Below are 57671 nucleotides of genomic sequence, written 5' to 3'. Positions count from 1 at the left end.
AGTCCGAACGCTTAGTGGCATATCTTTTTTATGCCCGCAATTCGCACAAGTTTTAGAACTGGGGAACCATCGATCTACCAGCACTAAATTCGCTCCATACATTTTGCACTTATAATTTAGCTGCCCCCTGAATTCGTAAAACCCTAAGTCGGATATTGCCCCAGCCAACTTGTGATTTGCCATTATTCCGCTTACGTTCAAGTCTTCTATATTGATTGACTTGAAAGTTTTAGCTAAATAAGTCGTTAACTTTTGAAGGAAATCTTTGCGAATGCAAGCTATTCGTGCGTGAAGTCTGCCGAGCTTGTTGTAAGTTTTGCGCTGATTGTTTGAGGCTTTTATTTGTCTTGATGCCTTGCGCTGCAACCGTGCAAGCTTGGTTTTCGCTTGCTTTAATGGCTTTGGTGCATCAAACACTTGACTGTTTGACAGGGTAGCAAAATATTTAATACCCACGTCAATCCCTACAGAGCTTTCGGGTTGTTGAATTGGTAAAAGTTCCGCATCAACACAGAAAGAGACGAACCAGCGATTTCCTTCTTGTGAAATGGTAAAAGTTTGAGAGACAAAACCGCATTCCAGTGGCTCGTGAAGTCGAAAAGTTCCCTGCGTGGGAATCTTAATGGTGTTGCCAGCAGTTAGTAAAACTTTTCCATTAGACGAATCAACCGTGAATGATTGCCCATCCCGGCGGCTGGCAAATTTCGGATGATCGGCTTTTCCCAAGCGATACCGACTGAACGCATCTTTCAAGTCAATCAAAGCGTTTTGGTAAACACGAGAAGACAACTGGTTCATCCAAGCGCATTCAGGTTGTTTCTTGACGTGGTTGGTGAGAACTTTCTTGACTTCGTTGATGACCTTTGAGTCTGAAAAATTGCCCTCACCGTACATTTGGACTCGCAAGCTCAATCCCATGTTAAATACTACACGCCGGAATCCTGCGTGTTTTGCCATCAAGGTTGCTTCCCTATTATTCAATTTGAGCGCTCGCTTGACGGCAAACATGGAAATTCCTCTCAACAATCAACTTTAGATAAGTTTAGCAAACTATTTAGCAATTAAGTCCGACTCCAAACTGCCGGGGAGTTGTGGCAAATGGACGATCGGCTCCGCAGGATTTTTTAAGTCAATGTAGGCTATGAGGCTTGAATCTATCTGTTTTGGCAATTGTCGCATTCGGTCTAAGACCTTAAGTTGCTCCGCAGTCTTGGAACTGTACGGCCCTAAGTGTACGGTACCGATCTCTGTTTTCAAGATCAAGTTGTTCGGGTTTTGCCAATTAATCTCAAACACTTTCACCGTCAAGGCGCTGAGTCCTTGGTAAAACTTCGGCCAAGACGCGCGATACTGTTCCAAAGGCCCGATGACTTTTAAAGTTGGCAAAGAACGCTGAGGCGGAGGTCCCGCAATGCTGCCGGGCCCGATCGAACTATTGTGCGATCGTACAGCAGTATAACTATCCGACGGCATCCAACCTCCGCGAGCGTCCAGCCACCCCACTTTTTCCTTGTCACTGTTCGATCTCAACACCGCCGTCGGCTGCGCCACCGCCACGGGCAAGCGTTCTGCCACTTCTATAGTCAAACTCGGTGGAAACAAGTTACGAGTCACCTTCGCTTTGGCGATCGGCCCGGTGGACTCCAGCTTTTGGGCCAGGGCCTGCGGTTGAATCCCCCACAGCGACTGCGGGTAAGACAGCGGCACTAAAGACCGCACCGCCTTATCCGATAGCCACTGATTGCCCTCCACCTTCACTTGTTCCGATCGGGCAATCAACCAAGCCGGCTGAGCAATCCACCACAACAAACCTCCAGCCATTGCGCTTGCTGCCAGCATTTGCCACACCACAGCCGCCAATCGAGCGCGACGGATCTGCCGCAACTTTTGGCGCCTGCGCCCTAACTCTGTTTGAGAAACCGCTCCAAAACTAGCCATCTACCTCTTGACAATATAGTAATTAACGATTAGCACAAATTCAAAACTGTTTAATCTTTCTCTCTCGAACCCTGTTTTCCCCTACCATTTAACCAGATATCCGCAAATTTACCCATCCTCCGGGCAATATCAGTAATATCACTGATCCCGCTAAGTAATAAAAAATTATTAATTAAAAATTCCCAATTCCAGCGCCGGGAAAACCCCTTACCAGCTCAAGGTTCTTTGGGTATTTAGGGCATTACCCCACAGGGCAAAAGGTTACAAATCAAACTAAACTCAAGTAAAGAAAGTTTAGACTTTCGATTAACTTTTTAACTTTTATTCGGCTTCAATTGTGATCGCACTCGAATTAGACAGATTCTATAAAGCCTGCAACCCCAGCAAGACCCTTGTTGCGGGAGACCCAGGGGATTATCAATACTACATTGATTTTGGTTCCGTGCGTGGCGGCAAAATCATTGAATCTTTACAGCGAACCATTACCCGCATCTCCCCCAATGAGCCAACCTGTCAGCTATTTACAGGGCATATCGGGTGTGGCAAATCTACGGAATTGTTTCGACTAAAAGCTGAGTTAGAGCAAGAGGGTTTTTGCGTCGTCTACTTCGAGTCTTCCCAAGACTTAGACATGGGGGATGTAGATATCAGCGATATTTTGCTGAGCATTGCCCGCCAAGTTAGCGAAACTATGGAATCGGCTAAAATTAAACTCAGACCGAGCTATTTTACCAATCTGTTTGCAGAAGTGGCAGAATTTTTGCAGACTCCCATAGATTTGTCAGCGGAAGCCGAGTTATCTGTAGGCATTGCTAGAGTTACTGCTAAAACTAAAGACTCTCCCAAACTGCGATCGCAACTCAGGCAATATCTCGAACCCCGCACCAACAGCATCTTGCAGTCGATCAACGAAGAACTCCTCAACAAAGCTAACGCCGAACTCAAGCAGCAAGGTAAAAAAGGGCTCGCAGTCATCGTTGACAACCTCGATCGCCTCGACGCCTCCCTCAAACCCAGCGGACGCACCCAGCCAGAATATCTGTTTTTAGACCGAGGCGAACAGTTGAAAAAACTTAATTGCCATGTTGTCTACACGATTCCCCTGACTTTGATTTTTTCCAACGACTTCGGCCGCCTCGCCAGTCGATTTGGAGTCAAGCCCAAGGTGATGCCCATGGTACCAGTGCAAGTGCGATCGGGCGAAGACCACCTCGAAGGAATGGCACTGCTGCGCCAGCTAGTATTAGCCAGAGCTTTCCCCGCAGTTGCTCCCCATCAACGCATTGATTTGATTTCCCAGGTGTTTGACTCTCCCGAAACTTTAGACAGGCTTTGTCGGATTAGTGGCGGTCATGTTCGCAATCTACTGATGCTTTTGTATAGCTGTTTGCAGCACGAAGACCCTCCCTTCTCTCGCGAATGCCTCGAAAGCGTCATTCAAGAATATCGCGATGACCTTTTGGGAGCCATCAATGACATGGAATGGGAATTACTGTTTCAAGTTGTCAACCGACAAAGTGTAACAGGCGAAGAAGAGTCTCAAATTTTGTTGCGAAGTATGTTTGTCTTTGAATACCGCGATCAAGAAGGTCGTTGGTTTGGGATTAATCCAGCCCTAGCAGAAACCCGAAAATATAAGGAGTGGCTGCAGCGCAGTGAGCCAAAATAGTTGGGATTTTTGAGATAGCTTCGTGACTCTAAAAACCCTTAAATACGAGGGATTTAGAAAGAATTTAACTAAAAATTCATCGCTCAAAACTCCGAAATCTTACCATCCAATACAGAAATCAGTCAGCGGTTTTTTCCACTGGCTAATTTCTGTTGAATGCTGGCTATAGGCGGTGTATTTTATTGTCCTGTAAAACTTTGCCACCACTAAGGACTTTGCCCACTCTCAACTCTCATATCTGCAATGTCAGACCCCCTATGTCTGTTTTTAGCTGTTGCTCTTAATTTCACATAATCCCATACCGGAGTACATTTTTTTTGCTGTTATGCTAAATGCCTGCTACAGATATATCGAAGTTGTTTACTAATAGCTAGCCGTCGGTATGATCGTGAACTAAGCACTTGGCTATTTATGATCTGTAGTCCTTTATATATCGCTTAATCAAAAAATCTAAGATAACCTTAAATTTTTATTCGCAAGTCTAGCATTCTCTGAGATTGAGAGGTATGATATCTTTACATTGGATCTAATAAATATGTAAGTATTGATAGGACAAGTACGGAAAACTACGTATTTATACAGAGATAAAGCGTCAGACAGAGACGGGGATGTCTAAGTAGAGACGCTTTCAGTCACGATTGGCGAGCGTTAGGTAATTGATTAATGCAAAAGAGGTGCACGCATGACCGATCTAATTAAGGTACAAGAAACTGCAAACTACAACGAGCGCTCGCTCAAAACTCTGGTCAGGTCAATCACAATGTCTCAACACCAATTCTCGCTAATTTTGGTGCGCTGCAACTACGAGCAGTTGCGGCAGCAAATAGCGCAGCGGCTGCGAGAAGTGTCCCCAGTTCCAATTCAAGATATCGTCCTGCCAGCTTCAGTCAAAACCCTCTACACTACCCTGCTCTCAAGCTCTTTCCAGGAGGGGTACTCGCCTGTGGATGCCACCTCGGCTTTGATGGTATTCGGTTTAGAAACAGTAGTAGCGATCGACGAACTGATGGCTTCTACCAATCAAGTGCGAGACGAATTTCGCAAAAATTTTTCCTGCCCAGTGATCTTGTGGGTAACAGATGACATCGTGACCAAAATGATTCGTCTGGCCCCGGATTTCAAAAGTTGGGCCGCCGCCACAATTAAATTTGAAATGGGCGTTGACGAATTAATTAATTTCCTCGCTAGGCGGGCAGATACTATATTTAAAATAGGCGAACTCAATCCAGAACTCGCCAGCAGCAACCTCAGCACCATCGCTAATTGTGAGACCTGCCAAACCCCGTCCGAAAAACGCGGTCTGGAGCGGGAAATCAGCCCCGGAGAAAACTTTCTAACTTTTAACTCTGGGCCCCAAAACCGACGACAATCAGATGTCCACTCGTACTCGCCGTTGAGTCCCGGCAATACCTTCGATTTGGCGATCGGCTCTTTGCCACGCCGAGAACTAGAATTAGCTTTAAGAGATTTACAAAATCGCGGTGAAGAATTAGAACCCGCCCTCAAAGCCAGCCTGCAATTCGTTCTCGGTAGAGATTACTATGTCAGCGACCAAACCGAAACTGCCTTAATTCACTACCAAGAAAGTTTAGTCTTTTGGCAGCAGAAAACGGGCCACAGGGAACTGGAAAACTTGGAACATTCCGAAAACCCAGAAACCTTCTCCTCCTTGTCGAATCCTGTCCCCAAAATTTTATTTTTAGAGAGAGAAGGCATAGTGCTGTTTCACATAGCCCTGTGTCACCGCTTGCAAGCAGCCAGAAACCCCGTAGCCAACCGCCAGCACTGGGAACAAGCTTGGATTAGCCTGGAACAATCTAGAAACGCTTTCTCCCTTGCCTCACGCCCGGAATTGGTAGCTGAGGTGACAGCACACCTCGGAGAAGTGCTGCAGCGCTTGAAAGCTTGGGGAGAGTTGCAAGCATTAGCTGAAAATTCTTTGCAGTTGCACTTCACTTACGGTACTCCCAGCCAACTAGCTCAAGATTACGGCTTTTTGGCTGAAGTTGCCCTGCAAGAGTCGAGGTGGAGTCAAGCCCGCCAGCTAGCCGAGTTGGCTTTGGCGATTTTGGATCAAACGCCTAATGATTTGAGATTGCTGATTGAAGATTTGAGATTGGGGTTTGAGGGAAATTATCCAGAATTTGTGGGCCCTAACGAGTTAAGTAACGAACCCAAATCTAAAATCCAACATCCTAAATCCGACAGGAGTTCGTATCTTTTACTTTTAGCCCGAAGTTTGCGGCAGTTAGGGCAGTGGGAAGCGGCGGTTCATTCTTTGGAGTTGGCTCAATCTCAAAGCGAGCCGAAGTACGACCCCCGACTTTACATCGATATTTTGACGGAATTGCAAGCGGTTTATTTCGAGCAGGGAGAGTATCTTAAAGCGTTTCGGATTAAAAAAACCCAGCGTTCGATCGAATATCAATACGGATTTAGAGCTTTTATTGGAGCCAGCCAATTGCAGCAGCAGCGCCAAGCGGTCAATCCTTCAGGCCCCTCAGCTCAAAACCAAGCTGCCATTGCAGCCTCCATGACGGCTTATTCGCGCCAAACAGATATCAATAGCTTGCTAGAAAGAATTAGCAGGGACGACCATAAATTAACTATTATTCACGGGCCCAGCGGAGTCGGGAAAAGTTCTCTAGTCAATGCAGGCTTAGTACCAGCTTTGAAAAATATTACTCCGGGTGCGCGGGATACATTGCCCGTAGTAGTCAAAGTTTACACCGACTGGCTGGTGGAGTTAGAAAATGCTTTGAACAGCGCACTGTACGACAAACAAGCCGAAGAGGAAAGTAAATTCATCTCCACAGGACTACAGGAAATCAACAAAAGAAGTTGCTCGGTTATTCCGGCTCGCAGCTCGGAAGTCTCTTCTTTTATTATAGAGCAGTTGCGCGAAAATGCCACAAATAATTTGTTGACTGTGCTGATTTTCGATCAATTTGAAGAGTTTTTCTTTGTTTCGACTTCAGTGGCACAAAGACAACTTTTTTATAATTTTTTGCGTTTGTTTTTGAATTTGCCTTATGTCAAGATAATTCTGTGCTTACGCGAAGATTATTTGCACTACTTACTAGATTGCGATCGCTTCCCAAATCTTGACGCTATTAACAATAATATTCTCGACAAAAGTATCCGCTACCAACTGCGGAGTTTTTCTATCAAAGACGCGCGGGCTGTCATCGGACACTTAACAGAACGGGCGGAATTTTATTTAGAGCCGGCACTGATCGATGCCTTCGTAGAAGATTTAGCAGACGAACTGCAAGAAGTGCGACCAATTGAATTGCAGGTAGTAGGAGCGCAACTGCAAGAAGAAGATATTACCAGTCTAGCACAATACCAGCAATTGGGGGACAATCCCAAAGCGGAATTAGTGAAACGATCGCTCGAAAGAGTCATCTCTGACTGCGGGCCCGTTAACGAAGACGCAGCTTGGAAAATCTTGTTTTCCCTGACAGATGAAAGAGGCGTAAGACTGATAAAAACCAAACACGAACTCTCGTTAGTTACAGGCCCGCAGCCAGCCGATGCCCGCGAAACCGAATTATCGGCGATCGGCAGAAACCGAATTTCCCTACCGCGACAGTTCGCTGCATACCCTGAAAGCCGACCCAAGAAAACCGACAACCTGGACTTAATTTTAGACATTTTAGTTGGTCACGGTTTGCTATTTTTGCTACGGGAAGCGCCCGAAGACCGCTATCAATTGGTACACGACTATTTAGTGCGACCGATTCGCCAAAGATTCGGCTTAGAAGCGAGACTCCACAAAGCAGAAGCGGACAAAAAGATGAGTCAAGCACAGCTCTACCGAGCCAATACTTTTCTCAAACAACTGCTGGGAGTAGCAGTGATCGGCGTCATGCTGCTCACCAGTTCCACCATCGCAGCCGTAAATTTTTGGTGGCGGGCCGTGGGTCAAAAACAGCTAGCTGTCGCTCAAACTCAGCGAGCCGAAATCAGTACCCTGACAGCAGCTTCGGAAGCACTTTATTTCTCAAATAACAAATTTGACGCCATGATGGAAAGTTTGAGAGCTGGTAAAAAGTGGAAACAGATCGAACACTCCCAACAAATGTATACTCTCAAAGACACCGAAATCCTGATTTCTGCAGCCCTCCAGCAGGCAGTTTATGGAGTCAAAGAACGCAACCGCTTGGAAGGACACGGCGATGTAGTTTGGGGTCTTAGCTTCAGTCCAGACGGCGAGACAATAGCTTCTTCCAGTGTAGATAAAACCGTCAAACTTTGGCGGCGCGACGGCAGTTTGCTGGCAACTTTCAAAGACCACACTAACAGTGTCTCCTGTGTCGCGTTCAGTCCCGACAACAAAACCATAGCGTCGGCAAGTTTAGATAAAACTGTCAAAATTTGGCAAACTGACGGCCGTTTGTTAGCTACTTTCAAAGGGCATACTAATAGCGTTACCAGCGTTGCTTTTAGTTCTGACGGTCAAACGATCGCCACTGGCTCTACTGATAAAACTATCAAACTTTGGAAAACCGACGGCACGCTGCTGCGAACGATCGAACAATTTGCTCCCGTAAATTGGCTAAGCTTCAGCCGCGACGGCAAAATAATCGCTGTGGCGAGCGATGACGGTAGTGTGAAACTGTGGAGTTCTGACGGTAAGTTAATCGCTAATTTATGGCACAGCGAAAACAGACAACCCTCGAAAATTTACACCGTCAGTTTCTCCCCCGATGGTGAAACGATCGCCAGTGCGGGTGAAGATAAAACGGTGAAAATCTGGAGCATCGCTGCACTCAAACACCCACCAACAGAAAATTCCACACAAGCCAAAAAAGGTGAACTGCTAACAACTTTGCGGGGACACAGCAAGTGGGTATTTGGTGTCAGTTTCTCTCCCGACGGTCAAACACTTGCTTCTGGAAGTGCAGACGGGACTGTCAAACTCTGGAATCTTGCTGGTGTTGGCGACAAACGCCCAACCGATGCTAGCAACATTAAACCAGAGAGTCGCTTACTGAGAACTTTTGAGGGACACGCCGATCGAGTTACTCAGGTGAGTTTTAGCCCGGAAGGCAAAACCTTGGCTTCGGCAAGTTTTGACAAAACTATCAGGCTGTGGCGACTCGATGACGTGCCGCTCAAAACCCTCGACGGACACCAAAACCGGGTGCAAGGCGTTACTTTTAGCCCCGACGGCCAAAGGCTGGCTTCTGCTTCTACGGACAACACTATCAAACTCTGGAGCCGCACGGGAGTTTTGCTGGAAACCTTGGAAGGACACACTCAGAGAGTCGCCAGCGTCAGTTTCAGCCCCGACGGCCAGCTACTTGCTTCTGGGAGTTACGACAAAACGGTGAAAGTCTGGAGTTTGACAGAAGATGGCATGAATAATATTCTCCCTTGTCCTTCGGCTCCGCTATTCCCGTGTTCGCCTTCTGTGCTGTTGACTCTCGACGGCCACGCCGACAGCGTGATGAGCGTGAGCTTTAGCCCCGACAGCGAGGTTCTGGCAACGGCTAGCAAGGATAAGACTGTGAAACTCTGGACTAGAAACGGCAGGCTGATTAAGACTTTGACGGGACACACAGGCTGGGTGACTGGGGTGACTTTCAGTCCCGACGGCTCGATGCTGGCTTCTGCAAGCGATGATGGTACTCTCAAACTCTGGAATCGGGACGGTCGTTTGCTAAGAACGTTTGAAGGAGCTCACAACAGTTTTGTGTTGGGGGTTGCTTTTAGCCCTGATGGCAAAATGCTGGCTTCGGCTGGTTACGACAATTCGGTGAAATTGTGGAAGGTAGATGGGACTTTGGTGGCGACGCTGCTGAAGGGTTCTAGCGACAGCGTGACTAGCGTTGCTTTTAGCCCGGATGGTTTGTTGGTGGCTTCGGGTAGTTACGATCATAAGGTGAAACTGTGGAGTCGCAGCGGGACTTTGCTGAAAACTTTGACGGGTCACAAGGATAGTGTGATGAGTGTGAGTTTTAGCCCGGATGGGAAGGTTCTGGCTTCTGCGGGCCGGGATAATCGGGTGATTTTGTGGAATTTGGATCTTGACGATTTGCTGGTGAGGGGCTGTGACTGGGTGGGAGATTATTTGAGGACTAATCCTAATGTGAGCGATCACGATCGGCGTCTCTGCGACGGGGTGGTGGCAAAACCTCAGTTTTAGCTATTTGATTGTTGGCGGTTGACGGTTACAAATTAAGGATTAAAGTTATGGATGCAGAAGAATTGATCGGACGGTATGCTGCTGGAGAAAGAGACTTTGCAGGTCTTGACCTAAGTGGAATTCTTTTGGGTAGACGTTACGCTGATGAGTTAATCAAACGATATCAAACTGAAGAAAACACCAGAATTGGAGGAGTCAACCTGCGCGGTATAAACCTGAGCGGCACTAATCTGGAAGGGGCTAACCTAGAAGCCGTTGATTTTATGGGGGCCAATTTGAGTGGAGCCAACTTGACTGGAGCTATATTGCAGGTGGGGAGGCTCAATGAAGCTAACCTGAGCGGAGCTAACCTCAGAGAAGTTATCCTTAGCTCGGCTCGACTGCATCAAACTAACTTGAGTGGGGCTATTTTGGAAAGAGCTGTCTCGTATGATGCGGAATTCATAGGGACGATTCTGAAACAAGCAAAGCTCAAGGGGGCTGGTTTAGAGACTTCTAGCTTTATTGACGTTGATTTTACCAGTGCTGATTTAAGAGAGGTAGGTATAGGACCAGCTACCATCAAGCAATGCAACTTTACCAAAGCCAATTGGAATCGAGGGTGTATTCAACGGTGTACGTTTATCGATTGCGATTTTACCAAGGCTAGCTTTAGGAAAGCCGGTGCAATAGAATCGAATTTTATTCGGTGTAATTTTACAGATGCTGAATTGGTGAAAATGTAAGTTTTTGATGCCTGCACGAAAGTTTCTATTTTCTAAATAGCTAGAGAAATAGAAGGTCAGTGAATGTTGAATTTGAACCACTCACTGACCAGAGGAATAAATCCCTAAGTCATTCTTTTATAGCAAGCGCTCAAAAGGAACCTTCTTAATCCGTTCCAGGTGCTAATCCGGCGGGTGCTGGTACTGCCAACTGGGCGGGTATATTCAGGGAGTTATCGCCAAAGTTTAAGTTGAAGGCTCCTGCAAATTCAAATCCCGCCGGCAGCGGTAGGGAGAAGTTTTGTTGGTTGACTGGGGCAATGCTGACGGTTGTGTCTTGCTTTAAGGCACCGGGGGCTATCATTACTGTTGATGTGCCGTCTGTTGAGCTGATGACATTCAATAAGGAAGGCTATCCCAAGTATTTCCAATAGATTCTTGACTGGGAAAGCGGTATTATTAACACTATCAACCGATTACAAATTAAGGGTTAAAGTTATGGATGCTGAAGAATTACTTAGAAGATATGCCAATGGCGAGAGAGACTTTGCTGAGGTTGACTTGAGCAATGCCAATTTGAAGAAAAGCAAGCTTATTGATATCAATCTCACCAAGACCAATTTAACAGATGCTGACTTGAGTGGTGCTGAGTTGATGAATGCTAACTTGAGTGGTGCTAACTTGATTTCTGCTGAGTTGATGAATGCTAACTTGAGTGGTGCTAACTTAAGCGATGCTAACATGGATTGTATTGACTTGAGCGACGCTAATTTGACCGAGGCTAACTTGACCGAGGCTAACTTGGATGGCGCTGAGTTGATTAAGGCTAATTTTAGTGGTGCTAACTTGAAAGGAGCTTGGTTACAAGGGGCTGACTTGACGGGAGCTAATCTAAGTAATGCCTGCTTAGAAAACGCAACTTTGCACTATGCTGACGTGACTGATGCCAACCGAGCGTGGAGCTAATTTGAAAAATGGTTTTTTATCTAGGCTCAACTGCCAAAATACTAACCTCACTGGAGCCGACCTCAGCGATGTAGACCTCGGTGAAGCTGGTTTTCATAAAGCAACTCTAATTGGCGCGAATCTAAGTAATACCAAACTACATCAAACTGGGTTTTGGAATTCCGATCTTACTGGAGCTAACTTTAGTGGTGCAATTATGGATGAAACATCATTTGATGGTTCAAATCTGTGCAATGCTAATCTGATGGGAGCTAGACCCGATCCTGAATATGACGACTCAAATACAATCAATCTGTGCGGAAAATGGGAAGACGCTACTTTGTGCAATACTATAATGCCAGATGGAACGATCCGAAATGATAATTGTACGGATCGATGAATGGAAAACATTACTATAAAACGATTACAAATTAAGGGTAAAAGTTATGAATGCGGAAGAATTAATCGGACGATATGCTGCTGGTGAGAGAGACTTTATTGGCGCTGACTTAAGGAACATCTGTCTGATGGATACTTTTCTAACGGACATCAACTTACGTAGTGCCAATTTAGAAGATTCTTTATTAATGAGAAATTTTCTGATTAATGCCAACTTAACTGGTGCTAACCTGAAAAAAGTTAATCTTTCAGATTCATATTTAATGAATGCTAACTTAATTAATGCCAATCTCAGTGATGCTAATCTCCATCAAGCTGATCTAACAGGTGCTGATTTAACAGGCGCTGATTTAACAGGCGCTGATTTAACCACAGCTCAATTGATTGGTGCTAACTTAATTGATGCTAAGTTAAATAATATTCAAACTAATAAATCGACAATTTTTCATCATACTATTATGCCTTCTGGAAATCGAAAAATGGATTCGGAGCGAGGCTTAAGTGGTGAAGAATTCAAAAGACGCTATGCAGATGGACAGAGAGAATTTACCGGAATAGTCTTACATCGAGTTAACTTAGAAGGTGCTAACCTACCTAATCTGGATCTGTCCTATGCTCATTTCAGTCAAGTTAACTTGCGTAATGCTATTCTGGAACCTTTTAGTTGGGACTCGGCACGAATTATTTATTGCGACCTTAGAGGTTCTAATTTAAAGGGTGGCAATTTTACTAATACCAGGTTTATTCACTCTGATTTAAGAGAGGCGCAACTTTTCGGCGAGGCAACCTGTACCAGTTTTATAGAAGTTAGCTTCCAAGGCGGTGTATTCCTATATCATGGACAGTCACCTCCTTTCTGCTATAACGTTACTTTACCAGATGGGGAATATATGGCTGGATGTAGCGATTGCTATCAAAAAACTACTCATATCAAAAAAGATGGCGAGTTTTAATGTTATGAGGATGGGATTTAAGCAAGGTCGCTAAATATAGTAAGGGTGAAGACCTGTCGCCCTTACCACATCTTAAAATGTTATAAATTGCGTAAATTTTATCCTCATTATTTTTCCCCAAAGCCAACTCAGTAAAACTGCTTCAATCAAAAACTAAAACAGAAAATCTAGACTTTTTCTAAAAGATTTTTTTGTACACTTTTGTCAGTAACATTTGAGAGAAAACTAAAATCAAAAGGTGTATTCGAGCCGGGAATAGGCCTGTTGTTAAGAAGAGTTTGAAGTTGTAGCAAGGTAATTCGCCAAGTTGCCACGTTTCTCCATTGTTCAGGGCTTTCGATGGGTTGACGATTTCCCCCTAAGAGTTGATTTAGAGGATGTTCTTGAGGCCAAGATTCTGGTTCTGAGCGGTTAGGAGTTATAAATGTAAACATAAGTGTTTCAGAGGTAATTTCAGCATTTGGTTTAGGCAAAGCCATAATTGTTTTCCAGGTCCATTCAGGAATCTGAATATTGTTCTCAAAGTTTTGGGGGTTTGTATTCCCTCTGTTAATAAAAATACCATTGTTTGTTAGTTGATTTAAGAGTGCTGGAACATTAGTTTTTTTCTGAGTAGTCCAATTATTTCCTAAAGCACCGGCAATAATATAAAGTTCTTGCCCTTGCTGAACACGATCCTGTACTTTTTGTTCAATATTAAACCAAGCAGAGGCAGTCAATGGATTTGTAGAAAACAATCTATTATTGTCCATAGATTGTGCAATTAAATTAGTCCCCATATAGGTTTCTATGGCATCTTTAGAGTTTCTGTTTCTGTCTCGATCAGGAATTAAATGACCTTTATCCATTCCTACCCAAGGCTGCCGAAATATAGTACCATCAATTTGAGGCAGGTTAGAATTTGCTGAAGTGGGCGACAAAAAAGGATCTGCTATGAACTGGATGTCTGTTCTTGTACTAGATGGTACAGTCCACGATTTATTAACTTGCCAACTCACCCAGTTAGAAAGTTTTGTTTGAGTATTGTAGGATACTACATATCCTGGTTTTTCAATCAGTAAATTTGTTGGTTGTTCTTGAGTTAAATCCCATCTAGCGTTAGTAGGGTTGCCAAGCTTGAGGTGTGGACTCTTGAAAAATACATTATCTATGATAACATTTGCATTGTCATCACCTTCTAGGCTAAACGTCAGCTTAGCTGGTTTTCCTACAGATTTTGCGAAATCTTCGTAAGCCAGTAATTGCAAGGGTAACTGAAAAGTTTCAAATCCTGTTCTTCCAAATCCAATACTATTGATATTCTGGCTATATATTTTTCTGATTTCATCGACATCTTCTTTGTTGGCCTCAGCTACAGTAACGGAATCCTGAGCTAGATTTATTCTCTTTATTGGTATGTTTACTCCTTCTACTTCAAGTTTTACATTGAGTATTCCACTTCTGCTGGGAGCGTGAATATCAAACCGCAAATTTCCCCAATCATTTAGCATAAAGCGATTATGGGAGATGCTTTCACCACCTTTTAACTTCAGAGCATAATTGGGTTGATAATCTTGAGCTTGAGAGTTAATACCTAATAAGCTCAAGTAATTGGAAAAATTGGGAGATTGTTGAGCTATCTCATTCCACTCTACAAGGTTGTTGATAGGTGACACCAAAGTTGATGTGGCACTATTATGAAAAGACCACCCAGGAATTTCCTTAGAGATAGTATTCCGACCAAATTCTTCAGCCCCACTCTTATTAGGAATAAACTGGTCAAAATTCCCATTAAACAGAGTAGGAACCGCATAATCCCCCCGCATACCAGCAGAAAGAGTATTATCAAAACTCACCGGAACGCGCCCAACAGAACTCAACGTCCGTCGGTCTTTACCTCCACCCAAAACAGAATAAAACCAACCCTCACCAACCCCTTCACCATTGCCATTATCATACCAAGGTTTAGCAGCCGGGAAATTCGGATCGAACAATTCGGGTAAACCCATTTTACCCAACATATCGTTAACTGCTTGAGGCTTCTCAGAAGCCTCCACATGAGGATACTGAAGTAAAACTTCCTCCAGGTCTAAATCAACCGTCCCAGCATACCATCCAAATGCTCGCTTGTGCGTCCCTCCTACAAAATCATCCTTAGTAAACCCAATACGACTGTTTTCACGACCTGGTTCCTTCTCACGAGTACCGAGTAAAATCTCTCGGTCTGCCTTCCCTAAAGTAACACCATTAGCTTTAGGAAAATTCAGTCCAGCAGGTTTGGGATTCTTATCCAACTCCTCTTGTGGAAGTAGACTCAAAGAACGACCATTAGGAGTAGCAGTACCACCATTCGGGTCAGCCACAGTCTGATAATAGTTATCAGCAAACGTAACATTATTCCAAACCTGAATTTTGGGTTCGTAGAAATCGCTGAAATTTGTGCTGATAAAGCCAGGTAATTGTAAATTCAAACTAGGTTGGTAGAAATCGTGCGGGTCAATTGTTGTCATTTGGAGGTCTCGGTCAGCCATAGATTTGCCGCCCGCTTGGGGGAAGAAAGTCCCTAAACGCTGTACAATTTCGCTATTGACAACCGTCCCTCGACTGAAGCCCATGAAATGTAGTGGCGAATTGAACAAATCCCCCTGCTGGCGAATCAGCTTCCCTTCGCTGTTGTACAACCGGTTTAATTGATTGCCTTGATACTCTCCAACCTTACCCCCTAATGCCAGATCCAACTGCACCAGAGAAGCAAATAAAGCATCAGCCGCACCCTCAGAAAAGCCAACGTCAGGAATGACTGATTCTCTGTCCAACGACCATTCTGTCAGCAACACTAACGGTTTGTTCTGGTTGAGGTATTTAATCTCCTTTCCATCTATAACTACCCCGGCTTTTAAGTTATTTGCCAAAGTTGATAAATAATTAGGTTCGCTGGTGTTAAGCCCCTCGGTCAAATTAGTTATCACCCGTCCCTGTATATCTATAGGAATCCAGTTACCTGTAGGCTTGTCGTAGCGCATAATTAACCCGCTGTTTTCCGGTGTATTACCGCTAACAGTGGCAATTTTGTTGGCCATTTGGAAAAAGGAATCAGGAATCCCAGACTGGTTAGGCAAAAGTGTAAAACCATGAGTCAACACGCTGACACTGCTGAAAGGACTGTTGCTATCAGGAGGTAGGGTTTTAAACTGCCCCAAATCTTTGGTCACAGCGCCGCTATTACTCACAGCTTCTACAGCAAAGTTGTAGTTCTGCCCCGCAGTAAGACTCTGAGGTAGCGTGAAGTTAGTGCTAGTATTTGCGGGGTCATTTAAAGGTTGGTTAAGAGGCGTAATCCCGTCATGGCCGTACCACTTGTTAGTATCTTTCTTCCAAGTCGCCGTCAGAATTCGGTTGGGATTGAAATCGTCATAACCGTTCCAAGGCTTAGAAAGAAGTTGACGCTTTTGTGTTTCCGAGAATCCGGGAAGGAGTGCCGAATCTGATAAATTGACAACCTTATCCCGAGGCAATAAGCCCTTCCCTTGCTCGAAGGTACTGACAAAAAGATTAACTTCTTTCACATCCTCCCAACCAGGAGAAAACTGCCATTGAAAAGTCGGAGTCAGGTCACTTGTAGTTGTACCAGGCCCCTTCAAATCCAGCCAATCAGTCGGTGCAGAACTCAAATCCCGTAAATTGCCTCCAGTACCGACTGGTGCGCGTGTTGTCCCCGGCAGCACCCCATAAGTAAACTGATTAGCAGGTCGATTCTCCTTAGTAATCCCATAGTCAGCAGCAATACTAACCGCCGGATTGATATCATCAATAGGAACCCTTGTGAAATCAGCCGCAGTCACAGACCTCGCCGTAGTAGCATTGAAGAAAGGAGACTTAACACCCCTGTCAAGACTATCAATTTTGAATTGACCGGGATTGTCCAGAGTTTTAATAATTTCCTCAACATCGAAAGCATACACGCTCCCGCTACCAGTCAGAGAAGGATAAGAGCCATAAAGGTATTTGTTGTCATTAGAAAGCACTAAATCGTTAGTAAGAGCCTCTGGAATCGGTCTGGTAGCACCGATTAATTGAGGATTTGGCCCCAAGGGGTCTTTAATAATCCCAATATTTCCCCCAGAACGCACATCTGCAGAAGGGCCAAGACTTCCAGAATTGCGACCAGCCACAAACCCATACCGCCCATCCCGCGTTACAGTGACAGATACCCCCTCATTCACATCAAAATAATCAGTAGGAAAACCCAAACTTAAAGGGGCATAACTCACAGAAGCAGTAAAGTTAAGAGGATCGTCCGAAGTAATTTCCAACACCCCAAAACCAGGCGCGTCATTATTCTGGTCAGGATTACTCCGATTCAATCCGTTTGTGAACACCATTTTCGTCGGCTCATTCGTAGCTGATATTCCCTCGGTCTCCGAAATAGTAGGAATAACTCCGATTTGTTGATGCCACTTACGAGGATTAGAATCTTCATCCTTCGGTCGATCCTTCGAGTCAATATTGATTGCATAAATCCGACGATTAGGCACTTGCTCATTATTATCAGAACCCGTGCCGAACAGCCGCCGCCCATCACTACTAATTGCCAACTGACTCAATCCTAATGGTGAAGTGACGTTAATAGTCTCAACTACTTTGTGATAAGTTGCCGAGTTAGGGTTGATGTCAAGGACGTAAATTTTCGCTTGATTTAAGTCGCCAATGTAAGCATAATCGTCTCTAGGACTGATGACTATTGACTTGGGTCTAGCGCCCGCCGGCAGGACAATGGGATTGACGCCTGGGGTATTTGGCTGAGTATCTACCTGTCGCAGTACCATTGCATCGACCAATGCCACTTGACCTGAATTCCTCAAGGTTGCGTAAACGCGATTTCCGTCGCTAGTCACGGCTGTTGATTCTGCCCAATCTGTGACACTGCTAGTCCCCACAGGAATTTGAGCCAACAGCAAGTCTTTGCTGTTTGTAGTATCAACCACTGATTCGGGGTTTTTACCGTTGAGAACCGCTACTCGGTCAGAACCGCCCAAGGCTGCAAAAACGTACTCTGCCCCCTGTGGCAGGCGAATTGGATTGCTGTGGTACTGGATTTCTTTGTATACTGGTGTAACACCTTTTTGCTCGACGGTCTGGTTCTGCTTCCTCTCGAGCACGACGCCTGAAGCGCCCAGCACTACTGTATCAGGCACTTTAACTGCTACTTCATACTGATTGCCCCCAAGAGAGCGGCTGTGTGTCGGTACTACAGTCCCCTCATACATAGAGTTGCCTGCATAGAATTTAACTGTCAAATCCTCAAACTTACTGCCTTTGGAGTCGCTGGCATTGTTGACCAGAATGTTGCCCCCGGTCAGAAATAAGAGGGGCTCATTGTTCTCAAATGGTTGACCGGAATCATCCTTGAATTTCAGCTCAGCTTTTTGGAGGACAGGAGGTGTTGTGGGGTCAGAGGTGGTTGGGGCTGGCATATTCAAAGCTGCCTTGAAAGTGGCAGTGCCGTCGTCGTTTCGCTGCACGCCTACCTCTGTTACGACGGGAAGTCCCACCTTGGGGATTGCTACCACCTGCACTGAAGATATGTCGCGAGTTACGGTAAAGGCCGGGGTGGTAACGAATTTGTCCGGGTCGATTAACTGACCGATGTTTCCCTGGGGGTCAATGATGCCAAAAAATGCTAGGGGGTCAACTTTTCCTGAATCATTCTGTTTGTCTGTTAAAGATTGAGTCGCGGTTTGTACTGGGTTTTGTAAATCGGTTGATTAGACTTCTGCGCTGATATTAGTGTCAGGTGAAACTGGGTTAGATGTGGCTGGAATTAATGGGGCTGTTGGGGGCTGTGTAGTCGGCGGTTGTTGAGAATCTGAAATATTTTATGGCAGATTTGACAGAAAGTCAAAATTAAAATTATAATCGCGCTCTCGGTTGCGTTTGTTAAGAATACCTGTGAGTTCTAGGAGAGTAACTCTCTAAGTATCAGGATTTCTCCAAGCCGTTGCATGAGTTATGCGGTCGGGATATAGAGCATTAAAAAAAGTGCTATTGTTGATTGTGTAAATAGATACAGGAGTTGAGTTATGGAAAAAGAAAGAATAACTGTAGAAGAATTACTCAGACGCTATGCTACTGGCGATCGAGATTTTAGAAACATCATTTTGGAGTATGCAGACTTGAGCGGGGTTGAACTGCAAAATATTGACCTGACTGGTGCTCAATTTAACTACGTTAATTTGAGCCGACTCAATTTGCATAGGTGCGAGTTAGGGTCGGCTCAATTTTGGTACTGTAACTTCAGGGAAGCTAAAATCACCTCAAGTCATTTGGAATACAGTAGGTTTTTTGACTGTGACTTGAGAGGATTTAACAGCAGTAGATGCGACATAAGCTCGGTTAATTTTACTAGAGTCAATTTACAAGGTGCGAAGCTTGGGGGCTTTGGCGAAGACCCTTGTAACTACTGGGACGTTATTCGCCATGACGGAGTTTTTATTTCTGGTTTCACTTCCAATCTGTATCGCTCTTCCTGCAGCAATACTAACAGGGAAGTATGAGATTATAATAATATCCTAAAAAGTTATGAGAGTATGATTACTTCTGGGCTAAACGGAACTTCTTCCTGTAAGGCTAAGTTCCGTTTAGCCCAGAAGTAAAATATCAAGAAGGAGGAGAATATCTCCCTTGATTCTTCAGAGCTTACTGAATATCTTCTGGCAGATTTGACAGGAAATCAAACTTAAAGTCATAGTTGCGAACTTTGTTACGTTCGTTAAGAATATTTGTGAGTTGTGGAAGAGTAAGTCGCCAAGTATCTGGGTTCCTCCAAGTCGCTGCATTAGTTATGTTACTGCGAGCGCTGTCCAAAAAGGGAGAAAACACATCATTATTAAGCGGATTTGGAACCCCATCTGAGGATACATTATTCCAATCTGGTTCTGCTATGTTGGGCGTCATATATGCGAAAGCTTCTATGTTTGACGAAGTAACAATCGAGTTGTACTATTGAGACAAATAAACTATCTGCGGCTGCCGAGCGCCAAGCTAGAGTTGTGTGGTATTTGGGGATGAGTTTGCTATTATTGAAAATGCGAATAGATGCAGGAGTCGAGTTATGGAAAAAGAAAGAATAACTGTAGAAGAATTGCTCAGGCGCTATGCTGCTGGCGATCGAGATTTTAGAAACATCATTTTGGAGTATGCTGACTTGAGCGGAGTTGAACTGGAAAAGAGCGACTTGAGTGGTGCTCAATTTAACTACGTTAATTTGAGCCGACTCAATTTGCATAGGTGCGAGTTGGGATCGGCTCAATTTTGGTACTGTAACTTCCGGGAAGCTAAAATTACCTCAAGTCATTTGGAATATGCTAGGTTTTTTGATTGCGATTTCAGTGGAATTAACACCAGTGGCTGCAATCTAACTTGTGTTCATTTCACCCGAGTTAATCTTCAAGGTGCTAAGCTCTATGGCTTTGGAGAAGATCCTTGCGAGTTTCGGGACATTATTCGGCAAGACGGAGTTTTCATACCGGGTTTTACCTTCAATCCCTATCTCTATTCTCACAACACTAACAGAGAAGTATGAAATTATAACAAGGTTATCAAAAGTTGTTAGAGGATGATTTTCTGCCACTAAAAGAAGCAAAATGTCAAGAAGGAGGAGATTATCTACCTCGCTCATTCAAGGCATTTTGAACATTTTATGGCAGATTTGAAAACAAATCAAAATCAAACGCATAGTTGCGAACTTTGTTACGTTCGTTAAGAATCTTTGTGAGTTCTGGAAGAGTAACTCGCCAAGTATCTGGGTTCCTCCAAGTCGCTGCATTAGTTATGTTACTGCGAGCGCTGTCCAAAAAGGGAGAAAACACATTATTGTTAAGCGGATTTGGAACCCCATCTGAGGATACATTATTCCAATCTGGTTCGGCTACGTTAGGCGTCATATATGCGAAAGCTTCTATGTTCGACGAAGTAACTTCGGCTCCTGGTTGTTCCACAGCCATGATTGTTTTCCACGTCCATCTAGGGATGTGAATTTGTCGGTTTGACAAATTGCTAGGGCTTGTATTTCCCTGATTGATATACTCTCCATTTAGAATGTCATCAAGCAATTCAGGAACATTCGTTTTCTTTTGAGGATTTGGATCGTTACCAATAGCTCCAGCGAAAATGTAAAGCTCTTGCCCCTGAGTAACCCTGGGAGCTACCACTTTATTTTCTATATTGAACCAAGCTGAAGCATCTGCTGCATTGTTGCTTCCTTGAACAAAAAATCGATTATTATCCATTGACTGGCAATCAAATTAGTTGTGAGGTAAGTTGCTAACTGGTCTTTAGGATGTCTCAATCTATCTCTGTCAGGAGACAAATGACCTCGATTCATTCCTAACCCCGTAAAGATATTTCCATCATAGGTAGACAAGCCACTAGCTAATAGATCGGGGTCAGTTATAAATTCCGGTCTTTCTCTTAATCCTTTTAGTAACTCTCCTGGTTGTGTTTCTGGTCTTGTAACCCATGTTTTGTCTACTTTCCAACCAACCCAGTTGGCAATTTTGGTGTCAGCATTGTAAGACACTGCGTACTGGGGTTTTTCAAGCAGCAAGTTGTTTTGATATGTACTGTTGCTAGGATTCCATCTAGCTTCAGTGGGATTGCCAAATTTGAGATGGTCGCTCTTGAAGAAAACATTATCTATGTAAACGGAATCGCCACCGTCTAAAGAAAAAGTTATTTTCGCTGGCTTACCTCGAAACTCTGCGATTTCTGAATCAGTGAGGTTTAACTTAAGTTGGAAGGTTTCAAATCCTTTTCTGCCAAACCCAATCTTGTTTTCGATATCCGAGTAGATATCCTTAATATTCTAAATTTGATTGTAGTTACTTGCGTCGATCAAAAAATTTGCATCTTCTGCAAGATTGACGGTTACATCTTTACTTTGACCGTCGATCGTTTCAAGTTTTACATTGATTGTCTTAAAGTGCCGACACTGGTCAAAAGATACCAACCTTCATCCTCCTGTTTTCCTCTATATTTTCCTCGCCAATAACAAGAGTCAAAATCCGCCACCGATGGGGCTTTTGACTCTTGTTGTCAGTCCGTCAGCCAAAAAGGTTTTTCGGCTGGTTCATAAACAATTGTATTGTCCTGATCGGGTAAAGGTTTTGTATGTTGTATAGTTCCGGTGATAATAATTGGTGGAATTCCTTCAGGAAAGGCGCGACAAGTTGGCATCTCGTTTACATACACGCGATAAAGATAGTGACGGCAGCCAAGGCATCCTCCATATTCAGCCATTTGATTAATCCTCAACAACAACAACTTGTTTGGGGTCGAAAACTAAATGATGTTGCATCATTTGGTGGGGCTTTTGACTCTTGTTGTTACTCCGTCAGCCAAAAAGGTTTTTCGGCTGGTTCATAAACAATTGTATTGTCCTGATCGGGTAAAGGTTTTGTATGTTCTTTTCCGACGATAATAATTGGTGGAATTCCTTCAGGAAAGGCGCGACAAGTTGGAATACCGTTTACATACACGCGAAGATAGTGACGGCAGCCACGGCATCCTGCATATTCAGCCATTTGATTAATCCTCAACAACAACAACTTGTTTGGGGTCAAAAACTAAATGATATTGCATCATTTCTGGGCTTCTAGTCGCGATCGCATCATATCCCTGAGTTCTGAGATCCTCTGCATATCTAACTGTCCGCTCTGGTTCTTGTAGACCATTTTCCACACCGTAATTAGCTACCCGCTCATCAAATTCAGTTAAATCCTGATAAACTTTGGGGTTTTTTACGTTCAGCATAATCTTTAATACCGGACCCAGCCTTGGATTGCCATTCTCATCGCTGCTAAAATCATTAGCCCTCTCCTCCTGATTTGTCAAATAAAAACCTTCTCCGAAGAAACCTCTGATGAACCTAGCGGGATTTACACCAATATTCGCAATACTACCAGCACCCGCTGGGTTAGTGCCATGATAGAGCACGCGTCCGCTGTAGTAGCTATTTTTTGTATATTCTTCAGCCTCAGCGAGAGTCATAGAAGGTTCCCACTTCTTGCCAAAAGAAATATCGTCAAGGTAAACAGTGCCGTCATTGATTTCAAACTTGAGTAAAGCTGCCTTACCGCGCAGTTCTTGCGGGACATTTAGGTAGAAAGTTTCAAAGCCTTCAGTACCATAACCGATCTTGCGAATATTGCTGTCGAGCTCTGTAGGAGAGCTATTTATTCCAGATCCTCGCTCTAAATTGATAGTTCCTATTGAACTAAACTGTTCGTAACCAGCTACGTCTGCTCGCATAGAAACCGTAATGTTTCTTCCCGCAGCGAGTTGGTCTTCAGGTACGTGCAGGTTGAACTTCAAACTATCGTGTAAGCTGTTTTGATCGGGGACAAGAAAGAGATTATGAATTATTTCTTTAACTCCATCATTCCCTCCCATCTTCAAGGTATAGTTTTGTCCAGCCAAACCGTAGTTTAATATTCTTTGCTCTTCGGTTAAGAAGGTATCAATCTCATCCCGTTCGTGCAGATGTCTTTGCGACACATTAGGATTGTCGGATACAGTTAAAGAGTTGTAAAAAGACCAGCCTGGAACACTCTGATATGTAAAACGTTTGCTGGCGTCAAAATTACCATTGAAAAGGGTGGGAACTGCATAGTCACCTCGCATCTTGTTACCTATAGTTTCGTCTGTGTAGGTGTTGTCCTCGGTTAGGGGGACACGGTTACTTACGTTAACATCATAGGGGCGTAATTGAGAGCCACCGCCCAGTACCGAGTAAAACCAGCCTGTACCGATACCTTCCCAAGGAGCTCGTTGTTCACCGTGAGTAAAATTAGCATTCGTATGATCGGGTGTGTACCACGTAGGTGTGGTTGGATTGCCTGAAGTATCTAGTTCCAGATCTCCAAGCCGACGGTAAATCCTCTCTCCATTCTTTGAGGGGAGTTGACTTCCGCTAAGGTTAGTTGTTCCTCCATACCAAGTTACAGCTTGCACGTGAGGCTTTCCATCCGTGCTATTTTCAGTAAATCCAATCCGGCTCGATCCATCAAGAGAGCCTGTTCCATCAGAACCACCCAGGTGCACGTTCCAATCCGCCTCCCCAATTCGCCGACCAGCACGGGTATTGGTTTCCTGTGTATCCAGAGCGGGGACGTTTTGATAATAGTTATCGGCATAGGTAACATTTTCCCAGATTCGCACGGATGGATCGCGGAAGCTTTTTAAGGAGCCTACTAAGTAATCTTGGTCGAAATCATGAGGATCGATCGTTGTCATCTGAAGGTCGCGGTTTACAAGGCTAATACCACCAGCGAGGGGAAAATAACTTCCCAAACGCTGGACAATTTCATTGTTGATCGCTGCACCCTGACCAAACCCAATAAAGTGCATAGGTGAATTGAAAAGGGTGTTTTCCAAACCTTGATTTAAAGCTACCAGTGAAGCAAAAAAGGCATCTGCGGCTGCCTCAGTAAAGCCAGAGTTAAATGCGGTTGCTTCTGGTGGCTGTTCCCATCCAGGGATTAGTGTCAGTGGTGCGCCAAATTTATGAGTTGGAGGGGAGAAGGTTGTGGAGCCATCAAAATTCAGCCACCCCCATTTGTTAGTAGCCCGATCGTAACGCATGACCAAACCATTTTCTTTAGTCAGGTGAGAAGCCATCTGCTCGAATTGGCGGTCTATCAAATTAGGTTGAGGTTCTAAGCCTCGCGTTAACACCGTAACGCTGCTGAAAGTATTGCTACCAGAAATGGGAGTCGGCAGTAAAGTTTTAAACTTGTCGGTGATGACTTTTCTTTCCCCTTTCTTCGTCACAGCTTCCACAGCCCAATGATATTGCTGACCCGCTGTCAACATTCGGTCATTAGAAAGAGTAAACTCCTCTGAAGAACCAGCCTTAGTCCTCCCATCCCAAGTCCACGTACCGTTTTTCCATTGAGCAGTCAGGATACGATTCGGATTGTAATCTTTTTCGACAGCCGAATTTAACCCATCCCACCGATCGCCCGGCAACAAGCCCTTCCCTTGCGGAAAAACGCTTACATAAAGATTGACCTTATCGACATCAGTATCGGGCTTAAAACCAGGAAGACCGCAGGGTTCATTCTCACCCTTCAAATCCCACTTAAAAGTAGGAGTTAAAGGATTGCTATCATTCTTGCTATCCCCGATCGGTCCTTTTAATTCCAACCAGTTTTTAGCAGAAGCTATTGCCAAACCTTTAGGATTTCCACCGATACCAATGGGAGCGCGTTTCGTGCCATCCGGGATACCAAAACCAAAGTTATTAATCCAGTTTCCCCCCGTAATTTCGTAGTCGGCCGCAATACTGACAAGAGGGTTGATATCGTCAATAGGCACGCGGGCGAGGTCAGCAACAGTCGCATTTCGCTCAGTGTTAGTCACGAAACCAACGCTACCCACACCCCTGTCGCGGGCGTCAAGCTTGTAATTACCCGGATTCTCTATAGCCTTAATCATTTCCTCAACATCGAAAACGTAGGAACTTCCTCCCAAACCGAAGGTGGGATAGGAAGCAATCAAATATTTGCCGTCGCTCGAAAGCGCTACGTTGTTAGTTAAGCTGCCAGGAATCGGTCGAGTCGCAGCCACCAATTGAGGATTGGGCCCCAGCGGGTTTGCGATAATGCCTATATTTCCACCCTCGCGCGTATTTATCTTTGCCCTAGAGTTGCGGCCGGCAACAAACGCATATTTCCCGTCTTGCGTTACTGTTACAGCCACTGCCTCGTTGACATCGAAATAGTCATTAGCCACGCCCAGCGACAAAGGAGCGTAGCGAACTTCAGCACTAAAGTTGAGGGGGTCATCAGACTCAATTTCGAGCACTCCGAAGCCCTTGCCGTCATCCTGAAGCTTTATCTGTTCCCCATTACTTATGGCAAGGACACTAGCAAATCCGTTGGTAAACACCATTTTCTTCGGGTCGGAAGTAGCAGCTATGCCCTCTGTCTCCGATAGGGTGGGAATTACTCCAATCTGCTGGTGCCACAGGCGAGTGTTAGCACCCTCAGCGCTTGGTTTGTCGGCGGGGTCAATGTTGACAGCGTAAATGCGGCGGTTAGGTGTTTGTTCGCTATTGTCGGAACCTGTGGCGAACAGCCGGCGCCCGTCGCTGCTGATAGCCAACTGGCTCAGTCCCAGCGGCGATGTGACGTTAATTGTCTCGACAACGGTATGATAAGTTGCCGAATTCGGGTTAATGTCGAGAACGTAGATGTTCGGTCGATTCTGGTCGGCAATGTAAGCGTAATTGTCTTTGGGGTCAATAACAATAGCTTGCGGTCTGGCTCCAGAGGGCAAGCCAATCGCATCGACAGTCTCCGTTTCAGGAGTAGTGTCTATCTCTCGCAGCGCTATCAAATCCACCACAGACACGCGGCCGGTGTCCCGCAGAGTCACGTAGGCGCGGGTAGCATTGTTGGTAGCCACGATCATCTCCGGTCGGTCTGATGTATTGGGATTACCTACAGGAATGTTAATAGCAACCGCCAATTTATCGCTGGTCTGGGTTTCAACAGTTGATAAAGGGTCTTTGAGATTAATAACGTTGATTTTGTCGCCCGTGCGTTCTGTTACCAGCGCCAATTCAACGCAGGTAGGGGCGAGGCGGATATTTTCTTCACTTTCTAGTTCCACAATGGAGTAATCTCCCGCACCCACTCCGAAGCGTTTTTTCTGCTTTCTCGACACTACAATAGTGGATTCGCCGACAGGTACGGTAATCGGAATTTTGACAGCAATTCTGTAGAGATTTTCTCCTAAATCGGTGTTTTTATCCGGTATCAAAATGCCGGGATAAGTTTTGTCACCGACGCGGAAACTGACTGTTAAATCTTCAAATTTACCGCCCAAATCATTGGAGTTATTTAGGAAATTGCTGCCTGTCAGGACGACTGCTGGGGAGCCATTTTCCAACTTAAATTCAGCTCCTTGAAGCACTGGAGGTGCGAAGGGGTCTGCTGGGAATAATGTCGGTACATTTAAAGTCGCTGTGACGCTGGGAATCCCTTCAGGATCGAGTTCGACACCCGCAGGAGTGACTACAGGTAAACCGACTTGTGGAATGGCGATGACTTTCAATCCAGATTGCAGGTATTTAGCTAAGTAAGCAAGGAGTAAGATTGTCGCGGCGAATTGAGCTCCGGTGGCGGCGGCGATACCGATTAAACCTGCATTTGCTGCTAAAAATGTGTTCTGGAGACCGAAATTAGTTGAAAGATTAATTGCTGCTGTACCGCCACTAGCAGCCAGCGAACCGGTGGCGGCTTGCGAAATGCCGAGATTGACCAACTGTTGAACTGTCGGAGCGCCTACTAACCCCAGGGGCAATGCAAACATCGCATATTGGCCGCTTTCCAAAACACCAGGAAAGGGTGGGGAATTGGTTCGGATGGTGCCGTTGGCATCGACGTAGCCGGATTCTTGAATCAGCCAAGTTGGGTTTTGAATATTGTTAGCATCCGGCAGCGAACCTTTTCGCATGAATAAAACTTCGGTACCGGGAGATAAGCCGGCGGGGGCTGGAATTGCTAATTGAGCGGGCAATTTCAGAGATTCATCACCCAAGTCTAAATTGAAGCCTCCGGCAAACTGCAAACCGTCGGGAAGTTGTAGGGATAGAGCATTGCTGCTTAGAGATGTCAAGCTAATAGCTGTATTTTCGGCAAGAGCACCGGGCGGCACCATCACAATTGAACCGTCACTGCCAGTAACTGCACCGCCATTTACTCCTAAAATTGTTCCGGCGGCGGCAGGCAGGGAGACTCGTACTGGCACGACTTGTTCGGCTGCTCCGTGAATGACGGTAACGTTAGTAACTCCTTCTTCTATTGCAGTAATAATGCCGTCTGAATTCACTTGCAATAAGTTGGAGTTTCCGGGGAAATAGCGAGTTCCTGTGGAACCGAATTTCAAATCGGGGGATTGGATGATCTTGTCAATTCCTACTAAAAGCGCTCGCCCCATTCCGGCTGTCATCGTGACTGCCTTGGGATAGACATTCAAACCATAAATCTCTGCTAATGCTTGATTGAATTCTGCATCGTTGGTTGGGGCTGGCAATTCTCCTACTCGCACTGCTGTTACTGCTTGCAAGTTATTTCGACTCGCGCTCAAAATTGAAGTACCGTTGATCAAACCCGTTACATTTCCAGCAGCATCTATTGGCGCTATTTCTGGATTGAATGAAGTGTAAGTTAAATAAGAATCCGGCAGCACGACATTCTGTTGGTCGGCAAAATCTCCCAGCACAATCAATTCCGTACTTTCTCCCGCATCCAGTCGGGGATTTCGCTTCACAAAATCCAAATTCAGCAGCGGAACATCGCTGACATTGACTGTCACCCGCGCGGGAGTTGAACTCCCAAAAGCGTCGCTGGCAAGGAAATCAAAGCTGGCAATTCCAGAGAAACCGGTTGCTGGTTTAAACGATGCTTTGTTAGTTAAGGGATTGAAAATTACAGTGCCGTTTACTGGATTGAGGACGCTAATTGTCAGAGGGTCGCCCTCTACATCTGTGGCAAGATTTTCTAATGAAATAGTTGTCTCTAATTCTGTATAAGTCCGAGTGCTTGTCGGTGAAACAACGGGCGGATTGTTATCAGAATTCGGGGGATTGGCTTCGGCGAGCAATTGTTGTCCTAAAGCTGTATTGCGCCACTCTCTGTCGGGATTGATGACTGTATCTAGCAGCGGTGCGTTTCCTATTGCGCCGCTAATTTTAAAGATTAGGTCATTGTAATCTCTGTCCGAGTTAGCAGCCGACATATCTTCCACGGCGAAGGTGTTGCCGGTGCCGGTAATGTCGGCTATTTGTAGCAGATGAGCGGTATCGTTGGGATTGGCTGTGGTGATACTGAATAAGGGACGGTGTTCGGGGAACAAATTTCCCGAATATGAGGATTGGAAGGATGATTGTATTGTAGCGTTGGGGACTAACATGACGGCAAAGGTGTCGCCTGGTAGCATGGAGAAAGTTTTGATACCCTGATATTCGCCGCTGCCCCAATCCCCGTCGAAGGGCATCGCACCGGTGAATTTTGCGGATTCTTTCGAGTCGCTAATTACAATGTGTCCGTCGGTGGAATTGCTTAAAACTCTACGGGATGCTTCGGCGATAAATTCTGGAGTACCGGGTGTGAATGCGGACATTCCGGCCAGGCTGAAAATTCCGAGTTCGCCTTCAAAGGAGCCGCCATCAAATACATAGTCAAATTTGACTTTTCCTTGGTTATCTACAAGGAAAGTACCGGGGATTGGTAAATTGGCTGTTGTTGTTATTGATAAATTTGTTGGGGGATTGATATTGCTTTGGAAGTTGCCTGTACTCTGTGTGGAATAAGATTGACTGTCTGCAATACCGTCCGAAAATTGAGCCGATTCTTCTGCCTCTAACGGCAGCAAACCGCTCGATACATCTGCGGGTTTTGGCGCAATTTCGGTATCAGAATATGTGGGCTGGGCGACGGTAGTTTCTGTGGGAGTTGAATTGCTATTATAAGGGTTTGAATTTGGTTCTGGTGTGGATTTAAGAGTTGAGGGTGAAACGCTTGTTTCGACTGAGGCTATCTGTGCCGTACCTGCTGCTGTTTCTGATGGAGTTGAGAAAAGTGTCTGTATAGGAGAATCGGTTTGTACGCTAGAGTTTGAGTGAGAAATTAGCGGGTCGGTATCGAGAGAATTAATGACAGTTGCCGGGGAGTTTTCAGTCTCTAATTCTGCTGCTGTGAAGGTGACAGCGATGTCCGTATCAATTGTATCCGCAGTGAATTCAGCAAGAGCGAAATCGTCTGTTTTTGGTGGCAATTGTTGGCTTTCAAATTCGGCTGTTATTTCAGCAACAGGGAGTTCGCGTTCAACCGTATCATCCGCTTCGGGTGCGGCAACAATTGACTCAGTTTTTGTTGCCAATTTTTCTGTTTCTAATTCGGCTGCTATTTCAGGGAAAGCGGTATCATGTTCAATTAAATCGACAGCCTTTTCTGTAGCAATAATCTCAGCGGTTGTTGTGGAAAATTGTTCAGTTTCAAATTCGGCTGCGTTTTCGGTAACAGCCCGGTCATTTTCCTGAGTACCAGCAGCCTTTTCTGCGGGAATAACCTCAGAAATTTGGGTCGGCAATTGTGACGCAGTATTAGGAAGATTGTCATTGGTTTCTCTTGGCAATTCTTCGCCCCAATTATCGGCAATCTCAGATGTTTTTGCAGGAGGCTGTGACGCGATGGGAGTGGGAATTAGCAGAGTTTCAGCGGTTGGTGGGGAAGCAGCATTATTTACAGCATAGTCGGCTGAAGCCGGCAATTTAGGAATGCGATTAGTTGCAGTTGTGTCGGTTTTAATTAATTCAGCATCTGCTGACTCGCTGACAATTGATTCTGCTGATACTGGCCGTTCTATTTCCGAATTTAATTCATTAGGGCTAACACTGGGTGTCTCTGGGGGAGAGGCTGTTTGTTCTATTTGTTGCGATTCTTGAGTATCAGATTTGCCAACTGTTGATGTTTCTGTGGCTGGCGATTCTTGGCTGTCTGAGTTAGCAACTGTTGATGTTTCTGTGGCTGGCGATTCTTGGCTGTCGGATTTACCAACTGTTGATGTTTCTGTTTGCTGAGGTTTTTGTTGGTCGTTATCAGCAGTTATCGATGGTGTTTCTCCCTGGGATTTATCACCGGAATTGGTAACAGTTGATTCTCGGGTAAATTTCGGATCGGATTTATCCGATTCACCCTTCAGTTTTTGAATTAACTGGGAGTGAATTGATGCGGAGAAGGGGTCAACTAATTGGCTGAGGGGAATGATTTTAGATATAGCGCCCGTGACTCGGAATGTGATATCATCGTAATCCCGATCGCTCCCTTGAATCAGCCCCATGTCTTCCATGACGAAGAGTTGACCTTCGCCTGTAATATCGGCAATTTGACCGATACTGAAGCCGTCGCTGGGATTGTCTGTCGCTATAGAAAATAGGGGTTTTTTGTCGCCGCCGATTGCGGGGTTGTCGTATACTTGCTGTACGGTGCCGTTGGGTACTAGCATGAAGAAGAATTTGTCCCCAGGCGTCATGGCAAATGTTTTTGTGCCGAGGTATTGCCCGGAATTGAGGTTTTCTGAGCTGTTAGGATCGGTGTAATATGCTCCTTCTAAATCGTCATCCATTGCGATGTAGCCCTTTGTCGAGTTGCTTAAAGCTCGACTTGCTGCTTCTTTGATGAACGCCTCGGAACCGGGAACGAATTTTTCCATTCCGAGTAGGCTGACGATGGCTAGTTGTCCGCTATACCAGCCGCCGTCGGATGTGAATTGTATGCCGATTATTCCTTTTTCATCGACACTGAATGCGTTTGAGTCAAAGTTGATGTTGGTTGGGGGAGTTGAGGTTTGATCTGGTTCTGGGGTTGAGGTTTTATTGGGTTCTAGATTAGTGGCTGTATCTAAGTTTTTGGTGGTGGAGATTTCGGTAGGTGAAGTTTTGTTGGGTTCGGATTTGTCAGTCGTTGATGTAGTCGCAACTGAGGTTTTGTTGGATTCTGATTTATCAGAAGCTGACGCAGTTGCAGGTAATGTTCGATCTGGTTCTGATTTGTCAGTCGTTGATACAGTTGCAGGTGATGTTCGATCTGGTTCTGATTTATCAGTCGTTGATGTAGTTGCAGGTAATGTTCGATCTAGTTCAGGGTTTTCAGTGGCTGAGGCAGTTGCGGGTGATGTTGTATTTTCTCCTGAATTGTCAGACGTTGATGCAGTTGCCGGTGATATTTTGTTTGGTGATGACTCGAAGAAGAGTGTAGTCTCTGATGATAAAGGCGTTTGGTGTTCTTCGGGTTTTGAAGTCGTTTCAGCGGTAGCGGGTAATGGCGTTTTGTCGGAAGCTTTTTCGCTCGTGGTAGATGCAGTTACAACTGGTAATGTTTTGTCCGAATCTTGTTCTGATTTTGTGGAGGCGGTTGGCGATAATTGTGTTTTATTTTCCAGCAATTGATCGGGAACAGCGGTTGTAGCTGCTGTGGTTTTATTTAGTTCTGAGCTGCTGATTGACGAGTTGACTGGAGGTATGTCAGTCGCAGATTTATTAGAATCAGAAGAAACGTTATTTGAGGCAATTCGATTTGGGTTGGTTAGGGGGTCTCCTAAGTCCGAGTCGAGTTTACCAATTAGGGGGGTCAACTTCAGAATTTGTTGTATCCCTGAGAGTGCTGTTAGTTATCAGAGGGCTGGTGTTAGCCTCCGGTATGCTGTTAATATTGGAGGCTTTATTAATAATAAAAGCATCAGCTTCTGTTCGACTGAATTCGGATGCGGGCCCGCTTGCGGGTTCTATTAAGTTAAGTTGTTCGGGGTTTTGAGAAGAGCCCGGAGTTTGATCTAATAAGGTTTTGTTAGTCTGAATTCCCGGCCGTTGTGGGGCGAAAGTTGGGGCAAGTCCGGGAATTAAGGATTCCATTTCTGTTAAAGGTTCTCTAATCTGGTCGGTTAAAGGCACTCTGGGCGCTCCTTGAGAAATGGTTAATTTTTTTTAAATCATTATTCAGCGGTTGCTCATCATTATCGGCTCGGCTCGATGATAAAGATATTCGGGAAAATACATAATTTTAGAGCTTTTTTGGGTGTTGCTAGTCTGTTGGATTTCCAGTATATTTACTGGTAGTTTTTCAACTTATGCTAAATCTTTATGAAGGTAAGTTTTTTCAGGCAGGAAAATACTTAAATAACCGATCGCACACAGGGTCTCTCTTTGTGACCATCGGCTTGAATTATTATTAATCTGAGATGTTGCACCAATATCAATAAGGGGCTTTTTTGTAGGTGGGGGCGGGTTTATTTAACCTGTCTGCACCCCTTAAAGCTTTTGGTGAACCCGCGCCTACAGGTTTTTGATTGCGGGTGCAATATCTGGGATCGATACTCACCCCGTCAGGAAATCGAGCTCTTGCTTAACGATGGTTGGCCCTGGATCGCAACTGCGCCCTCTACAGTTAATTGTCAGTCCCTTCCCTGTTCAAAACTTTCCTTCCCCGAACCCTTCCCCTTGCTCTCGGCTTCCTGTAAAGTAAATAATTGTAAAGAAATATGAGTTTTCTCTTATCCTCTGGTTAAGACCGCCAGCTACCATTCACAATTAAGACCCGGATTATAAGTTCCTATGTCACAGCTTTTCCCGCGAAAATTTCTAGCCTCTGTTGCCGCATTTTTTCTGGCTTTGTCCGTGTGGACGATCGCACCTGCGGCCCACGCTTTCAACAACCCCGATTTGTTGCCGTCAACTCAGACGCCGATCATTGATTTAGCTAAAGCCCTCACGGATATTGAAGAACAAACTTTGGCAAAAAATTTAAAGGCATTTGAAGCCGAAACCGGCTGGAAACTGCGAGTGCTGACTCAGTACGATCGCACCCCCGGTTTGGCTGTCAAAAGCTATTGGGGGCTAGATGACAAGAGTGTGTTATTAGTTGCTGACCCGCGAGGGGGCAATTTGCTCAATTTTAATGTGGGCGACTCGCTGTATCCGCTGCTGCCGCGCACTTTTTGGGTGGAACTGCAAACCCGCTACGGTAATCAATTTTTTGTGCGGGACAATGGCGAAGATCGAGCGATTATTGAATCTTTGGAGTCCATAGAAGGCTGTTTGCGTCAGGGCGGATGCCGCGTGGTTCCCGGTTTGCCGAGGGAACAGTGGGTTCTGACGTTAATTACGTCGGTGGTTGGTGGCGTCATCTGCGGGTTTGCGGCTCAGCCTCGGAAGCCGGGACAGGTTGTGGCTTGGCAGTGGGCGCTGATTTTTTCGCCGCTGTGGGGCATTCTGTTTTTTGCTTTCGGACTGGGGCCGGTGGTGACTCGGACTTCTGACTGGTTGCCTGTGGTTCGGAATGTGTCCGGTTTTGCGATCGGAGTTTTGGTGGCATTCCTGACTCCGGTGTTGGGCAAATCTTCTTCGTCGGAAACTTAGGAATGAGAATTAAATAAAATCCACTTTTCATGTTTGTTGTGGGATGGGTGTCGGGCCCGTCCTTTCTGGGCGGGCCCGACGCCCGTCCCACAAGAAAAAAGGGAAATTATTTAATTGACGATCCTTAGTTGTCAGTTGGCAGTCAACAGTCAACAGTCAACAATCAACAGTCAACGAATGACTAAAAGCTGGTAAGCTGATACCTGACAACTCACAGGCAACAGCTATCCAACAAATGGAATGGCACGTAAGCGATGCCCAGAGTCTGGGATTAATCGATAACGAAATTGGCGACCACGGTTTTTCCGCGGCGGAGTACGAAATAGTCCGCCGCGTGATTTATGCGACTGCTGATTTTGAGTACAAGTCTTTAATTAGTTTTTCCGATCAGGCTTTGCAGGCTGGGGCGGCGGCTTTGGCTGCTCGAACTACGATTGTGGTAGATGTGCCGATGGTGCAGGTGGGCATTACGCCCTTGATCCAAAGTACCTTTGCGAATCCGGTTTACTGTTCGATGGAGGCTTTGACGCGCCCCCAAAGGGAAAGGACGCGGGCGGCTTGGGGGATTGAAACTTTGGCAAGACGCTATCCTGAAGGGATTTTTGTGGTGGGCCAGGCTCAAACTGCTTTGTCGGCGATCGTAGATTTGATTGAATCTGAGGAAATTCGGCCAGCTTTGGTGATTGGGACTCCTTCTGGGTTTGTGGGGGTTGATGTGGCTAAGTCGCGGCTGCACGATTCGATGATTCCTCACATTCGGATTGAGGGCCGCAAGGGGTCTGCGGTGGTGGCTGTGGCTATTGTTAACGGGCTGGTGGATTTGGCTTGGCAAGCTTACGGCCAAGAGGGGAACAGTTGATCGAGAAGTCAGTCGATTTTAGATTTTAGATTTTAGATTTTAGATTGACTCCACAGATGAATCTGAGAGCTTGAACTAATACTAAATTCGGGTTAGAAATCCCTTTTATAAGACTCGGCGGTTGAAACCGATCCTAGACTTGCCTTGCGTCTCTCTCTAAGAGACTAAAAAATAAAGGGGGTATTAGAGCCGGATTTGGGAGAATTCATGCTCTTTGAAGCCTCGATTTTTTTCTAGAGATACAGGAGTCATCCAAAATTTGGCAAGTTGCCGATCGCGCTTAGGAATGAGAATTAAATAACTTCCACTCTTGAAAGTGGGATGGGCGTCCCGCCCGTCATGAGTGGACGGGCAGGACGCCCATCCCACTATAACAATTAAAATTGTAAGTTATTTAATTCGCGATCCTTAACATGAATGTGGGCTGGTTCGCCTCGATCGGAACTAAAAAAGATGAAACTGTAGGGGCAAACCTGAAGAACCGTAGGCATTACGAGCTATAAGAGTGAATTTTGTCCTAAGTTGAAATTGCGATCGCTCTTAAATTTGTGGCTACGATGAATATTAATAATCAGCGGACGATCGCCTTTTTACATCTCTGCTTGGATTAGTGCGATCGCGGTCTTTTTTCCTGCCTTTTTTAATCTGTTGGCTCATTTCTACAAACAAATCTCTGCGTAAATAAGGATAGTCGCTCACCCACACGTCACGGCTGGGAATATAAATATCTGAAACTTTGGCAATTCTGCCTAAATCTTCTTGATTTGACATAATTAACATTAAAGCAGCTTGACCGGGGACAATTCCTTGGTGATCTTTCCGCAATGGAGCTCGAAGTGTAGTAGTAAATCCCGTTTTGTCACCAACTTCTAAGTTGATTCGTGGCTCTAGGTTGTCAACTATTACGAGTTGTCCTTTTTGATTGACTGTTTCTTCTTGACTTGTGACTTCATCTGTAATATATATATCCAAAACTCGTCCTTGCCAAAAACCGCAGTATTGATATTTGCGGCATTCTGCATTCCGCAAACTCGCCCACAAAATGGGCCCCCACAGCCAGTACAAACCAGCTATCAATCCGGTGATTAAAACTAGCGGCGCGACATCGGAACCGGCGAAGTTGTAGACTACCAGGAGGAAAACTACGCTGACTGCTGAGATTAACATTCGCCTCAAAAAATCGGGCGGTTTTCCCCAGATATATTTGTATTGCGCTCCCGTGGCGACGGCGGGAATTAGTTCTTGAAAGGTTTCGCGGGTTAAGGGAATTAGCATAGGAAGTTTGGCAACGAGCAATGTACGGGATGCAACGGCTGTCTGTTCGGAAGCTGATTATATTAAGGCATTTAACAGATTTAACTGATTGATGTTGAAGTCACAAATCAGAAGTTATATCATGTGCGATCGAGTGACCGCGATTAAAAGGGCGGGTTTTTGAGATTGTCAATTATTGGCTGATATTTTTCGTGAACCCGCCCCTACCGTATTAGGGGTAATCGACCGGACATAATATTAGAAGTCAGATTAATTCCACATTACCAATGACTAATGACTAATGATTAATGACTAATGATTAATGACTACAAGATTTTTTCCAGGCCGTAAACGAGCGATCGCAATTCAAGGACTTTGCGTATAGACAGCAAGACTCCTGGCATATAACAAGCTCGATCGCTGGTATCGTGTCGTAAAGTATAAACTTGACCGGCGCCGCCAAAAATTACCTCTTGGTGGGCAATTAAACCGGGTAAACGGATGCTGTGAATGCGAATCCCTTCATCGGCCAGTGAACCTCGAGCTCCGGCTAATTTTTCGGTTTCCTCAACTTCTGGCAGATTGAAAGTTTTTCCCATCTCTGCTAACATTTGGGCAGTTTGAATTGCCGTGCCGCTGGGGGCGTCGGCTTTTTGATTGTGGTGCAGCTCGATAATTTCTACGTGTTCAAAATACTGAGATGCCGTGACGGCGGCTTGTTGGAGCAAAACCATGCCGATCGAGAAATTGGGTACGATCAAACAGCCGATGCTAGCTTTATCGGCAAATTCAGCTAATTTTTGAATTTGCTCGCTGCTCAAGCCAGTAGTGCCGACTACCGGGCGAATGCCGTAAGCTATGGCCGATCGCACGTTTTCATAAACTGACGAAGGGTGCGTAAAATCTACCATCACGCCTAACTGCTTTTCCTGAGCTGCTAATACCAGCATTCCTTGCAAGTCGTCAGTGATGGGAACTTCTAACGGGCCGCATCCGGCTAATTCGCCGGCATCGGCGTTGAGGCACTCAGGAGAGCGGTCTACAGCCCCAAATAAGGTCATATCACTAGCATGGGCGATCGCCTTAATTACTTCGCGGCCCATTTTGCCTGCTGCACCGTTAACAATCACCGGAATCGGAAGTTGATTCGCCATAATCTCAAAAATATCCTGAAAGTTCGATCGACTAAATTTTAACGCTTGTGCGAATTTGGGGAAACAAGCAATGAAAGACAGGATTTGTCGGCAAATCTTCAAAAACCCGGTTCCCATTCCAGAAATACTTTGCCTGCATCGAGTAATTAGCTTAAAGAAACTCGGTGGCGGCACAAGTTCTGAAAAAATTACATTCAATCTCATATTAAGCTCAATTCTGTAAGAACAGACTTGTGCAAAGCTAATTTGCACCGACATATTTTTTCTGTGACTGCCAAATTCTCTCGAAATCTTCGATATGTCATGTCTGTGGCAACTGGCCTCAACCTGAGTTCTCAAAACCGACGGGTGAGGATTTTGCCTGCAATGCTTGTGGGCGCGACTGTAACGCTGCTGAATATGGGAGTTCGGCAGTTGGGAGGCCTGCAAAGCTGGGAGTTGGGGAGTTTTGACTCGTTAGTGCGCTTGCAGCCAGATTCCGGCCCGGATCCGCGACTGCTGGTAGTGGAAATTTCTGAAGCCGATATTCAAGCTTTGGGGAGATTTCCGGTTTCCGACGGTGCGATCGCTCAAACCTTGACAAAACTGCAAAAGTATCAGCCAAAAGTCATCGGTTTGGATTTGTACCGGGATTTGCCTCAAGCGCCGGGACACCAAGAATTGCTGGCAGCGCTGAAAGCACCGAATGTGGTGGCGATCTATAAATTGAGCGATTCAGAAAGTCAGGGAGTGCCTGCGCCTCCGGGGATACCGCCCGATCGAGTTGGTTTTAACGACTTCGTGCTCGATCCTGATGGTGTTGTACGCCGCAATTTGCTCTCAGTCTCGCAACCAGAAAAGAATACTGCTTTCTCATTTTCTGTGCAAGTGGCTTTGTTGTATCTCAAAGACAGAGTACAGCAGAAAAATAGCGCTGTTCATCCCCACCAAATCGACTGGGGAAAGGCAGAATTTGTGCCTTTAACTTCTGACAGCGGTGGCTATGCAAATATTGACACCACAGGCTACCAAATTCTGCTCAAATACCGTTCTGGTAAGGATGTGGCGCGACAAGTCAGTATCAGGCAGGTATTGAACGGGGAAATTGAACCAAGCTGGGTTAAGGACAAGATTGTGCTGATCGGGACGACGGCACCGAGTACCAGAGATTTGTTTTTGACGCCTTACAGCCCGGTTAAAAAGCAAAGTCCGAAAATGCCGGGGGTGTTGCTGCACGCGCAAATGCTCAGCCAAATATTGAGTGCGGTTTTGGATGGACGATCGCTGTTTTGGGTATGGCCGGAATGGGCGGAAATTTTGTGGAACGGTGCTTGGGCGATGGTTGGCGGGGTTGTGGCTTGGCGGATTCAGCATCCTGCGAGGGCGGGATTGGCTGGGGGTGTGGGATTGATGGCTTTGTTGGGGATTAGTTATGGAATTTTTACCCTGGGTGGTTGGATACCGTTAGTGTCGCCGACTTTGGGTTTGGTGGTGACTGGTGTGGGTGTCAGTGCTTACAGGAAGCTTTACGATGCTTTTCACGATTCTCTAACGGGTTTGCCCAACCGGGATTTGTTCGTGGATTGCGTGGGGCGGGCGATCGCCAATACTAGGGGCCGCCACAGCCATCTGTTTGCGGTGCTGTTTCTGGATTTAGACAGGTTTAAGGTGATTAATGATTCTTTGGGTCATTTGGTGGGGGATGAACTGCTGATAGCGGTGGTGCTGCGGTTGAGGGCAAGTATTGGTCGCGCGGATACTGTGGCGCGGGTGGGAGGCGATGATTTTGCGATTTTGGTGAGGAATATTGATGTTGACAGTGCTGTGGATTTGGCCGATCGAATTCACAAAGCTTTAATTGTGCCTTTTGAGTTGAATGGGCAGGAGGTGTTTGTGACTGCAAGCATCGGGATTGCCCTGGGGGGCGAACCCGCTGCTACTGTCAGGGAACAGCCGGAACACTTGCTGCGGGATGCCCACACGGCGATGTACCGGGCGAAGGCTTTGGGAACGGGAAGGTATCAGGTGTTTAATGCTTCGATGCACGCTTTGGCGGTGGAGAGGTTGCAGTTGGAGACGGATTTGCGGATTGCCCTCAAGCGTCGGGAATTTTTGCTGCACTATCAGCCGTTTGTCTCTTTGGCAAGCGGGAGGATTATTGGGTTTGAGGCTTTGGTACGCTGGCAACACCCGCTGCGGGGTTTGATTGGGCCGATCAAGTTTATTCCGGTGGCTGAGGAAACGGGGGCAATTGTGCCGCTGGGTGAGTGGGTGTTGGAGGAGGCTTGTCGGCAGTTGCGGCTGTGGGAGGAAATGTTTGGTTTCGATCGAGCTTTGATTATGAGTGTAAATTTATCTGGGAAGCAGTTTGCTCAGCCGGATTTGGTCGATCGCCTGAAGGTGATTTTGGAAACAACGGGTTTGAGTGCCGAGAGTTTGAAGTTGGAGATTACTGAGAGTGTGGTGATGGAGGATGTGGAGTCGGCGATCGCGGTTTTGAAGCAGATGAAAGCGTTAAATGTCAAGTTGGGAATTGATGATTTTGGCACTGGTTATTCGTCGTTGAGTTATTTGAGTCGGTTTCCTACGGATACTTTGAAGGTTGATAAGTCGTTTGTGGGGCGAATGGAGCTCGAAAGCGAGGGGGAGAATGTGGCGATCGTGCGGACGATTGTGGCGCTGGCTCATGCTTTGGGTATGGATGTGATTGCTGAGGGTGTGGAGACGGCGGCACAATTAGCCCGGTTGAGGTCGATCGGCTGCGAATACGGCCAAGGTTATTTTTTTGCTAAGCCGTTACCCAGCGAGGCTGCGACTGCTTTGATGGCTTCCGATCCCCAGTGGTAGTTGTGGGTTATTAGTTATTAGTTATTGTACAGATAGTGATCGTGGCCCGATCGCCCTTAGCTCAAAATGGTGTTTCTGCCTGTAAGTGCAGCTTTTCTCCCAACTGCGGATGCTCAAACGAAAGTTCCCGCGCGTGCAAGTGTAGCCGCTTCGCAGCATCCCGACATCCGTAAAGTCGATCGCCCAAAATCGGTATCCCCAACCCTCGAACATCCGCTGCATGAACCCTCAATTGATGCGTGCGTCCCGTCAGCGGCAAAAACTCGACGCGATCGCAATTTCCCTCCCTCGTCATTACCTGAAAGCGAGTAACACTGGGCTTTCCGCACTCCCAATTGACTTGCTGGTAAGGGCGATTTTCTGGATCGCCCCAAAGTGGAAGATCGATCGTCCCCGCATCTATTTTTACAGTACCCGAAAGCACCGCTTCATAAACTTTGTGAACCTGCTTTTGTGCAAATTGCTGCCTGAGTTGACTGCTAGTTTCTTTGTCCCGCGCCAATAGCAAAATCCCAGATGTTTCCCAATCTAAACGATGCACAACTGTCAAATTTAAACTATCAAGTAACAAGTTACGCAAACGACTGAAAACACTATCTTGATTTTCTAAATAACGACCTGGGACTGACAGCAACCCTGAAGGTTTATTCACCGCAATTAACCATTTGTCTTCATAGATAATCGGTAGCATTTGGGTAACGGGCAAGATGCCCGTTCCACAAGAAATATTATTGCTTGTGGGGAGTAGGGGTTGGGCTTCTAGCCCGCTCGCAACGGGCAAGATGCCCGTTCCACAAGAAATATGATGATTTGTGGGGAGTAGGGGTTGGGCTTCTAGCCCGCCCGCAACGGGCAAGATGCCCGTTCCACAAGAAATATTATTGCTTGTGGGGAGTAGGGGTTGGGCTTCTAGCCCGCCCGTCAAACCCTCATTTATATTATTAGAAACAATCGGGTTTTGAGCCAATCCTGACAGCAAAAAACCCATCAACGGCTGACACCGATCGCCACAAGCACCATAAAATTCTCCCTGAATCTTATCGCCCGATGGCGGCCCCCACCAAAACTCAGCCATTGCCAGCGGTTTCAGATTGTGTACTGCCGCGTAGTGAAGCAATTTTGGCGCGCAACAGTCGCCGGTGCCAGTGGGAATAGAATTAGTTGGCATCAATGAGGAGATCGATCGCGATTTCCCCAAAAAATTCATCAGAGTGTAAGCCGCGTGCATTTGCGTCTGAAGTTCGCGGGAAAGTTCTTTTCGTTGCTGTTTCAGCGCCCGCATCCGCCGATCTGCAGCTTCAATTAATTGTTTTAGGGGCTGCAATGTTTCATCCCGCTGTCGTTTCAATTGCCTGCGTTCACTTTTCTCCAAACGGCTTTCTTTATTCAGTTGTTCCAGGGCAATCTCTAGCGTTTCTGCTGCGAGAGTTTGACACAGTAACTGGCGTTTTTCGTCTCGCTGCTGCTTGCAATTGCGATGCCGATCGCTCAAAACTTGCACTTGCAATTCAAACTCCCGAAATAAGGCTTCATACTCTTGTCGCTGCGGGAGTTGATTGAGTGCAATCAGTTCCTGTTTCATCGCCTCCAATTGAGTTAAGGTGCGGGCTTCCTCGAAAGCCACACGATCTCGTCCCGGAATCGGTGGCACCCACCCCTCAACAATGCTGCAACCGTTCAGCAGCCCGGAAAATGCTTTGAGTATCCCCTGTTCCCCCGAAGGCATCTCCACCAGCAATATGCCGTACATCTTCCCTTCGCGATCGTAGAAATCGTCAGCAGCAAGGTACTGCATCAAACCCCGGGCCAGATCCTCTGACATTCGAGTGCGCGGCAGTCTCAGCAGCTCGCCGCTTTGAGGACAACGGCCTTCGTACCAATAATTCGGCTGCGAGTCGATCGACTCCCAATGACAGTCCGTGACATCTAAAAGCGCGTGAAATTCTAACATATTAAATTTGGTTTGAAATCTGAATTAGGACATATCTGCTTGTATTCTGGATGCTTTCGGTCAATCGATTTTAGATTTTAGATTTTAGATTTTAGATTTAAGCATTGACTTGCGCGAGATAAATACGTTCGGCAAGTTTCATGGGATACAGGTTTTTGATTTCTGGACGGATGAATCACGTGGCGGGTATCCTGGATGCGGGAATTGTCAATCGAAAATCGAAAATCGAAAATCGACTGACCGTATTTTATAGGCGTGTACCGAAAGTGGGAAGGGTGCATAATTTTATACCGACTATAATTAAGTAAAAATGATTGGTTGCACCAAGCCTGATATGCTAAATTTGTTTCAAAACAGCAGCGAGATTAAGAAAAGCATAAGTTAATATATAAGACCGCAAGCTTGTTATCCAACTAAATTTTTTATGTGCAAGGCGTATGCCAGACCTCTCGACTTCGGCTCCTGAAAACTCCTCAAACCCCCAACCAGCTCTGCTGCCGCCGATTTTAAGAATTTTTGCAGCATTTCCAGATTACGATCGGGGCAATAGATTGTACGCCGCAGGAAGGTACGAAGCGGCAGTCATTTGCTACGCAAAAGCGGTTCAAATTAAGCCGGACTGGGCCAGGGCGTGGCTGAATCTGGGCAAAGCTTACAAGCAACTGCATTCCTACGCAGAAACCGTAGCCTGTGCCGATCGAGCTACAGCAATTAATCCCGAAGAATACTGGGCTTGGATGCTGCGCGGCACAGGGCTGTTAAGTTTGCAAAATCACTCAGAAGCGATCGCGGCTTTCGACACGGCAATTCAAATCAATTCAGAAAAGCACGAAGCTTGGTATCAGCGAGGCAGAGTTTTAGAGGAATTGCAGCAGTGGGATGCAGCCGCAACCTGTTACAAAAGAGCCACCCAACTTCATCCGAATTTGCCCGCCATGTGGTATCGGCAAGGCAACGTGTTGGTTCAAGCGGATCGCTATCCTGAAGCCGTGGCGGCTTTTGAGCGCGCGCTGAAACTCGTCCCGACTAACTGGGAAGCTTGGCTGAACCGAGGTTTGGCTTTGATGAAAACCGAACGCTACGCTGAAGCTGTAACTTCTTACGATCGCGCCATTCAACTGCAACCACAAAATAGTCTGGCTTGGTTCAATCGGGGCATTGCTTCAGCAAAATTGCACAAATACGCAGAAGCGGTGACAGCTTACGATCGCGTACTGCAAATGCAGCCCAACGACTGCGAAGCCTGGTTTTATAAAGGAATGGCCCTCAAACACCAGTGGGCCGATGCGGCAATTGCTTGTTTCGATCGGGCAATTCAAATTAATTCTTTGTATCCCGAAGCATGGATCGGGCGCGGTCAAACACTGTCAGAATCGAGAGATTTTGAAGGGGCGATCGCTGCTTTTGACCAAGCCATTCAAATTAATCCGAATTTTCCCGAAGCTTGGCTGGGTAGAGGCATGGCGCTAGCAGGATTGGAACGCTACAAAGAGGCAATTATCGCTTACAGTAATGCCCTACAAATTGAAGGTAACTTTCTAGAAGCTTGGAACTTGCGAGGCGAAGCTTTGGAAAAATTGCAGCAATACGAAGAAGCGATAGCCTGTTTTGATAAAGTAATCTCTCTGACTTCAGAAGCAGAAATTACATCAAAAGTAGGGTTGCAGCAAGGCGCAGCGCTGGAAAAATTGCAGCGTTACGAAGAAGCCGTCGCAGCTTACAATCGCGTAATTAAAATCGTGCCCGACAATTTTGAAGCTTGGTTGAAACGCGGCAACGCTTTGTCAAAATTGCAGCAGTACGAACAAGCTCTAGCATCATACGATCGAGCAATTACTGTCTGGCCGGACAACTATCAAGGCTGGGTGCAGCGAGGTCTGATCCTAGGGGAAATGCAGAAGTATTCCCAAGCACTCGTCGCTTTTGACCAAGTGATTCAACTCAAGCCAGACAACTGGGAAGCTTGGGCGCAGCGGGGCGACGTTTTGCAAAAATTGCAGCGAACTCAAGATGCCATTAGCTCTTACGGAGTCGCCCTCGAAATCAAACCCGATTACTACGAAGCTCTAGTTAGTCGAGAAGAATTGAGACTTAAGGGTACGATGTCAGGAAAGTGGTGAGGAATGAGAATTAAATAACTTACAATGCGTGATGGTTCTTGTGGGATGGGCGTCCCGCCCGCCCTTTCTGGACGGGCGGGACGCCCATCCCACAATAACAATTAAAATTGTAAGTTATTTAATTCGCGATCCTTAATATCATGTCCGATAGATTGACCATAATATCCGGGCAGGGCGGGTTTTTGAGATTGTTAATTATTGGCAGATATTGTTGGTGAACCCGCCCCTACCTGATACCATTTCTCTAAAATCGTGCAACACTCTTCGACCCCCCCTAGCCCCCCCGCTGCATTGCGGGGGGAACAAGAATACTGTTGCATTCTTTTTTAAAATTGGTATGATTTGGGGTCATCGACCGGACATGATATAATTCTTACTTCTTTTATATAGCATTACTCGGAAATCTCTGCTTCAAGACAGGCATTACCGGACAAGGTTTTTGCTCCTGTAAATTCTCTGGTTTGTTCCACGTAAAAGGCCCTTTTTTCTCCGCCGCCATCCACAACAAACTTTTTGCTCGCGTCATCGCCACATACAGCAGTCGAAACTCTTCTGCTGTTTTCAAATAACCTGCTTGTTCCCACGCTTCGCCTAGATTTGGTAAAGGATATTTTCCGTGCAAACTTGCTCGAATTTGTGCTCTCGCTACCTCTGCTAAAGTGAAATCTCCTAAAAATCGGGTTTGCGGCAAAACCCGCAAATTTCCGGGGATGGTTTGTTCGTGCAGAAACGGCAAAAATACGCAATCCCAATCCAATCCTTTAGCTTTGTGCATGGTAATAATTGTTAGTTGACCTTTGCTGGTATAACGTTCTTCTATTTTGTCGTCTGCATCCACAGGTTCAAATCTTTCGGAACTGACAATTTCGCTAAGTACATCCAAAATATTCCGCATTGAATTGTTGCCTGCTGTTTGGATTGCTACTCGTTCTGCTAATTTGTCGGCGGTGGCTAATTCTGTTTGGTCGTATTGCAGCGCTAAGGCTAAGAAGGAAATGATTTGGTAGGGCGGCAGTTCTAAGCTAGCTTGCAGCAAACCGCAGCAAAAATAGCGGCATTTGCGAACGGGATCTGACTGCTGGGGGTCTAGGGGGCCTGGGTAAAGGAATTGTTCGGGGCTGGTAGCAAAAGCATTGTAGTCTTGTTTGGGGATGAGTTGTCGATCGCTCAAAATCTTTAAGGCTGCTTTCAGGTAGTCTGGAGAGTGCGGGCGATCGAGAAATTGCAGCAGTGTTAAGATTTCCCAAGGTACTTGAGAATGTCTGTCGCGTTCTCCCACATCCTCAATTTTAATCCCGTATTTCCGCAAATCAAAGCTTAATCCGTGTTTTTGAGGATTTTCCAGCACTTCTTTGATAAACTTACCTTGTTTGTTTTCCCGCACCAAAATAGCCATCGATTTCAGATTTTCTAAGGGCAATTTTGCACTATTTTCCCCATCGCTCGCTTCACCGCCTGATTCGATATTTTTGCCATTTATTCCAAATTCAAACTCTGCTGGTAAAAATTCTTCTACTAACTCAATTACCCGCTTACCAATCAACTCAACTGTATGGTAAATATCGCGCGGAGTATGCAATTCTAAGCCTCGACCAATCGGAGCCGGATTTGCATTTTGCTGCGGGTCATCGCTGGGTACTGGCTTAATAGTTTGGTCGCGAAAAGGCTTTTCATTTTTCGCTAATTCCGAACCATTTACCCATTGCAACATAAAGTTAGCGGCCTCGATAATTACTTGGGTGCTGCGACCGGCACCGTCCATTGTCGCTAACTTATTCTCTACTTCGCACTCATCACAAAATTGGTTAAAATAAATCGGATCGGCGGGAGTGAAAGTAGAATTAATCGCTTGATTTGGATCGCCAACTCTGATAAAATTGGGAGGTGATTTAGCAGGCTCTGGATCGCTCGCCAATGTTTTCAAAAGCCGAGTTTGCAAAGGTGTAGAATCTTGGGCTTCGTCCTCAAAAACGGCAAATACTTGCTTTTGCTCGATCGCCCTCGCCTTCGGATTTTCCAACACCCGCAAAGCTGCTAAAATCATCTCGTCATAATCGATGAATTCCCGACTCCTCAACAAAGCCTGATATTTTTGATATAAACCCCCAGCTACTGCTAAAATTTCATAACCATCCCCAGTATCAAGAGCGCTCATTTCTAACAACTGTTCGGGAAACAAACCAGAAGATTTTGCCTCGTGAATCACAGTTTTAGCTACCTGCGGCAAAATTTCCGTCCGCAAAACCGATTGTCGCCGCAGCCTCTCCGTTTCCTCTCCGTCGAATTGCTGTCCTTCCAACAAAACTTGATATCTGCGGGGATTTTCCGCAATCCAAAGTTCTACACAGGTGCGAATTAATCGGTGACTTTGAGTGGGAGTAACTAAGGTTGAATTTTCTAAATTTAAACCCGACAAATCAGGATGGCGCATCGCAATATTCAAAGCTAAACCGTGCAAAGTGTGCACCGCAAAACCGCCTTGAGATAAAGACAATTCTGTCAATCTTTCCCGAATTTTAGCTTTAATATTAGCAGCAGCCGATCGCGTAAATGTGACGACAATTAACTGGCGGCGGCTGTGAAGCCCGTTGCGGGCGATCGCAATTGCCGACGCAGCAGCCATTCCCGTAGACTTCCCGGCCCCCGGAACCGCCGAAACAGCAAGGGGACCGCCTTGCCAATCCGCCATGTCTTGCTGCCCCGCACGCAAGCTTTCGCGAATTTTAAGGCAAGCTTGTTCTCGCAAAACTGCCGCAGAGTCTAACCCAGAGGAAATGTTGCCAGGGCGATCGATATTGGTTGTCGATCGCATAAAATCAGAATCAAATTCATCAGTCATTATTACATCCGCGTTTATCTGCGTTCATCTGCGGTTAAAAATAAAAAAATCTGCAACCTCTACCGTTTCCATTTCGGTATCGGCTAAACTAACGCTATCTATTCGAGCTTAAATTAAAACCAGCATAAAATTCAATACCCAAGCCTTTTTTAGAGGAGTCACCCAAATGAAAACTCACCTCAAAATCAATTCCCCGCCCCACAAGCCAAACCCAAACCCAGCCAACAACAGCACAACTCGTTTTGCTGTTGCGGTATTCTTAACTTTATCTTCCACAATTGCTTTGCCTAGCTGCGGAGGAGCTCAAACGTCCAGCAGCGCTCCAGGCGGCGCAGGTTCATCCAGCATCCGTGAAAACCAAGTGGCCGAATCGGCTCCACAATCGGCACCAGCACCCGATCCAGCAGCCCAAAGGTCACAAACTTCTGGTGCATCAAAAAAAGCAGCAGAAACGACCGCAACCCGTCCCCAACTGATTAAAAAAGCCCAACTCAGTGTAGTTGTCAAATCTATTGACGCCAGCACTAAATCTGTTACTAATATTGTCGAAAAACAGCAAGGCGATATCTTGGGTTTCCAAAATCAGAAGCCGCCGGATTCGAGTGTCCGCCAAACCGCGTCTGTGGAGATTCGGGTGCCTCAAGAACGTTTAGAAACTACTTTAAATGCTTTGGCAAAACTCGGAACTGTAGAGAACCGTTCTCTGACGGCTGAGGATGTTACCACTCAATTAGTTGACAGCGAGGCTAGACTGCGGAATCTCCGCAAATCCGAGGAAATGGTGTTAAAAATTATGGAGCGATCGGGTTCTGTTGGCGATGTACTCAAAGCTGCTCAAGAGTTGAGCAATATTCGGGAGTCGATCGAACGCATTGACGCTCAGTTAAAAAGTTTGCGAAATCAAGTAGCCTATTCAACTATTAGCTTAACTCTAGAAGCAGCAGTATCGGCTCAACAAACTCAGGAACCTTCTCTAGGTTTGCGGGCGCAGGAAACTTGGGGGAAAGCGACTCATTCTGTGGGTGAATTGACGCTCGGTTTGTTTGCTTTGGGTATTTGGCTGTTGGCTTACAGTCCTTATTTGCTGTTAATTGGGGCTGCGGTTTACGGCTTTAATCGATTTAAGAAACAGCATTCTGTTCCGCAAATTCAAGAACCGAAACCGCCTCAGTAGTCAGTAGTCATTAGTCATTAGTCATTAGTCATTCCACCCACATAAAATTTATGTATTGGGGAACAGCCGAAGAAACCGTTCTTAAAACCAACGACAACTGACAACCGTCAACTGACAACCATCAACAGTCAACAGTCAACTCACTAATCATCAATTTGCCATCCATCTTTGGTATAGTCTTCATCCACAATCTTTTTGGGACGCATCACCAGAACAACTCGCCCCAAAATAGGAATATCCGGGGATTGTTCAAACCAGTACAATTCTAAATTGCCAGCGTTATCTGCGAGGAAATAACTGTCAGCATCCCACTGTCTTTGAGCTCGATCGGCAATAATCAAAACTTCTTCAACTTTGCCTTGCAGCGGTACCGGCAATTTATCGCTCATTCCCAAAACCGCCACCGGATCTTCAGCGTTCAAAATTACCTGCCATCCGGGAATCGCCACCCAAGCTCCTGCTCCAGAAAATTTTACCATTCGGAACGGCTCGATTTCCTCCGGCAAAGGCACTGCCAGCAAATCTGTCGTAGAAAGCGGCAATTTGCCGACAACCGGGACAACGCGCGGCAATTGTTCTTCGGTATCCAGCCGGTAGACGGGCAAGCGGGGCGCTTCCCGTCTCGCAACTACGGTAAAATCGACGAGCAACTGCTCGATTTGCGCCCTAGCGGTTTGGCTGCTAGCTAATTTTAAACCGCGAGCAATTAAGCGCGATCGCTCTTGCAAATCGCTTTTCTGTCTCGCCAATTGCCAGCATTGGTAAGCCATAGCATCGCCGGGAGTGTCTGTGAACCCTTGGGGGAGACTCCCGAAGTGCGAAAACTCCTTGATCGCTTTAGCAACTTGGCGAGCATCGTCAACATCCAAGTTGTGGGTTAGCATCAAAGCAGCCGCCCCGGCACGCTCTACTTGAGAGAGAATCCGAAACTCGTATAAGATATCGCTACCTTTGCCCAAAAAGTGCGATCGAACTTCCTCTGAAGCCCCAGCATTGACCATGCTGGTGTAAACTTGGGCTGCGACGCTTACTTGATTTTGCTGAATTGGCTCAAAACCAGTTTCTTCAAAAATCCTTTGAGAGTTGTAGCCAGCTTTTAGCAGTGCTGTGCAGGCCTGTCCCCACTCTACCCAAGTGCCTTCTTTGCGGCGGAGCGATCGAATTAACTTTTCAGCATCCACAGCATTTGTGGAGGATGCAGATGCAGGAGGGGAGGAATCTTGCGGTGTATCAGTCATAATTGAATCAAAAACTCAGGCTAAGTTATGTGTAATTGGATACCGGCAAGGCTCGTGTCGCGGCAGAGCGATAGATTAATAGTAAGTGAGTTATGAGACTATTGTTACCGGAAAACGAGAGGAAAGCCCCCGACTTCAGGCGTGGGGATGAACTCGGCAGCGGAGGCGGCTACCTACAGTCTTAGAAAAATCCTGGTTGATTTCTAAAAGCATGATATGATTATATCATGCTAACAGTAACTCACGAGTACAAACTACGTCCAACCAAATCTCAAGTTCAAATATTTGAGATTTGGTTGTCTGTTTGTCGTCAGGTTTATAACTATGCCTTGCGAGAACGGAAAGATTGGGTGAATTCTCGTAAGTCTTCTGTTAATGCTTGTTCGATAGTTGGTGAGTATATTATCTCACCGGATACTCCTAGACCAACCTATGCTAGTCAGTGCAAAGGTTTGGCAGAAGCTAAGAAGCATTGTCCCGAATTAAAGACCCCTCATTCGCAAGTATTGCAGCAAACTTTAAAGGTTTTAGAGTCGGCATTTGTGGCAATGTGGGATAGAGGGCATGGGTTTCCTCGCTTCAAAAAACGGATGCGATCGTTTGTTTTCCCGGCTGTTAAGGATGCAGCAGTGGAGAATGGAAAGGTTAATCTGCCTAAGATTGGGTGGGTAAGGATGAAAATGTCTAGACCCACACCAGAGGGTTTTATACTCAAGCAAATTAGAGTAGTTAAAAGGGCATCAGGATATTTTGTCATGCTGACCTACCAGTTAGCAGTCAACCTGCCCGCTCGCCCACCGTCAGGACATCCATTAGGGGTAGATATTGGGCTTGACAAATACCTCGCAACTTCAGATGGAGAATTAGTCAACAGACCGAGATTTTTTCAGGCACTTCACCGCGAGTTGAAATCACTGCAGCGAAGATTAAAGCATCAAAGAAAAGGGTCTAAGAATTGGCTTGCTCTCCAGAAAAAGATTGCTAGAATTCATCAAAAAATCAGTGATACCAGAAAGGATTGGCACTATAAATTAGCTCATAGGTTATGTGACCAAGCAGGAATGATATTCATTGAGGATATCAATTTTAAGGCTTGGGCAAAGGGGATGTTCGGTAAACATAGTCTCGATGCAGCCTATGGTCAATTCTTCTCGATTCTGTCTCATGTGTGTTGGAAGCGCGGGGTGTATTTTGCTCGTGTTGATAAAAACTATACGAGTCAAATTTGCCCCCAATGTGGAACCCATACTGGTAAGAAAACCTTGGATGTCAGAATCCATAGTTGTCATTCGTGCGGGTACACCACTCATCGCGATACAGCAGCAGCACAAGTAATTAGAGACAGAGGTATTCTTGCGGTCGGGCAGCCCGTGAGTAAAACTGCTTCTGGAGGCGTTCTATCGGGGATCGATAGTAATATCGGTCTAGAGTCGAGCCTTTGAGAGAAGAATCCCCCGCATTCTATGCGTGGGGAGTGTCAAAGAATAGTTGCTCGCCTAAATGTACAAAGGGGAGTTTATCGTATTGTTATGGATAATGCCATTTCAGAGCTAGATCAAATTAAACGCCAGCTCATGACCCTACACAGACCGAAAAAGCCCAAAATGCTGGTAGTAGACGACGAACCAGACAATCTGGATTTACTCTACCGCACTTTCCGACGAGATTTTAACGTTCTCAAAGCTGAGAGCGGAATTCGCGCCTTGGAAGTCCTCGGCATCGAAGGCGAGGTCGCCGTAATCATTTCCGACCAGCGGATGCCCGAAATGAAGGGAACGGAGTTTTTGAGCAAAACCGTGCCCCAGTTTCCGAATACGGTCAGAATTATCTTGACTGGTTTTACGGACATTGAAGACTTGGTGGATGCGATTAACTCAGGACAGGTTTATAAGTATATCACCAAGCCTTGGGACCCGAACGAACTGAAAATGGTGGTGCAAAAGGCAGCCGAGACTTATGAAATTCTCAAGCAGCGGACTGAGGAATTGGATCGCGCTCAAAATCAAATACAACTGTTAGCAACAATCATGCAAACGGCTGTGGATTATCCGAGTTTGGAAGCAAGTTTAGATCCAATTGCTACTGCTATAAGTGATAATTTTTTGGCGGACTTTTGCATTTTGCAACTGGTGGAAGGAAATGTTTTAATCCCAGTCCAAGGCTGTCACACCACGGGTTCAACTGTGGAAAATTGGCTGGCGGATGACCCTCTGGTTCGAGAAGCAATTACCTCTCAAACTATTCAGGGTGTTGTGAATATTGGACTCGACACCAACCTAGCGAGTCTGCCGCACTATCAGAAATCCGGCATTCAAGCTCACCTGAGCATCCCGGTTAGTCACAAAGGTCGATCGATCGCCCTAATTTCCATGCAGTGGAAACAACCTTGTTCCCTGCGCCCCGACGAACTCACAACCGTTCACCTCGCCGCTCAAGAAGTTGCTTTGGTATTGACGAGTTTTCAGGGTCATTAGTCATCAGTCAATCGATTTTAGATTTTAGATTTTAGATTTTAGATTTTAGATTTACTTGCAGCGCAGTGAATCTTGGAGCTTGAACAAAAGTCTAAAATTTTTGAATTTCCACGACGATTGTCGGGAGCTTGTACCTGTTTTTGGGCGGGATCGTCAGTCATTAGTTGTCAGTCATTAGTTATTAGTCGGCTCTCTGTCTTGAGTTTAAAATAAGAGCCAACGAAGGATTCAAGACAAAATCTCGCGGATAGCTAACAAATAAAAAAGCATTAATGACTGGCGACAGCATGACATGAATGCACGAATTAATTATTTTTTCCTGCTGATAAATCACCAATGACCAATGATTAATGGCTAATGACTAATGACCAATGACTAACAACTAATAACTAATGACTAATAACGCAGAAAAAATTAAAACTATATTTAATCGAATTGCACCTGTTTACAACCAATTGAACGACTGGTTGAGCTTTGGGCAACACCGGATTTGGAAGCAAATGGCGGTGAAATGGAGCAGTGCGGGCCCCGGAAATACTTGTTTAGACTTGTGCTGCGGTAGCGGGGATCTAGCTTTGTTGCTGGCCAAACAAGCAGGGCCGACTGGTTGCGTATTTGGAGTAGATTTTTCCGCCGAACAATTGGCCGTGGCTGCTAGGCGAGATCGACCTTTTCTCACCCCTGCTAGTCCCATTTCCTGGGTAGAAGCTGACGCCCTAGACTTGCCTTTTGCTGACAATTACTTCGACTGCGCCACAATGGGTTACGGGCTGCGTAACGTGACTGACATCCCCCGCAGTCTTCAGGAATTGCACCGCGTGCTCAAACCCGGTGCCAAAGCAGCTATTCTCGACCTCCACCGCCCCAGCAATTCCCTAATGCGGAGCTTTCAGCAGTTTTATCTAGACACTCTTGTAGTGCCCATTGCTCAGCAATTTGGCATGACTCAAGAATATGCCTACATTAATCCTAGTTTAGAAAAATTCCCGATCGGCCAGCAACAAGTCGCGATCGCCAACAAAGCCGGATTTGCCGCCGCCACCCACTACCCCATTGCTGGAGCTATGATGGGAGTATTGGTATTAGTCAAAGCAATTGAAAATTAAAAGTGGTTGCAGTTTCGGTCGATCGAATACCCCAGATCAAAATTTTAGACCAAGGTTCAACCCCCCAGATTCATCTGTGGAGTAAATCTAAAATCTAAAATCTAAAATCTAAAATCTTATGAATCCGTCTGACATTTGGCTGTTGTTGGCCCCACCTGTAGTGGGAGGAATTATTGGCTATTTCACTAACGATATAGCTATCAAAATGCTGTTCCGTCCCTATCGAGCTATTTACATCAAAGGGCGGAAGTTGCCTTTCACTCCAGGCTTGATCCCCCGCAACCAAGAGCGTTTAGCAAAGCGAATTTCCGACACAATTATGGGTTCGCTGCTGACGCCACAGGAACTGCAAAACTTGGCGCGCCGCCTCCTGCAAACCGAGCGGATGCAGTCGGTGATTCTCTGGTTGTTACAGTTGGCGCTCGATCAGGTAAAAGCAGACGCAGAGCAAAAAACGGCTAAAATTCTCGCTAACATTCTGCGAGATTTGCTGGGGGAATCTGTGCCGCGAATTCTCAAAGTTTTGGCGCGCCGGGAAGATTTTTTAGAAGCTCAGCTTAATCAAATTTTTGACCAAGTTTTGCTGGAGATTCAGCTAACGGAAGCTCAGGCTGCTCAGCTTGCTGAGTGGTTGTTGCAGGTAGTAATACCACCGGAAGTGCTGCGGCAGGCTTTAATTGACTTTTTGACGGATCGCAATATTTCGATCATCGATGAAGGGTTTCGAGAAAAAACCAGCGGCACTTATTGGGTAGTAGCAAATTTGTTTGGTTTGCGGAACACTTTAACTCGGCTGCGGACTTTTTGTCTGGATGACAGAGAAGCGACAAATCAGCGCTTAGCAGAGTTAACTATTTCTTTGGGAATTCGCGGGCGAATTCAGGAATGGCTGCAAAATTTGTCGATGCAAAATTTACCGGTTTCGACTGTGAGACAGTTGCGAAAAACTATGCGCGACAGTGTTCGCAGCTATGTTCAGCAGCGGGGTACAGATGTACTTGAGGGGTTGAGTAAATCTATTGACTGGGAAAATATTTCGCGGTTGATTCTCAATCGCTTGCAAACTTCAGCGGTGATGAGCGCTTCCCTGGGAATTGTCAGCAAAGAACTGGCTTTGGTTTTAGAGCGCTATCTAGAGCGGGATTTAGAAAATATTGTAGCTCAGGCTATCCCAATTTTGAATATTGACCAGGTGATTGTCGATCGAGTCAAAGGTACTTCTCCTGAAGAGTTGGAGTTAGCAATTCAGGGAATTGTCAAAAGCGAGTTGCAGGGAATTGTAAATTTAGGAGGCATTTTGGGTGTTTTTATTGGCTGTTTGCAAACAGTTGTGCTTTTGCTTCAGCGGTGATTTGTTTCGGCAGTTGTGAGATATTTGTTGTAGTCTAATATTCGCTTGACTTGCGCCCACATGACCAAAAACCTGGTTTTGCGACCGTATTGGCGACCTCAGCCAGAGGATTTCTGGTAGAAACCGGGTTTTTGTGGCCCAATCCTAATTTACTTATTTTCTAAATCTATGCCAGCTCCAAATTCGGACGATCGCACAAACATCCCAAAAAACCCGCGCAACCTCAGCCGCCAACAATACGAGCGTTTAACCGCAGAAATGGCCACTCCCTACCGGCCTCTGCGACAGTTTGTCTATGTAGCTTGTGGCGCTTCGGGCTTTATCGGCGGCTTGGTTTTCCTCGCTAAAATTGCCTCTGGCCGCGAAATTGGCTCTGCTTTGCCCAATTTTGCCCTCCAAGTCGGAGTGGTGGCCCTGATGGTGTTCCTGTTTCGCTGGGAGCAGCGGGCCGAGGGCCGCTCCCCGAAGTCCAAGTAACAAAAATGTACAAATCGAGACAAAAATTTATCTTAGGCAAGAAAAAGTTATAAATATAAAGAAATTATTATGAAATCGTGGTTTTCCAGCGATCCCTGTAATTATAAGAATGTGGGTTCAATTGGGGTCAGCAAATTTAAAGGCCCTAATCATAAACCGCTTGTAACTCGTTCAATTGGGGTCAGCTTTCATAAAGACCCTAAATATATAAAATAAATTTAAGCCCAGCGCCAGCCTTCACTGATAGAAGAGCTGGCGTTAGGCATTTTGCTAGGATCGAGAGATAGAGCGAGAGAATCAGTAGGGTTTGCATCCCCCACACAGAGGCCCGTAGCAGCGTCCTGAACAGAGTTTTTTGCCTAGCATCCGGTATCGGTAATACCAGTTCCCAAAAATCATGCAACTCTAGGCCCATACTCGAAACCACGACGATCAGTCATTCGCAGTTCTAAAATCTAAAATCTAAAATCTAAAATCTAAAATGGTATAAGTGTTGGGGCGATCGAATAATGTGGCATTTCCCGAATACCTGAGCCTGTACAGTAACTAATAAGATGTGTCAAAGTCGAAGTAGAAAAAGATGTTGGGAGATTTGAGTATGGGTCGAGCATTTTTCAAAAAGCGGTGGACGTTATTTTTAGCAGCAGGCGCGGGAATTGTATTTTACAGTAATGCTGCTGTGGCTGCCGAAAAGGTAGTGCTCAAATACAGTGCGATCCGAATGACTTTACCAGTCAGCGAATTAGAAATTTTTGTAGAAACTGGAAAAATGTCGCCCGGCTTAGAAATGCTGCTGGGAAAAGCAAAAAAAGACCCGGAATCCGTTCGCAACAGTCTGACGAGACCGGTGAAAGTCAGTCAAAGCTTTTTGGATCGGACGCTTAACAGCAAGGTTGGGGAAATAATCCTCGATGAAGTGGGTGAGGTAATTCGCACTCCTTCTGGGAATGCAAATCGAGAAGCTTTGAGATCTGCCTTGGTGCTGTCTGCAACTAATGATAACGAGATTACACTGCTGGAAGCGATGAAAAATTATCCTACTCCAGAAGTTTATGTTGAGGGCGATCGTTTAGTTGAAGCTTACGGCAAACTTGTAGCTTTGTCAGAACAATTGGGCGGCGTGTCAGAACGGCTGCAAGACGTTTTGAACAAGATTCGTCTGCCTAGATTGTAGTGGATTTGGTCGAGGACGGTTGATTGCTTTGATCGATCGCAGAATGTTGCTGAACCTGCATCAATAACAGGAAAGTTACATTTTTTTTGTGCAAAATTTGCCTACTTTTTACACCACTACAAAAAAATCTAACTCCAGGCAAGCTCCAAACCAGACGGGAATCAGTCATTCTTAATTCTAAAATCAAAAATCAAAAATTAGATAACTTCGCTGTCTAATCTAGATCGGGATAGATGTTCGACAGTTTACGAAAAGTTAAGCGAGAAGTACCCGTGTTTTTATTGAATAAAGTATTTAAAACACAAAATGCAGGCGAGAGCTTGTGTATCGCTCATAAACTGAAATACGATCTACTGGACATTGCAGATTCTCTATCTTAAAATAGATGAATTCTGTCATACTCAGGCGCTTGCGGAAAAACGGCTGGTCATTACTAAGCTTGTTATACAAAAGATGCCATTACACAAGGTATTAGCAAACAAGATGGAGCTAGAAAAATAAATAAGAAACGCTGATACCGCCTTCATTAACACTTCCATTTGATTAACTTTACTTACTGGGTAAGACTAGCAACATGAACAACACTCCTATTCGTTCAAAAGACCGTTTTTTGGTTTTCGGCGCCCCGGCGATCGAAGATGCCGAAATTCAAGAAGTGGTGTCAACCATGAAAACAGGTTGGCTGGGTACAGGCCCTAAAGTTATGAGTTTTGAAAATGACTTCAAAGCTTACAAGGGTTCCCAGTACGCGATTTCAGTCAATTCCTGTACGGCGGCACTGCACTTGAGCATCCTCGCTGCTTCGTTAGAACCGGGGGATGAAGTTATTACTACTCCGATGACTTTTTGCGCTACAGTTAATGCGATCATCCACGCAGGGGCAACGCCGGTACTGGCGGATGTAGATCCGGTGACAATGAATATTGACCCGGCTCAAGTCGAAGCTAAAATAACTTCAAAAACTAAAGCAATTTTGCCAGTTCACTTCGCAGGTCGTCCCTGCGATATGGATGCGCTTTGCGAGATTGCTAGCCGTCACAACTTGAAGTTAATTGAAGATTGTGCTCACGCGATCGAAACAGAGTACAAGGGGCGGAAAGCAGGCACATTTGGCGACTTCGGATGCTTCAGCTTTTATGTCACCAAAAACATTACGACAGGCGAAGGAGGAATGATTATCGTCAGCAGTCAAGAATACGCCGACAGGCTCAAAATTTTAGCGCTGCACGGTATGAGCAAAGATGCTTGGAAGCGCTTCGGAGACTCGGGTTACAAGCACTACCAAGTGGTGGAGGTCGGTTTTAAATACAATATGATGGATCTGCAAGCTGCGATCGGCATTCATCAAATGAAACGAGTTGCTCCTTATTGGCAGCGGCGGGAGCAGATTTGGCAGCGCTACAACGAAGCATTTGCGGATTTGCCGATTACTTTGCCAGCGAAGCCCGAACCGGATACCATTCATGCTTATCACCTGTACACCATTCTGGTAGATGAAGCCAAAACAGGAATCAGCCGCGACGAGTTTCTCAACGCTATGAATGCTGAAAATATCGGTGTCGGCGTACATTACATGAGTATGCCAGAACATCCTATCTATCAAGAAATGTTTGGATGGCAGCCGGAAGACTATCCCAATGCTAGCTACATCGGACTGCATACAATTAGCTTGCCGATTTCGGCAAAATTAACAGATGCAGATGTGGAAGATGTAATTGCTGCTGTTAAAAAATGTTTGGCGATCGGCAAAACTAAAAATCGAGCTTTGGCAACAGCAGGCTAAAGTCCTGAAATAGCTTGTCATTAAAACATCCTAGCTGTTTTTTAAGAAAAGCAGCTAGGATGTTTTTTTCGATATTTTTTCTCCACAACGCCCTTTACCAAGAAATTGGGTCTAAAGCCCCGTCATAAGCTTGACGGCTTTAATTAATTATCAACTTTTGTTAATTGTTT

The 57671-nt window shown here is 45.7% G+C and carries 38 protein-coding genes (1 of these 38 running past the window's edge); 21 read left to right on the top strand and 17 right to left on the bottom strand.

Going from position 1 to position 57671, the window contains the following annotated elements; all coding sequences use genetic code 11:
* Both QT984_RS04865 and QT984_RS04860 read right to left on the bottom strand, forming a co-directional pair.
* Window positions 1-1008 carry the 5' portion of a transposase gene (locus tag QT984_RS04865; RefSeq protein WP_333056120.1) on the bottom strand. The gene continues 93 nt to the left of window position 1, outside the view, so the window shows 1008 of its 1101 coding nt (coding positions 1-1008); it begins with the start codon at window positions 1006-1008; its stop codon lies off the left edge, out of view.
* A 42-nt stretch (window positions 1009-1050) separates the two neighbouring features.
* A complete protein-coding gene (locus tag QT984_RS04860) occupies window positions 1051-1938 on the bottom strand; it encodes an FtsQ-type POTRA domain-containing protein (RefSeq protein WP_333056119.1) in 888 nt (295 codons plus the stop codon).
* A 337-nt stretch (window positions 1939-2275) separates the two neighbouring features.
* Here QT984_RS04860 and QT984_RS04855 point away from each other — a divergent pair, with 337 nt between their 5' ends.
* The 3 genes from QT984_RS04855 (at window position 2276) to QT984_RS04845 (ending at window position 10486) form a co-directional block, all read left to right on the top strand.
* Entirely contained in the window at window positions 2276-3607 is a 1332-nt protein-coding gene (locus QT984_RS04855; protein WP_333056118.1) for a P-loop NTPase fold protein, read from the top strand.
* Between the two features lie 682 nt (window positions 3608-4289).
* The gene (locus tag QT984_RS04850; RefSeq protein WP_333056117.1) at window positions 4290-9761 is read left to right on the top strand and encodes a WD40 domain-containing protein; all 5472 of its coding nucleotides are present in this window, start codon (window positions 4290-4292) and stop codon (window positions 9759-9761) included.
* A 47-nt stretch (window positions 9762-9808) separates the two neighbouring features.
* Window positions 9809-10486, top strand: coding sequence for a pentapeptide repeat-containing protein (locus QT984_RS04845; protein WP_333056116.1), 678 nt, complete (start codon window positions 9809-9811; stop codon window positions 10484-10486).
* A gap of 145 nt (window positions 10487-10631) precedes the next feature.
* On the opposite strand, the gene QT984_RS04840 is transcribed toward QT984_RS04845, so the two are convergent.
* Window positions 10632-10868 carry a hypothetical protein gene (locus tag QT984_RS04840; protein WP_333056115.1) on the bottom strand — a complete coding sequence of 79 codons (237 nt, stop codon included), beginning with the start codon at window positions 10866-10868 and terminating at the stop codon, window positions 10632-10634.
* A 95-nt stretch (window positions 10869-10963) separates the two neighbouring features.
* On the opposite strand from QT984_RS04840, the gene QT984_RS04835 reads away from it, so the two are divergent.
* Genes QT984_RS04835 through QT984_RS04825 form a run of 3 tightly spaced genes read left to right on the top strand, consistent with a single transcriptional unit; the run spans window position 10964 to window position 12762 of the window.
* Window positions 10964-11431: a pentapeptide repeat-containing protein gene (locus QT984_RS04835; RefSeq protein WP_333056114.1), complete on the top strand. Its 468-nt coding sequence runs from the start codon at window positions 10964-10966 to the stop codon at window positions 11429-11431.
* Window positions 11409-11810 (top strand): pentapeptide repeat-containing protein, encoded by a 402-nt coding sequence (locus QT984_RS04830; protein ID WP_333056113.1) that lies wholly within the window; start codon window positions 11409-11411, stop codon window positions 11808-11810. Before QT984_RS04835 ends, QT984_RS04830 begins: the two co-directional genes overlap by 23 nt.
* Before the next feature lie 46 nt (window positions 11811-11856).
* Window positions 11857-12762, top strand: a complete 906-nt coding sequence (locus tag QT984_RS04825) for a pentapeptide repeat-containing protein (protein ID WP_333208452.1) — start codon at window positions 11857-11859, stop codon at window positions 12760-12762.
* A gap of 167 nt (window positions 12763-12929) precedes the next feature.
* On the opposite strand, the gene QT984_RS04820 is transcribed toward QT984_RS04825, so the two are convergent.
* Window positions 12930-18311, bottom strand: coding sequence for a DNA/RNA non-specific endonuclease (locus QT984_RS04820; RefSeq protein ID WP_333373382.1), 5382 nt, complete (start codon window positions 18309-18311; stop codon window positions 12930-12932).
* A gap of 510 nt (window positions 18312-18821) precedes the next feature.
* Here QT984_RS04820 and QT984_RS04815 point away from each other — a divergent pair.
* Window positions 18822-19295, top strand: coding sequence for a pentapeptide repeat-containing protein (locus QT984_RS04815; protein ID WP_333058348.1), 474 nt, complete (start codon window positions 18822-18824; stop codon window positions 19293-19295).
* Between the two features lie 142 nt (window positions 19296-19437).
* Here QT984_RS04815 and QT984_RS04810 read toward each other — a convergent pair whose 3' ends face one another.
* The gene (locus QT984_RS04810) at window positions 19438-19695 is read right to left on the bottom strand and encodes a hypothetical protein (RefSeq protein WP_333058349.1); all 258 of its coding nucleotides are present in this window, start codon (window positions 19693-19695) and stop codon (window positions 19438-19440) included.
* Between the two features lie 157 nt (window positions 19696-19852).
* On the opposite strand from QT984_RS04810, the gene QT984_RS04805 reads away from it, so the two are divergent.
* Window positions 19853-20323: a pentapeptide repeat-containing protein gene (locus tag QT984_RS04805; RefSeq protein ID WP_333058350.1), complete on the top strand. Its 471-nt coding sequence runs from the start codon at window positions 19853-19855 to the stop codon at window positions 20321-20323.
* A 115-nt stretch (window positions 20324-20438) separates the two neighbouring features.
* On the opposite strand, the gene QT984_RS04800 is transcribed toward QT984_RS04805, so the two are convergent.
* The 6 genes from QT984_RS04800 to QT984_RS04775 all read right to left on the bottom strand — a co-directional run bounded on the left by QT984_RS04800 (window position 20439) and on the right by QT984_RS04775 (window position 31020).
* Complete coding sequence (locus QT984_RS04800; protein ID WP_333058351.1) at window positions 20439-20951, bottom strand: hypothetical protein; 513 nt, start codon at window positions 20949-20951, stop codon at window positions 20439-20441.
* 8 nt (window positions 20952-20959) lie between these two features.
* A complete protein-coding gene (locus QT984_RS04795; RefSeq protein WP_333314797.1) occupies window positions 20960-21439 on the bottom strand; it encodes a DNA/RNA non-specific endonuclease in 480 nt (159 codons plus the stop codon).
* A gap of 165 nt (window positions 21440-21604) precedes the next feature.
* The gene (locus QT984_RS04790; protein ID WP_333269813.1) at window positions 21605-21748 is read right to left on the bottom strand and encodes a hypothetical protein; all 144 of its coding nucleotides are present in this window, start codon (window positions 21746-21748) and stop codon (window positions 21605-21607) included.
* A gap of 86 nt (window positions 21749-21834) precedes the next feature.
* Window positions 21835-22038: a cytoplasmic protein gene (locus tag QT984_RS04785; RefSeq protein WP_333058352.1), complete on the bottom strand. Its 204-nt coding sequence runs from the start codon at window positions 22036-22038 to the stop codon at window positions 21835-21837.
* An 86-nt stretch (window positions 22039-22124) separates the two neighbouring features.
* The gene (locus tag QT984_RS04780) at window positions 22125-22322 is read right to left on the bottom strand and encodes a cytoplasmic protein (protein WP_333058353.1); all 198 of its coding nucleotides are present in this window, start codon (window positions 22320-22322) and stop codon (window positions 22125-22127) included.
* A gap of 4 nt (window positions 22323-22326) precedes the next feature.
* On the bottom strand, window positions 22327-31020 hold the full coding sequence (locus QT984_RS04775; RefSeq protein WP_333373379.1) for a DUF4114 domain-containing protein: 8694 nt from the start codon (window positions 31018-31020) through the stop codon (window positions 22327-22329).
* A 163-nt stretch (window positions 31021-31183) separates the two neighbouring features.
* Here QT984_RS04775 and QT984_RS04770 point away from each other — a divergent pair, with 163 nt between their 5' ends.
* On the top strand, window positions 31184-31756 hold the full coding sequence (locus tag QT984_RS04770; protein WP_333208448.1) for a hypothetical protein: 573 nt from the start codon (window positions 31184-31186) through the stop codon (window positions 31754-31756).
* Between the two features lie 165 nt (window positions 31757-31921).
* On the opposite strand, the gene QT984_RS04765 is transcribed toward QT984_RS04770, so the two are convergent.
* Window positions 31922-32257, bottom strand: a complete 336-nt coding sequence (locus QT984_RS04765) for a hypothetical protein (RefSeq protein WP_333058317.1) — start codon at window positions 32255-32257, stop codon at window positions 31922-31924.
* 660 nt (window positions 32258-32917) lie between these two features.
* Between QT984_RS04765 and QT984_RS04760 the strand changes: the two genes are divergently transcribed.
* Together QT984_RS04760 and QT984_RS04755 are read left to right on the top strand one after the other, a co-directional pair.
* Window positions 32918-33721, top strand: a complete 804-nt coding sequence (locus QT984_RS04760) for a TPM domain-containing protein (protein ID WP_333058318.1) — start codon at window positions 32918-32920, stop codon at window positions 33719-33721.
* A 235-nt stretch (window positions 33722-33956) separates the two neighbouring features.
* Window positions 33957-34580, top strand: a complete 624-nt coding sequence (locus tag QT984_RS04755; protein WP_333058319.1) for a precorrin-8X methylmutase — start codon at window positions 33957-33959, stop codon at window positions 34578-34580.
* A gap of 564 nt (window positions 34581-35144) precedes the next feature.
* Here QT984_RS04755 and QT984_RS04750 read toward each other — a convergent pair.
* Both QT984_RS04750 and dapB read right to left on the bottom strand, forming a co-directional pair.
* Complete coding sequence (locus tag QT984_RS04750) at window positions 35145-35855, bottom strand: phosphate ABC transporter permease (protein ID WP_333058320.1); 711 nt, start codon at window positions 35853-35855, stop codon at window positions 35145-35147.
* A 305-nt stretch (window positions 35856-36160) separates the two neighbouring features.
* On the bottom strand, window positions 36161-36988 hold the full coding sequence (gene dapB, locus QT984_RS04745; RefSeq protein WP_333208486.1) for a 4-hydroxy-tetrahydrodipicolinate reductase: 828 nt from the start codon (window positions 36986-36988) through the stop codon (window positions 36161-36163).
* 303 nt (window positions 36989-37291) lie between these two features.
* On the opposite strand from dapB, the gene QT984_RS04740 reads away from it, so the two are divergent.
* Window positions 37292-39814 carry an EAL domain-containing protein gene (locus tag QT984_RS04740; protein WP_333341192.1) on the top strand — a complete coding sequence of 841 codons (2523 nt, stop codon included), beginning with the start codon at window positions 37292-37294 and terminating at the stop codon, window positions 39812-39814.
* A gap of 61 nt (window positions 39815-39875) precedes the next feature.
* Here QT984_RS04740 and QT984_RS04735 read toward each other — a convergent pair whose 3' ends face one another.
* Entirely contained in the window at window positions 39876-41765 is a 1890-nt protein-coding gene (locus tag QT984_RS04735) for a pseudouridine synthase (protein WP_333234226.1), read from the bottom strand.
* A gap of 437 nt (window positions 41766-42202) precedes the next feature.
* On the opposite strand from QT984_RS04735, the gene QT984_RS04730 reads away from it, so the two are divergent.
* Window positions 42203-43885, top strand: a complete 1683-nt coding sequence (locus QT984_RS04730) for a tetratricopeptide repeat protein (RefSeq protein WP_333373374.1) — start codon at window positions 42203-42205, stop codon at window positions 43883-43885.
* Window positions 43886-44267: 382 nt separating this feature from the next.
* Here the strand turns inward: QT984_RS04730 and QT984_RS04725 are convergent, their stop codons facing one another.
* Window positions 44268-46724 carry an ATP-dependent helicase gene (locus tag QT984_RS04725; RefSeq protein WP_333373371.1) on the bottom strand — a complete coding sequence of 819 codons (2457 nt, stop codon included), beginning with the start codon at window positions 46722-46724 and terminating at the stop codon, window positions 44268-44270.
* 166 nt (window positions 46725-46890) lie between these two features.
* On the opposite strand from QT984_RS04725, the gene QT984_RS04720 reads away from it, so the two are divergent.
* Window positions 46891-47898, top strand: coding sequence for a DUF4349 domain-containing protein (locus tag QT984_RS04720; RefSeq protein WP_333274497.1), 1008 nt, complete (start codon window positions 46891-46893; stop codon window positions 47896-47898).
* 143 nt (window positions 47899-48041) lie between these two features.
* Here QT984_RS04720 and QT984_RS04715 read toward each other — a convergent pair whose 3' ends face one another.
* Window positions 48042-49136 carry a RuBisCO accumulation factor 1 gene (locus QT984_RS04715; protein WP_333057726.1) on the bottom strand — a complete coding sequence of 365 codons (1095 nt, stop codon included), beginning with the start codon at window positions 49134-49136 and terminating at the stop codon, window positions 48042-48044.
* Between the two features lie 227 nt (window positions 49137-49363).
* On the opposite strand from QT984_RS04715, the gene QT984_RS04710 reads away from it, so the two are divergent.
* From QT984_RS04710 to QT984_RS04680, 7 genes are all read left to right on the top strand, one after another.
* Window positions 49364-50578: a transposase gene (locus QT984_RS04710; RefSeq protein WP_333057725.1), complete on the top strand. Its 1215-nt coding sequence runs from the start codon at window positions 49364-49366 to the stop codon at window positions 50576-50578.
* Window positions 50579-50665: 87 nt separating this feature from the next.
* Window positions 50666-51610, top strand: a complete 945-nt coding sequence (locus tag QT984_RS04705; protein ID WP_333057724.1) for a response regulator — start codon at window positions 50666-50668, stop codon at window positions 51608-51610.
* A gap of 392 nt (window positions 51611-52002) precedes the next feature.
* A complete protein-coding gene (ubiE, locus tag QT984_RS04700) occupies window positions 52003-52716 on the top strand; it encodes a bifunctional demethylmenaquinone methyltransferase/2-methoxy-6-polyprenyl-1,4-benzoquinol methylase UbiE (RefSeq protein ID WP_333057723.1) in 714 nt (237 codons plus the stop codon).
* Between the two features lie 118 nt (window positions 52717-52834).
* Complete coding sequence (locus QT984_RS04695) at window positions 52835-54067, top strand: DUF445 family protein (RefSeq protein WP_333057721.1); 1233 nt, start codon at window positions 52835-52837, stop codon at window positions 54065-54067.
* 168 nt (window positions 54068-54235) lie between these two features.
* Window positions 54236-54544, top strand: coding sequence for a DUF3493 domain-containing protein (locus tag QT984_RS04690; protein WP_333057719.1), 309 nt, complete (start codon window positions 54236-54238; stop codon window positions 54542-54544).
* Between the two features lie 598 nt (window positions 54545-55142).
* Window positions 55143-55718 (top strand): alpha/beta hydrolase, encoded by a 576-nt coding sequence (locus QT984_RS04685; protein WP_333057718.1) that lies wholly within the window; start codon window positions 55143-55145, stop codon window positions 55716-55718.
* 574 nt (window positions 55719-56292) lie between these two features.
* Window positions 56293-57501 (top strand): DegT/DnrJ/EryC1/StrS family aminotransferase, encoded by a 1209-nt coding sequence (locus QT984_RS04680; protein WP_333208444.1) that lies wholly within the window; start codon window positions 56293-56295, stop codon window positions 57499-57501.
* Window positions 57502-57671: the final 170 nt, after the last annotated feature.

It is taken from the genome of Microcoleus sp. Z1_B2, from assembly GCF_036700325.1.
Taxonomy (GTDB): Bacteria; Cyanobacteriota; Cyanobacteriia; order Cyanobacteriales; family Microcoleaceae; genus Microcoleus.
Note: the sequence above shows the minus strand (reverse complement) of the source record. Positions and strands in the feature narration are given on the sequence as shown.

What these genes read in the sequence shown, in the direction of transcription:
- QT984_RS04815 (WP_333058348.1), top strand. Translation starts at nt 18,822, where the DNA reads ATGGAAAAAGAAAGAATAACTGTAGAAGAATTACTCAGACGCTATGCT.
- QT984_RS04835 (WP_333056114.1), top strand. Translation starts at nt 10,964, where the DNA reads ATGGATGCTGAAGAATTACTTAGAAGATATGCCAATGGCGAGAGAGAC.
- QT984_RS04710 (WP_333057725.1), top strand. Translation starts at nt 49,364, where the DNA reads ATGCTAACAGTAACTCACGAGTACAAACTACGTCCAACCAAATCTCAA.
- QT984_RS04755 (WP_333058319.1), top strand. Translation starts at nt 33,957, where the DNA reads ATGGAATGGCACGTAAGCGATGCCCAGAGTCTGGGATTAATCGATAAC.
- QT984_RS04775 (WP_333373379.1), bottom strand. Translation starts at nt 31,020, where the DNA reads ATGGAAAAATTCGTTCCCGGTTCCGAGGCGTTCATCAAAGAAGCAGCA.
- QT984_RS04805 (WP_333058350.1), top strand. Translation starts at nt 19,853, where the DNA reads ATGGAAAAAGAAAGAATAACTGTAGAAGAATTGCTCAGGCGCTATGCT.
- QT984_RS04720 (WP_333274497.1), top strand. Translation starts at nt 46,891, where the DNA reads ATGAAAACTCACCTCAAAATCAATTCCCCGCCCCACAAGCCAAACCCA.
- QT984_RS04760 (WP_333058318.1), top strand. Translation starts at nt 32,918, where the DNA reads ATGTCACAGCTTTTCCCGCGAAAATTTCTAGCCTCTGTTGCCGCATTT.
- QT984_RS04750 (WP_333058320.1), bottom strand. Translation starts at nt 35,855, where the DNA reads ATGCTAATTCCCTTAACCCGCGAAACCTTTCAAGAACTAATTCCCGCC.
- QT984_RS04810 (WP_333058349.1), bottom strand. Translation starts at nt 19,695, where the DNA reads ATGACGCCCAACATAGCAGAACCAGATTGGAATAATGTATCCTCAGAT.
- QT984_RS04780 (WP_333058353.1), bottom strand. Translation starts at nt 22,322, where the DNA reads ATGGCTGAATATGCAGGATGCCGTGGCTGCCGTCACTATCTTCGCGTG.
- QT984_RS04785 (WP_333058352.1), bottom strand. Translation starts at nt 22,038, where the DNA reads ATGGCTGAATATGGAGGATGCCTTGGCTGCCGTCACTATCTTTATCGC.
- dapB (WP_333208486.1), bottom strand. Translation starts at nt 36,988, where the DNA reads ATGGCGAATCAACTTCCGATTCCGGTGATTGTTAACGGTGCAGCAGGC.
- QT984_RS04825 (WP_333208452.1), top strand. Translation starts at nt 11,857, where the DNA reads ATGAATGCGGAAGAATTAATCGGACGATATGCTGCTGGTGAGAGAGAC.
- QT984_RS04830 (WP_333056113.1), top strand. Translation starts at nt 11,409, where the DNA reads ATGCCAACCGAGCGTGGAGCTAATTTGAAAAATGGTTTTTTATCTAGG.
- QT984_RS04715 (WP_333057726.1), bottom strand. Translation starts at nt 49,136, where the DNA reads ATGACTGATACACCGCAAGATTCCTCCCCTCCTGCATCTGCATCCTCC.
- ubiE (WP_333057723.1), top strand. Translation starts at nt 52,003, where the DNA reads ATGACTAATAACGCAGAAAAAATTAAAACTATATTTAATCGAATTGCA.
- QT984_RS04705 (WP_333057724.1), top strand. Translation starts at nt 50,666, where the DNA reads ATGGATAATGCCATTTCAGAGCTAGATCAAATTAAACGCCAGCTCATG.
- QT984_RS04860 (WP_333056119.1), bottom strand. Translation starts at nt 1,938, where the DNA reads ATGGCTAGTTTTGGAGCGGTTTCTCAAACAGAGTTAGGGCGCAGGCGC.
- QT984_RS04725 (WP_333373371.1), bottom strand. Translation starts at nt 46,724, where the DNA reads ATGACTGATGAATTTGATTCTGATTTTATGCGATCGACAACCAATATC.
- QT984_RS04680 (WP_333208444.1), top strand. Translation starts at nt 56,293, where the DNA reads ATGAACAACACTCCTATTCGTTCAAAAGACCGTTTTTTGGTTTTCGGC.
- QT984_RS04850 (WP_333056117.1), top strand. Translation starts at nt 4,290, where the DNA reads ATGACCGATCTAATTAAGGTACAAGAAACTGCAAACTACAACGAGCGC.
- QT984_RS04845 (WP_333056116.1), top strand. Translation starts at nt 9,809, where the DNA reads ATGGATGCAGAAGAATTGATCGGACGGTATGCTGCTGGAGAAAGAGAC.
- QT984_RS04685 (WP_333057718.1), top strand. Translation starts at nt 55,143, where the DNA reads ATGGGTCGAGCATTTTTCAAAAAGCGGTGGACGTTATTTTTAGCAGCA.
- QT984_RS04735 (WP_333234226.1), bottom strand. Translation starts at nt 41,765, where the DNA reads ATGTTAGAATTTCACGCGCTTTTAGATGTCACGGACTGTCATTGGGAG.
- QT984_RS04695 (WP_333057721.1), top strand. Translation starts at nt 52,835, where the DNA reads ATGAATCCGTCTGACATTTGGCTGTTGTTGGCCCCACCTGTAGTGGGA.
- QT984_RS04730 (WP_333373374.1), top strand. Translation starts at nt 42,203, where the DNA reads ATGCCAGACCTCTCGACTTCGGCTCCTGAAAACTCCTCAAACCCCCAA.
- QT984_RS04740 (WP_333341192.1), top strand. Translation starts at nt 37,292, where the DNA reads ATGTCTGTGGCAACTGGCCTCAACCTGAGTTCTCAAAACCGACGGGTG.
- QT984_RS04690 (WP_333057719.1), top strand. Translation starts at nt 54,236, where the DNA reads ATGCCAGCTCCAAATTCGGACGATCGCACAAACATCCCAAAAAACCCG.